The sequence below is a fragment of the Streptomyces sp. NPDC052043 genome (assembly GCF_044548235.1).
Taxonomy (GTDB): Bacteria; Actinomycetota; Actinomycetes; order Streptomycetales; family Streptomycetaceae; genus Streptomyces.
Map to the genome: position 1 here is coordinate 1 of NZ_JBIUBT010000015.1, position 54939 is coordinate 54939.

Sequence of the window (54939 nt, forward strand, 5' to 3'; positions counted from 1 at the left end):
GTTACATTCCGAACCCGGAAGCTAAGCCTCACAGCGCCGATGGTACTGCAGGGGGGACCCTGTGGGAGAGTAGGACGCCGCCGAACAAATTGTGATAAAAGGGCCCACACCGAAAAGGTGTGGGCCCTTTTGTTTTGGTGCATTACCGTGAGCCCATGAGCAGCCTCAGCAGCACTGAGCAGTACGTCGTCCGAGCGGTACGTACCGACGAGTGGCCCGCCGCGAAGGCGCTGCGGCTGGTCGCGCTCCAGGACCCGGTGGCCCATCTGGCCTTTCTGGAGACGTACGACGACGCCGCGGCCCGGCCGGACTCGTTCTGGCAGGAGCGGACGGCCCGCGGCGCCGAAAGGTCGAGCGGTGTCAGGCAGTTCATCGTGGAGGGGCCGGACGGCGAGTGGGTCGGAAGCGTGACCGTGCTCGTGGAGGAGGCCGGCACGACGGACTGGGCCGGGCTCCCGGTCGAGCGGCGGCAGGGACATGTCGTTGGTGTCTACGTGCGGCCCGAGCACCGCGGGTGCGGACTGACCGAGGTGCTGTTCGACGAGGCCCTGCGATGGGCCTGGGACACCGGCGTGGAGCGGGTGCGGCTGCTCGTGCACGAGGACAACGGGCGGGCCCAGCGCTTCTACCGCAGGATCGGCTTCCTGCCGAGCGGGGTCACCGTGCCGCTGACGGCCGGCTCGGCGGAGTCCGAGCTGGAGTACGTCCTCGAACGGCCCTGAGAGTCCTGGTCACGCCGGGAGTTCGTGGTGCGGCCAGCGGGCACGGGCCTGCTCGCGGGAGCGGAGCAGGGCCAGCGTGGGCAGCCCCTGGCCGGCTCCGGTCTCCAGCAGCTCCGGGAGTTGGGGAAGCGGCGCGACGGCGGCCACGTCGTCCAGGACGAGCGTGAGTGGTGGGTCGAGGCGACCGGAGGATGACCGTTCGGCCATGCGCCGGCCGCGCTCGACCACGCTTGAGGCGAGTGCCGTCAGGAGGGGCATCGCACCCGGGTTGGTGCGGGGATCCTCGAGGGATTCGCCGACCACATAAAGCGTGCCCCCTTCGTTCACGAAGGAATCCAAGGCGACGGCATCAGTTCGGTGTGGAGTGCAGGCCTCGCGGATGTTCACCGTGAACAGTGAGGACAGCGCGCGGCCGGTCAACTCCTGAGCGATGTCGCGCCGTTCGGGATACGAGGTGAGCGAGGCCTCGAGCTCGCCGGCGGATCCGGCGGCGGATTTGGGGTGCGTGCGGAGGATCCGCACGGCCTCCTGGACCTGGGTGCCCTGCGCCCAGCGGTGGACGTGCCGGACGGCGCGGCCGTCTATGGCGGCGGCGTGCAGGAAGCTGCGCAGAAGGGTTTCCGCGGTGTCGCCGATCGCCTGGTCGACCTTGGCGGTGGGGCGGACCGGGGCGAGCAGGGCGGCGGCTCTGGCGGCCGCCGTCGCCTTGTCCTCGCAGCCCGCCGTGGGGGACCAGTGGAGGCGGGCCGGGGTGTCGCAGAGGTGGGCGGGGTCGTAGAGAAGGACCGGGCCCAGTTTGGCCCGGGAGTCCTTCGTGTCCTGCCACAGGGCCGGGTTCGAGGTGATGACGAGGGCCGGGCCCGCCGCGTCCCGGATCGCCTGGGCCGCGGCCGCCTGCCGGTCTTCGCGCGGCGCGATCAGGACCCTTTCCCGCTCGCCGAACGGCCCGCCAGGCCCGCCAGGCCCGCCAGGCCCGCCAGGCCCGCCAGGCCCGTGAGGTGCGCCAGGGCTGCCGGCCGCGAGGGGCGCCTCGGGTCCCGCCCTGTGGGCGGGCTGTGGCGTCTCCTGCTGGGCCTCCTGTGGGGCTTGTGCGGGCGGCTGGGCGGCCACGAGCGGCCGGTCGGGCTCCGGTGCCGTCCGCTGGGTGGGGACCTCCTGGGGGGCCGGCACGGGCACCTCCTGGGGTTCCGGCGCCGCCGCCCGCTGTCGGGCCGCCGCTCTCTCCGCCCGCCTGCGCAGTCTCCCGGCCCTCCACCGGGCGACCGTGCCCAGCACGAACACGGTCAGCACGAGCAGCACCATCAGCTGGCCGATGAACAGGCCCCAGAACAGTCCGTACCCCGACAGCCGCTCCGGCGGAACGTCCGGCCAGGCGCCGGGAATGTCGTGCGGGTCGGTGATGAGGTGACGCATCGCCAGCGGCGTACGGGTGAAGGCGACCCCGGAGGGCCAGGAGCCGTGGGAGAACAGGCCGGCGATCCCCGTGGCCGTCCACACCATCAGGGTCATGCCGAGCAGGAAGGCCAGGACGCCGACCAGCAGGCCGTCCGGAACGCCGCCCTGGCCGTCCCGCCGGGCCTGGCCGCCCTGTCCGTGGTCGCGGTCGTCCGGTCTCACGTGCGCGTTCCCCCTAGGCCACCGTCGACTCGGAGGAGTCGTCCAGGTCGGCGAGGTGCTGTCCCATGAAGGCCGCCGCCCGCTCCTCCGCCTCCCGTTCGGCGGCGCGCAGGGCGTTGTCGGCGGCGCGGTTGCTGGAGGACTCCGTCATGGCGCGGTCGGTGAACACCAGTGGCCGTTCGGTCTCGGTGACCAGGTGTTTGACCACCTGGACATTGCCGTTGACGTCCCAGACCGCGATACCGGGCGTCAGGGTCGGGATGATCTCGACCGCCCACCTGGGCAGTCCGAGCACCCGTCCCGTCGCCCTCGCCTCGTCCGCCTTCTGGGCGTAGATCGTCCTCGTGGAGGCCATCTTCAGGATCGCGGCGGCCTCCTTGGCCGCCGCCCCGTCCACCACGTCGGACAGGTGGTGGACGACGGCCACGAACGACAGACCCAGCCGGCGGCCGAACTTCAGCAGCCGTTGGAACAGCTGGGCCACGAACGGGCTGTTGATGATGTGCCAGGCCTCCTCGACCAGGAAGATGCGCTTCTTGCGGTCGGGGCGGATCCAGGTGTGCTCCAGCCACACGCCGACGATCGCCATCAGGATCGGCATGGCGATGGAGTTGCGGTCGATGTGGGACAGGTCGAAGACGATCAGGGGCGCGTCCAGGTCGATGCCGACCGTGGTGGGGCCGTCGAACATGCCGCGCAGGTCACCGTCGACCAGGCGGTCCAGGACCAGCGCCACGTCCAGGCCCCAGGCCCGTACGTCGTCCACGGCGACGTTCATCGCCTCGGCCGACTCCGGCTCGGGATGCCGCAGTTGGTCGACGATGTCCGACAGCACCGGCTGGCGTTGCACGATCGTCTCGTTGACGTAGGCGTGGGCGACCTTCAGCGCGAAGCCGGAGCGCTCGTCCAGGCCGTGCCCCATCGCGACCTCGATGATGGTCCGCAGCAGTGCCAGCTGACCCGTGGTCGTGATCGACGGGTCCAGGGGGTTGAGCCGGATGCCGTGGTCCAGGGCCGCCATCGGGTCCAGCCGGATCGGCGTTATGCCCAGCTCCTCCGCGATGAGGTTCCACTCGCCGACCCCGTCCTCGCCCTGGGCGTCCAGGACGACGACCTGGCGGTCGCGGAAGCGGAGCTGGCGCAGGACGTAGGTCTTCTCCAGTGCCGACTTGCCGTTGCCGGACTCGCCGAGGACCAGCCAGTGCGGGGCGGGGAGCTGCTGGCCGTACAGCTGGAAGGGGTCGTAGATGTAGCCCTTCCCGGAGTACACCTCCCGGCCGATGATGACGCCCGAGTCGCCGAGGCCGGGCGCGGCGGTGGGCAGGTAGACCGCCTGGGCCTGGCCCGTGGACGTTCTCACCGGCAGCCGGGTCGTCTCCACCTTCCCGAACAGGAAGGACGTGAAGGCGTCCGTGAGCGCGGTCAGCGGGTCCCGCATCAGAGCATCAGCCCCTACCGTCGGATTCCGGTGGCGAACGGGAGCGTGTTCACGAAGGCGCGGTGGTGCTCGCGGTCGCACCACTCGAGTTTCAGATAGGACTTGCCGGCCGAGGCCCTGATCGTCCGTTTGTCGCGGGCCAGGGACTCGGGGGAGCGGGAGGACACGGTGATCCAGCCGACCAGGTTGACGCCGGCCGCGCCGCTGGCGAGGTCCTCGCCGCGCTGGTCGAGGCGGCTGTGGGCGGCCACGTCGCGCGGGTCCACGGTGCGGTTCATCTTCGCGGCGCGGCTGGCCTCGGCGACGTCGTTGGTCTTCTCGGTCAGCATGCGCTCGATGGCGACCTCGGTGGGTTCGAGGTCCATCGTCACGGCGACGGTGCGGATGACGTCCGGGGTGTGGACGAGGAGGGGCGCGAGGAAGTTCACGCCGACCGGGGTCATCGGCCACTCCTTGACCCAGGCGGTGGCGTGGCACCAGGGCTCGCGGGTCGCCGACTCGCGGGTCTTGGCCTGGAGGTACGTCGGCTCCATGGCGTCCAGCTCGGCCGGCCAGGCGTTGCGCCTGGTCATCGCCTGGATGTGGTCGATCGGGTGGTCCGGGTCGTACATGGAGTGGATCAGCGAGGCCAGCCGCCCCTGACCGAGCGGCTGCCGTACGCGGATGTCCGCTTCCTGGAGCCGGGAGCAGATGTCGGTCAGCTCGCGGGCCATGACGACGGCGAGTCCTGCGTCCCGGTCCACCTTGCGGCCCGCCTGGGGCCGGGCGGCCCGTGCCATGGCGTGGGCCTCGGCGGCGAGTTCGCGGGTGTAGTGCATGCAGGCGACGAGGTAGGCGCGGTGCTGCTCGCTGCTGGTGGACACCATGGACTGCAGTTGGTCGTAGGACCCCTGGAGCCACTGCGGCGCCCGCTCGTCGCCGCGTACGCTGACGTCCTTGGCGTGGGCGTCGGGGTCGGCGGGCAGGGTGCGGGCGAGCATCTGGAGGCGGGTGACGAAGCCGTCGCCGTTGGCCACGTGCTTGAGCAGGGTGCCGAAGCGGTCGACGAGGGCCTCCTGGTCCTCGGAGTCGCGCAGGCCGACACCGGGGCCCTCGATCTCGATGGCGGCGGTGACCGTCTTGCGGTCGGCGTGCAGCAGTACGGCGATCTCGTCCGGCCCGAACGGCGCGGCGAGCCAGGTGATCCGGCCGATGCCGGGCGGCGGCCCGATCTCGACCTCCCGGCCGTCCAGGCCCGTGCCGGCCTCCATCACGGCCGAGCGGTAGCCGGCGCCGCGCTTGACGGTGCGCTTGTAACTGCGGTTGATCTCGAACCACTTGTAGAACGTGCGCTGCCGGTAGGGCACGTAGACCGCGGCCAGGGCAAGCAGCGGGAGGCCGGTGAGCAGCACGATGCGCAGCATCAGGACGTCGACGACGAGTCCGCACACCATGCCGAGGAACGCGCCCGCAATGATCAGGGCGATCTCGCCGGTCTCGCGGTTGCGGCCGACGATCGCGTTCGGCCGGGCGCGGCCGATCAGATATGTACGGCGGGGCGTGACCGTGTGGGACACGTGGGAATCGGTCGTCAACGCCCTTCACCTCCCGTGCGGTTGGAGCTGCTGTTGCGGGTGCTTCGGGCGTGCGGGGTGTTCACCGGGCTGGGTGCGCGGGGAGCGGGTGCGGCGGAGACGGATCCGCCGCCACCGTCCGGGACGCGCGCGCCGTGCGCGGCGACGCCGCCGGAGGCCGGGTTGGCCGGGCGCGGGGTGGACGACTGGCCGCCGCCACCGCCGTTGCTGTCGGCCCGGGTGCTGTGGGTCTTGATGCCCTGTGCGACCAGGGATGCCGGGGAGCTGATGACCGCGGCGGCCTTGCCCTCGGCGCCCCGCATGATGCGGTTGTTGCGGCCGGCCGCGATCTCGTCGCCGAAGCCCGGGACGAACCGGTAGATCATGGCGCTGGCGAAGATGGCCAGCAGGATGATCGCGAGGCCGGAGACGACCGCGGAGAAGGCGCCGGGTCCGTTGTCGCCCGAGGAGAGCGCCCCGGCGAGTCCGAGCACGATCACGATGACCGGTTTCACCAGGATCACCGCGATCATGATTCCGGCCCAGCGGCGCACGTGCCCCCACAGGTTCTTGTCGACCAGTCCGGCGTAGACGACGGTGCCGAGCAGGGCGCCGACGTAGAGCAGGGCGGCGCGGATGACGAGCTCCAGCCAGAGCACGCCGGCGGCGAGGATGGAGACCAGGGAGACGACGATCAGCATGATCGGTCCGCCGCCGATGTTCTCGCCCTTGCCGAGCGCGGTGGAGAACGTGCCGAAGAAGGTGCCTGCCTGGTCGCCGGTCGCCTTGGCGAGGACGTCGGAGACGCCGTCGGTGGCCGAGACGACCGTGTAGAGGATCAGCGGGGTGAAGGCGGAGGCGAGCACGGTCAGCCACAGGAAGCCGACCGCCTCGGAGATGGCGGTGGCCAGCGGCACGCCGCGCACGGCCCGCTTGGCCACGGCCAGCAGCCAGAGCAGCAGCGTGAGCACGGTCGACGCGGCGAAGACGACCGCGTACTGCTGGAGGAACTTCTGGTTGGTGAAGTCGACGTTGGCGGTCTCCTGCACGGCGTGGCTGAGCTTGGTGACCGTCCAGGAGGCGGCGTCGGCACAGCCCTTGGCGAGCGAGGAGAGGGGGTCGAGGCTGGAAGTGGGGTCGGGTGCCCGGGAGTTGCCGCCGCTGTGGCTGTTGCCGCGCTCGCAGTACTGCTTGGCCCGGCCGACGATGAGGTCGCAGTTGTTGTCGCTCGGCGTCGGTGTCGGGCTGGGTGAGGGCGCGGCGACGGCACGGGCGGCCAGCAGCACGACCGACGTCTGCACGGCTGCCACGGCTCCGCTGAGCCGGAGGAGGCGCTGCTTGCTACCGGGCATACGTGAACCCTCCGTACTCTTCGATGGCCTTGCGGATCTCGTCGGAGGTGGCGGCCTTGTCGTCACCGGGGACTGGGGCGGGGCCGTCCTGCTGCGAGTCGGAGACGATCTTCCAGTCGCCTCTCGACCACTGGAGCTCGAACGTCCACGTCTTCCAGGACGAGGTGACGGGGTCGGTGGAGCTCTCCGCGGACATGCCGATGAGTCCCAGGTACCAGACCGCGATCTCGGCGCCGCTGTCGCCGTACCGCTTCACGGTGGTGCCCACCGGCACCACACGGGAGACGAACGTGCTGCCGGCGGGTGGGTTGCCGTCCGCGTCCAGGCCCATCCTGTCGAGGAACGCCGCCGAGTAGGCCTGGTCCATGGGTCCTTGGAGCCTGGCCGCCGCGTCGGGCGTGTAGAGGAGGTCCAAGAGGGCGTGCCGGGTGTCCTTCTTGAACATGCCGGTCGAGCCGAGGGCCACGGCGTAGTTCGCGGCCGCGCTCTGTGCGCCCTGTTCGTCGTGGGCGAAGCCCGACGGGATTCCGCCCGTCTTCGTGTGCACCGGCTGCTTGCCGGTCGCCGCGGTCGCCGCCGCCTTCGGTTTGTCGGCGTGGTTGCCGGTGTCGGGGGAGCGGCCCCCCGAGCGGTTCGCGAAGGCGATCGCGGCGATGAGGAGGACGACCACCGCGACCACCGTGATCAGGCTGCGCGAGGACGAGCGGCCGCCGCGCCGCGCGCCTCCGTAGGGGTCGCCGGACCGGTCCGGGAGCCGGGTGCGGGTCTGCCCGCCCTCGTAGGACGCGTCGTCGGCGCGCGCGGAATCGCCGTACCCGTGCCCGTCCGATCGACTCATGCCCCGTACGCCCCCTCGACCTCGTACCGAAATGCGTGGAAGTACGACGGTAGCCGTGCTGGTTCCCGCGTGGACGCGGTGTGGTGACTCGACATCAGGGAAACGCAACCTCAGCCGGTGGGCACGGTGGGTGGGTAGGGGCAGCGGGGGCACCGGGCGCGCCCGGAGGGTCCGACCGGCGGTGCGCACGGAGCACCGTGCGCGGCATGCGCGGGTGTGCGCCGGTTACACGGCCATGCCGTACACGATGGTGAAGAGCGTGCCGAGCGAGCCGATGATGAAGACGCCCGTCAGACCGGCGATGATCAGGCCCTTGCCCTGTTCGGCGCTGAATGTGTCGCGCAGGGCCGTGGCGCCGATGCGCTGCTTGGCGGCGCCCCAGACGGCGATGCCGAGGCAGAGCAGGATGGCCACGGCCATCACCACCTCGATCATCACCTTCGCCTCGTTGCCCAGGCTGCCGAAGGGGCCCCAGTTCGGAGCGATCCCGCCGATGATGGTGTTGATGTCTCCCTTGTCGGCCGCAAAGAGCATGTAAGTCACCGCCCCTGTTGGGTAGTTCCGCGTCCCCTGCCCTTGTGCAGAGGTCAGGCCCATTGTCGCCGACAATGATGCCGCCGTATGTCGACTTGGCGGCATTGCCTGGTGGGTTTCGTACGTATGGTCACTCTGTGTATCACGGCAGGTCACGCCGGGCAATGAAGTTCGACCGCAACCCGTGCTGTGGTTCCGTCGTTGACGTTTTCTTCGGTGCCGGCAAGGCTTCTGACGACCAGTCGGGTGAGGGGTCGCCCGTGGCGATGGTCTCACGCTTTGCCGTGGCGGCACCGCGCTCCCGGCAGCGCGCTCCCGGGTGCGGCGGCTTCGGCGCCGGGCGGGGCGCACCCGGAGGGGCGATGTGACGGCGGTCATACGATGAACGGGCGTTTCACAGGAAAATCTCAGGGAAGTCGGGGTCTGTTTTTCACCCCCTTCCGTCACAGTGGAGCCTGATGAAGCGCACCTCAGGTATCGAGAACCCCGCTGACCACGCACGTCCCGGGCGTCGCCGGGTCGGTGCGCGGGCGCTGTTCGCCGTGCTGGTGCTGCTGGTCGCGACCTCGGCCTCCGCCGCGGCCGCGCACGACGGGCCGGCCCGGCTCGGGGCGCCCGGTCGGCTCGGGACGACCGCCCCGCTCGGGGTGACCGCCGTCACGTCGAACACCCCGCAGAGCGTCCGGGTCGGGGCGCTGTTCAGTGCGGACAAGGCCGGCGACCTCACGGGCAACCACTTCTGCACGGCCTCGGTGGTGCACAGCTCCCACCGGAACCTCATCGTCACCGCCGCCCACTGCCTGAGCGGGGACTTCGCCATGGTGTTCGTGCCGGGGTACCGCGACGGCCGGGCGCCCTACGGCGTGTGGACGGTCGGGCGGCGCTTCCTGTCCGAGGACTGGTCCGCGCGTCAGGACGAGGACAGCGACCTGGGCTTCGCCGTGATCGCCCCGCAGAAGGGCAGGGGCGTCGAGGACGTCGTCGGGGCCAACCGCCTCGTCACCGGGACGCCGACCGGGGCGACCGCGGTCACCGTCACCGGCTACCCGGACTCCCGCGAGGTGCCCGTCAGCTGCACCAACAAGCCGCAGGCCCACAGCGGCACCCAGCAGCGCATCGACTGCCCCCGGTTCACCGGCGGCACCAGCGGCAGCCCGTGGGTCGACGGCGACCAGGAGGTCGTCGGCGTGCTCGGCGGCCACGAGCAGGGCGGTTCCACGCCGGACACGTCGTACAGCGTGGTCCTCGGGGCCACCGCGGCGGAGCTCTACAAGGACGCGTCCGCCGCTCGCTGATCCGTACCGTCCCCCCTGACCCGTACCGTGCTTCCGGCGGGGTCGCATGGCGGCCGGCCGTCGTGCTGCGCTGCGCCCGTGTGTGATCACCTCAAAAGCGCGGTGGGCGCCTCTACACTGTCGACGGCGGACTCCCGTGAGGCGAGGGGCGGTTGACGGTGCGTAAGGCATGGATCGTGGCGGGTGCCGCCGTCGCTTCCGGGCTCAGCTTCGTCACCCTGCTCGTCATCGGCGTGTACGTCGTCGCGGGGAACATCGCGGGCGGGGTGGGCGGCGGGACCGTGGGGCTCGCCAAGGGCGCCGTGCCGGCCGCGTACCAGTCCCTCGTGCAGAAGTGGGGGAACCTGTGCCCCGCGATCAACCCGGCGTTGCTGGCGGCCCAGTTGTACCAGGAGAGCGGGTTCGACCCGAACGCCAGGAGCGCCGCCGAGGCGCAGGGGATAGCGCAGTTCATCCCGGGCACCTGGGCCACGCACGGCATCGACGGCGACGGTGACGGCAAGGCGGACGTCTGGAACCCGAATGACGCGATTCCGTCGGCCGCGTCCTACGACTGCGAACTCGCGTCGTACGTCAAGGACGTGCCGGGCGACGTCACGCACAACATGCTCGCGGCCTACAACGCCGGGGCCTACGCGGTGATCAAGTACGGTGGCGTGCCGCCGTACGCGGAGACCCGGAACTACGTGAAGACGATCACGACCTTGGAGAAGAGCTTCGCCGCCCCCGTCACCCGCGTCGATCCCTCCGAACAGGCCGCCGCGGCCATCTCCTTCGCGCAGGGCAAGCTCGGCTCGCGCTATCTGTGGGGCGGGAACGGCACCGCCGAGCAGGGCGGACGGTTCGACTGCTCGGGACTGACCAAGGCCGCCTACGAGAGCGTGGGGGTCATGCTGCCGCGGGTCGCCAACGACCAGTACAACGTGGGGCCCCACCCCGAGCGGGACGAACTGCTGCCGGGCGATCTGGTGTTCTTCTCCGACGACCTGACCAACTCGCGGGCCATCCGGCACGTCGGCATCTACGTCGGTGGCGGGTACATGATCGACGCGCCGAGGCCGGGTGCCGTGATCCGCTTCGACCCCATCGACACACCCGACTACTTCGGGGCCACCAGGGTCACCGAGGATGGCGCGAAAGCGATGCCCTCCACGGTGTGAACGGACGGTGAGCCAAGCCCCTGAGCTGCGGCGACGAGTATCTCTTCGATAACGTCTGAGTGATCATTCGGTGGAGTGCGGAACGCATCCATCGGGGTCGTGCGTTGGTGTTGACGTAGCCAAGTGGGTGTTCGGTGACGCGTGTGCCCTGCGCGCATGCGACGGAAGCGGATCTACGACCACGGGGGTGGGCAGGGGCGGCGCACGCCGGGTGCGCGCGCGACGACACGACGAAGGGGCCTCAGCAGGATGGCTGGACTCGCCGAATCCGGGTCGAACCCCGACGTCGACCTGCTCTACGACATCAACGGCCTGGCCGGGGACGCGCCGCGCTGGTTCGACCGGGTCATGGAGTACGTGGGTGAGTACGGGCTGCTGCTCGCCATGGTGCTGCTCGTGGTGTGGTGCTGGTGGTCCGTGCGGCGCCGGGGCGGCGAGGGGGCGGCGTCCGCGGTCGCCGCGCTGGTGTGGGTGCCGCTGGCGGCCGGTCTCGCGGTGCTGGTGAACGTGCCGATAAGGGGCTTCGTGGGGCGGCCCCGGCCCTTCGTCGACCATCAGGGGCTGGACGTCCTGCTGCCGGGGAAGGCCGACTACTCGTTCGTGAGCGATCACGCGACGATCACCATGGCGATGGCGGTCGCGCTGTTCGTCGTCGACCGGCGTTTCGGTCTGGTGGGGATCGGGCTGGCGCTGCTCGAGGGGTTCTGCCGGGTGTACATGGGCGTGCACTACCCGACGGACGTGGTCGGCGGGTTCGCGCTGGGGACGGCGGTCGCGTTGCTGCTCTCCCCGCCGGCCATGGCTCTGCTCACGCCGCTGCTCAAGGCGGTCGAGCGATCCGCGTGGGGCGGCCGGCTGGTGCGTGCGCGTCGTGCCGCCGCGGACCACGACGCCCTGCCCACCGACCGCCCCACCGAGGACCGGACACCGACAGAGGAACGAGACCTGGCCGCGTAGCCGGCCCCGGCCGCGCGGGGCTTTGCCGGCCGCGCCGGGCTTGGCTGGCCGTGCCGGTCGCCCCGGCCCCGCGGGGCTTCCCTGCCCGGGCCGGGTCCCCCGGCCGTGTGGGGCTTCGCTGGCCACGCCTGCTTCCCCGGCCACGACAGGTCTCCCCGGCCGTTACGCCGGGTTTTCCCGCGTCGGGGGCTTACAGGCCCTGGGGGTAGGTGAAGAAGTGGTCCGGGTCGTACTGCTGCTTCAGTTTGGTCAGGCGGGGCAGCGCGTCGCCGTAGTAGGCGGTGCGCCAGTTCTTGAGCGTGGGGTCGCTGTAGTTCTGGTACGCCGCGCCGGAGGCGTAGGGCCGCATGACGTCGTGCGCCGACGTCAGCCAGGACTGGGCCGCCGAGCCGGTGGTGCCCGGGCGCCAGGAGGCGACGTACTGGGCCAGCATGCGTGAGCGGCGGTGGACGAAGGCCGTCGCCGTCGGGGAGACCCGGTTGACCGCCCCGCCGAGCGCGGTGAACGCGATGCTGCCCGCGCCGCCCCGCACCGAGCGCAGCTGGGCCACCAGCGTCTGGATGCCGGCCGAGGGCAGGGAGCGGTCGAAGAAGTCCGAGCGGGCCGCGTAGGTCTCGCGGCCGAGCCTGCCCTCCGGGGAGCGGCCGGGCGTCGTGCCCGGCAGATGGCACTGGGCCTCCACGGGGAAGGACGAGCAGCCGGCGTAGGCGTCCATGGCCTGCCAGTAGGAGTGGCGCCGGAGCGACACGGTCGACGCCGAGGCGCCGACTCCCGCGGCCAGGCGGTCGACCGCGTTCTGCAGGGCGCCGTAGGTGCCCAGGGAGAAGGCGGCCACGGACACGGTGGGTGTGCCGCCCGCCGCGCTCTCCAGGTGCAGCGAGGACCAGATCTCGTCCGGCTGGTCGGGCCCCCACTCCTGCCAGGCCTTCACCACCGCCGCCGCCCTCGCCCACGGCCAGGTCAGGTACGCCGACACGGCCTGGGGCGCGGGGTGGGTCCTGAACCGCAGTTCGGTGACGACGCCGAAGTTGCCGTTGCCCGCGCCGCGCAGCGCCCAGAACAGGTCCTTGTTCTGGGTGGCGTCGGCCGTCAGCTGCCTGCCGTCCGCGGTGATGAGGGTGGCCCCGGTGAGGCTGTCGCAGGTCAGGCCGTAGGCGCGGGCGACGACTCCGTGGCCGCCGCCCAGGACCAGGCCGGAGATGCCCACGGTCGGGCAGGAGCCGCCGGGTATCGTCACGCCCTTCGCGGTGAGCGTGCGGTAGACGTCGATCAGCTTGGCGCCGGCGCCGATCACCGCCGAGGAGCCGCTCGTCCGGACCTGGCTGAGCTTCGAGACGTCGATGATCAGCCGGCCGTCGCCGGAGGACCAGCCGCCGTAGGAGTGGCCGCCGTTGCGGAGGGCGACGCGGACGTGGTGGGCGTGGGCGTAGGACAGGACGGTCCGGATGTCCTCGGCCTGGGCCACGTAGGCGACCGCGGCGGGCGTGAGGCTGTCGAAGCGGGTGTTGTAGAGCTGCCGGGCGGTCGGCCAGGAGGCGTCGCCGGGGCGGACCAGGGTGCCCTCCAGGGAGCGGGCGAGCGCGGCCCAGCCGGTGGCGGACGGGGTACCGGTGGCTCTCGGGCTCGGGGAGGCGGTGCCGGACGCCGCCGCCATGCCCGTGGCGTTCGTCCGGGCCGTCGTCGCCCGGGCCGTCACGCCTCTGTCGCCGCTGCACGCGGTCGTCGCGACCGCCACCATCGCCGCCGCGCCGCCCCCCAGGAAAGTCCGCCGTTCCATGCCCGCACCTCCTGTCGTTCCTGCCGACCGAGGCGACGAGGCGGCCCGGAGGGTTCCCGGGGAACCACGCCGCAGAACTGCCACAGTACGGCCGTCCGGGCGTCAGCGACACGCGAGCGCGGGCCGCCTCGGTCGCGCGGGCCGCCGGCGCGGTGCAGTCTCTCGGGTGGGGACTCGGCGGACCTGCCGGGGTTCGACGTGCCTCAGCAGCCGGCCATGTCCCGCCCGTGGCCCAGCCGTAAGCATTCCGTGACCTCACCGCACTGTCGGCAGGGGTTCACCCCTCGTTCACTTCCGGCCATCGGCCGCTTCACCTGTTCTGCCTAATTTCGGGCTTACCCGGTGCTGATGCGCAGGTCGGCGCATCCGGTGTCGGCCACACCCTCGCACGCCGCCACAGGACGGCGGCTCCTGGAAGGAACTCCCTCAAGTGAAGCTTCAGCGCAAGACCCGGCGGGCACTCGCTCTCGGCGCACTCGCCGTCTCCGGCGCCCTGGCCCTCACGGCGTGCGGCTCCGACGACACCGGCAGCAAGAACAACGCCGGCGGCGACAGCAGCACCGCGGCCTCCAACAGCTCCATCAAGTGCGACGACGCCAAGGGCCAGCTGCTCGCCGACGGCTCCTCGGCGCAGAAGAACGCGATCGACGCCTGGGTGAAGCAGTTCAGCCAGGCCTGCGGCGTGCAGATCAACTACAAGGGCGGCGGCTCCGGTGCCGGCGTCACGGCGTTCACCCAGGGCCAGGTGGCCTTCGCCGGTTCCGACTCGGCGCTGAAGCCCGAAGAGGTCACCGCCTCCCAGAAGGTCTGCACCGACGGCGGTCAGGGCATCGACCTGCCGATGGTCGGCGGCCCGATCGCGGTCGGCTACAACGTCCCGGGTGTGGACAGCCTGGTCCTCGACGCCCCGACCCTGGCGAAGATCTTCGACAGCAAGATCAAGAACTGGGACGACGCGGCGATCAAGAAGCTGAACCCCGACGCCAAGCTGCCCAACCTCAAGATCCAGGCGTTCCACCGCTCGGACGAGTCCGGCACCACGGACAACTTCACCAAGTACCTGAAGGCCGCCAGCCCCGAGAACTGGAAGTACGAGGGCGGCAAGGCCTGGCAGGCCAAGGGCGGCCAGGCTGCTCCGCAGTCCTCCGGTGTGGCCCAGCAGGTGAAGCAGACCAACGGCGCCATCGGCTACTTCGAGCTGTCGTACGCCAAGGACATGACCACGGTCGACATCGACACGGGCGCCTCCGCCCCGGTGAAGGCCACCATCGAGAACGCCAGCAAGGCCATCGCGGACGCCAAGGTCGTCGGCACCGGCAAGGACCTGGCGCTCGACCTGAACTACAAGACCAAGGCCGAGGGTGCCTACCCGATGGTCCTGGTCACGTACGAGATCGTCTGCGACAAGGGCAACAAGCCCGACACCCTGCCCGCCACCAAGGCGTTCCTCAACTACATCGCCAGCGAGGACGGCCAGAAGATCCTCACCGAGAACGACTACGCGCCGATCCCTGACGCGATCATCAGCAAGGTCCGCACCACCATCGACGGCCTGAGCTGATCCGAGTGCGGCCCGGTCCCCCAGCAGGGGGGCCGGGCCGCACCTTCCGGTGCACCGCCGCCAGGAGCCGTACTCCGCGTACGTCTCCGCAGACCGGAGATCCCGATGGACATATCAACGCATACGACGGGCGCCGACGCACCGTCCCCCCACCCCCGGCCGACCGACGAGGCCGGGCGTCAGCGCGCCGGCCGCGGCGCCACCACCCGCCCCGGAGACCGGATCTTCCTCGGCCTCAGTCGCGGGTCGGGCATCCTGCTGCTCGTGGTCATGGCCGCGATCGCGGTCTTCCTCACCTACCGTGCCTGCCTCGCGATCGGCAAGGACCACGGCAACTTCCTGACCACCTTCGAGTGGAACACCGGCCTTCAGCCGCCGGTCTTCGGTATCGCCGTGCTGGCCTTCGGCACGGTGGTCTCCTCGGTCATCGCCATGGCCATCGCGGTCCCCGTCGCGGTCGCCATCGCGCTCTTCCTCACGCACTACGCGCCGCGCCGGCTGAGCGGCCCCATCGCCTATGTGATCGACCTGCTCGCCGCCGTACCGTCGATCGTGTACGGCCTGTGGGGCGCGCTGATCCTCGTTCCGCACATGGACGGCCTGTTCGGCTGGCTCAACGACTACCTCGGCTGGACCGGCGTCTTCTCCTGGGAGGGCGGCCCCGCCCGCTCGATGCTCACCGTCGGCATCCTGCTGGCGATCATGATCCTGCCGATCATCACCAACGTCAGCCGCGAGGTCTTCCGTCAGGTTCCGCGGATGCACGAGGAGGCGGCCCTGGCCCTCGGCGCCACGCGCTGGGAGGTCATCCGCATGTCGGTGCTGCCCTTCGGGCGGTCCGGTGTGATCTCCGCCTCGATGCTCGGGCTCGGCCGCGCGCTCGGCGAGACGATGGCCGTCGCCACCGTGCTGTCGCCGACCTTCACCATCCGGGCCAGCCTGCTCGACGCGGGCGGCGGCACCTTCGCCCAGAACATCGCCAGCAAGTTCAGCGAGGCGTCGGAGTACGGCCGTGACGCGCTGATCGCCTCCGGTCTGGTGCTGTTCGTCATCACTCTGCTGGTCAACGGCGCGGCCCGCCTGATCATCGCCCGCCGCAAGGACTACTCGGGGGCCAACGCATGAGCCACGCAGCCATCGCCGACAAGCGCTCCAGCAGCCTGCGCGGCGCCAGCCTGCCCACATGGTCCCCGTGGGCCATCGCACTCGGCTCCCTGGTCGCCGCGGTCGTCATCGGCCTGGTCGGCGGTCTCCACAGCCGCGTCCAGTGGGGCCTGATCGCCGCGATCCTCTTCGTCCTCGGCACCTACGGCATCGCCGCCCGCGTCGAGGGCCGCCGCCAGGCCAAGGACCGGGTCGCGACCAGCCTCGTCTGGGTCGCCTTCCTGCTCGCCGTGGTGCCGCTGGTCTCCCTGGTCTGGACGACCGTCCAGCGCGGTGTGAAGGTCCTGGACGTCTACTTCCTCACCCACTCGATGGGCCTGGTCGCCGACACCGAGCCGGGCGGCGGCATCTACCACGCCATCATCGGCAGCCTCGAGCAGGTCGGCCTCGCCACCCTGATCGGCGCGCCGGTCGGTGTGCTCACCGCGATCTACCTGGTGGAGTACGGGAGCGGCAAGCTCTCCAAGGCCATCACCTTCTTCGTCGACGTGATGACCGGCATCCCCTCGATCGTCGCGGGCCTGTTCATCCTCAGCCTGATGCTGATCTTCAAGATGCAGCCGTTCGGCTTCGCCGGTTCGCTGGCGCTGGCCATCCTGATGATGCCGGTCGTGGTCCGCTCCACGGAGGAGATGCTCAAGCTCGTTCCGAACGAGCTGCGTGAGGCGTCCCTCGCCCTGGGCGTGCCGAAGTGGCGCACGATCCTGAAGGTGGTCCTGCCGACGTCGATCGGCGGCATCACGACCGGTGTCGTGCTGGCCATCGCCCGTATCGCCGGTGAGACCGCCCCCGTGCTGCTGCTGGTCTTCGGCAACCCCTTCATCAACACGAACCCCTTCGAGGGGGCGCAGTCCTCGCTGCCGCTGTACATCTACCAGCAGTACACCAACAGCGTGGGCACCGGCGCGGCGTACGACCGTGCGTGGGCGGCGTCGCTCACCCTCATCGCCTTCGTGATGATCCTCAACCTGGTGGCCCGCGGCATCGCCCGCTGGAAGGCCCCCCGTTAACGATCTGCGGCTGCTGCCGCGCGGGGCCTGTCAGCGACCCCCGGACTTTTGGAAGTGAAGTAGTCATGGCCAAGCGAATCGATGTCAGCGGACTCACCGCCTACTACGGCGCCCACAAGGCGATCGAGGACATCTCGATGACGGTCGAGCCGCGTTCGGTGACGGCGTTCATCGGCCCCTCCGGCTGCGGCAAGTCGACGTTCCTGCGCACCCTCAACCGCATGCACGAGGTCACCCCGGGCGGCCGGGTCGAGGGCAAGGTGCTGCTGGACGAGGAGGACCTGTACGGCGCCGGGGTCGACCCGGTGGCCGTGCGCCGCGAGGTGGGCATGGTCTTCCAGCGCCCGAACCCGTTCCCCACCATGTCGATCTTCGACAACGTGGCGGCGGGACTGCGGCTGAACGGCAGCTACCGCAAGAGCGAGCTGAACGACATCGTCGAGAAGTCGCTCAAGGGCGCCAACCTCTGGAACGAGGTCAAGGACCGCCTGAACAAGCCCGGCTCGGGCCTCTCCGGCGGTCAGCAGCAGCGCCTGTGCATCGCCCGCGCCATCGCGGTCGAGCCGAAGGTGCTGCTCATGGACGAGCCCTGCTCCGCCCTCGACCCGATCTCCACGCTCGCCATCGAGGACCTGGTCGGCGAGCTGAAGGAGCGCTTCACGATCGTCATCGTGACGCACAACATGCAGCAGGCGGCGCGCGTCTCGGACCGTACGGCGTTCTTCAACCTGGCGGCCGTGGGCAAGCCGGGCCGGCTGATCGAGATCGACGAGACCGAGCGGATCTTCTCCAACCCGTCCGTGCAGGCGACCGAGGACTACATCTCCGGCCGTTTCGGCTAGAGCGCAGGTCCCCCCCCAGAACCCTCGCGGTGCTGCATGGCGGTGCCACCGTGAGGACGCAGAAGGGCCCGCCCCCGGCTCCCGGGGGCGGGCCCGCGCGATTCACCGGCCGGGGTGTGCGCCCGGCCGCTCACTCGGCGACTTCGGTGCGCTCCCACCACTGGTAGACGGTGACGTGTCCTTCCTTGCTGTCCTCGTGGCGCGAGGTGACCTTGTAGTGCTCGTATCCCCCGAGGTGCGGGATCTTCAGTTCCTTTCCGGGAGGGACCACCGGCACCAGGGTGCCCGCGAGGTCCTCCGGCCCGCCTTCGAGGAGTGCCTTGCTAGTCATGGTTCCAGTGTCGCCACACCGGGCCGGGCTGCTACAGGAACGCCAGCCTGATCAGCCAGAAGGCGCAGGCCGCCACGATCGCCGCGGCCGGCATGGTGATGAACCAGCCCAGGACGATGTTCTTCGCGACGCCCCAGCGGACGGCGTTGACCCGCTTCGTCGCGCCCACACCCATGATCGCCGAGGTGATGACGTGGGTCGTGGAGATCGGCGCCTTGAAGAGGTACGCCGTGGCGAACATGATCGACGCGCCGGTCGTCTCGGCGGCGAAGCCCTGCGGCGGGTCCAGTTCGATGATCTTGCGGCCCAGGGTGCGCATGATGCGCCAGCCGCCCGCGTAGGTGCCCAGTGACAGCATGAGCGCGGAGATCAGCTTCACCCATACCGGGATCGGGTCGCCGTAGGTCTCGACGCCGCCGATGACCAGGGCCATCACCACGACACCCATGGTCTTCTGGGCGTCCTGGAGGCCGTGTCCGAGCGCCATGCCGGCCGCCGACACGGTCTGCGCTATGCGGAAGCCGCGCTTGGCCTTGTGGGGGTTGGTGCGGCGGAAGATCCACATGATCGCCGTCATGACCAGGTAGCCGACGATCAGGCCGACCACCGGCGACAGGAACATCGGGGTGACGATCTTGTCGAGCACGCCGGACCAGTACACCGTCGTGCCGCCCGCGAGCGCCGCGCCCACCATGCCGCCGAACAGGGCGTGCGAGGAGGACGAGGGCAGGCCGAAGTACCAGGTGATCAGGTTCCAGACGATGGCCCCGAGGAGCGCGGAGAAGAGGATGCCCATCCCCTTGCCGCCGGTGGGCGTCTGGATCAGACCCTCGCTGACGGTCTTGGCGACCCCGCTGCCGAGGAAGGCGCCGAGGAGGTTCATCGCCGCGGCCATCGCCAGCGCGGCGCGGGGGGTGAGCGCCCGTGTCGACACGGAGGTCGCGATGGCGTTGGCGGAGTCGTGGAAGCCGTTGGTGTAGGCGAAGCCGAGAGCGACCAGGACGGTCAGGATGAGAGCGAAGGTGTCCATGGACGCCTCAGGACTCCTTGACCGCGATGGTCTCCACCGTGTTCGCCACGTGCTCGAAGGCGTCCGCGGCCTCCTCCAGCACGTCCACGATCTGCTTGAGCTTCAGCACCTCGATCGCGTCGTACTTGCCGTTGAACAGGTGCGCGAGCAGCTTGCGGTGGATCTGGTCCGCCTGGTTCTCCAGGCGGTTCACCTCGATCCAGTACTCGGTGAGGTTGTCCATGGTCCGCAGGTGCGGCATGGCCTCGGCCGTCAGCTCCGCGGCCCTGGCCAGCACCTCGATCTGCTGCTCGACGCCCTTGGGCAGTTCCTCGACGTTGTAGAGGACGACCAGGTCGACGGCCTCCTCCATGAAGTCCATGATGTCGTCGAGGGACGACGCGAGGGTGTAGATGTCCTCGCGGTCGAAGGGCGTGATGAACGAGGAGTTCAGCTGGTGGAAGATCGCATGCGTGGCGTCGTCACCGGCGTGTTCCGCGGCCCGCATACGCTCTGCGATCTCGGCCCGGGCGGAAGCGTCCGCCCCGAGCAGTTCCATCAGGAGTTTCGAGCCCGTGACGATGTTGTCCGCGGACGCGGCGAACATGTCGTAGAAGCTCGTCTCCCTGGGGGTCAGACGAAAGCGCACGTGGGGTCCTCGGGGTGCTGCGGTTCGGGTCAGGGTGATGTTAAGCGCATCATCCGGCCACGGCTAAGGGGCCGTCCCCCAGTGTCGCCCATGGACCGCCGTGCTCCACACGGGGGCATGCCCAGACTGCTGCTACCCGGCAGAATTCGTTACGATATACCCGCCAGGGGTATATCACCTCGGTGTGTACCGAGAATTCCGAGAGCGGGGACGCGATGACGACCACCGAGGCCGGCGCGACGGCACCCTCCGAGAACGTGAGCGGAATCACCGGACACGAGCCCGTCACGCACGGTTACCACAAGCAGAAGGACGAGCACCTCAAGCGGCTCCGCCGGATCGAGGGCCAGATCCGCGGGCTGCAGCGGATGGTCGACGAGGACGTCTACTGCATCGACATACTCACCCAGGTGTCCGCCTCCACCAAGGCCCTGCAGTCCTTCGCCCTGCAACTGCTGGAGGAGCACCTGCGGCACTGCGTCGCCGACGCGGCCCGCAAGGGTGGATCGGAGATCGACGCGAAGGTGGAGGAGGCCACGAAGGCGATCGGGCGGCTGCTGCGCACCTGAGGCCGACCGGCCCGGGCCGCTGCCGGGCATCCGGCGGTCAGCAGTCCGGGCCGCGGCCGGGCATCCGGCGCTCAGCGGCCCACGCGGGCCTCGCGCTCCTCGGCCACCCGCAGCACCTCGTCGATGCTCTCCAGGCTGAGCCGCTCCTCGGCGGCCGAGGCCGCGATGATCAGCTCGCCGCACAGCTCTATCTCGGCGAGGGCCACGTGGTCCTGAACCGCCGTACCGCCGAGCGGAGCCACGTGCTCACCTCTTCTCTGCCGTCTGCCGCCGCCGGCTTCCTAGGGTAGGGAGCGGCCTCCGCGCGGCGCATGGCACCAAAGGGCTAGTCCCGCCGGTCATTTCTCGGCCCGTTCGGGCCTTGTCCCGGCGCGCGGCTCGGCTTACGGCTCGACTCAGGGCTCGGCGATCCGCCCGGTGTAGATGTCCTGCGGTCGCGGCAGCGTCACGGTCACCGGGGTCCCGAAGGCGGACAGCAGCGTGGTGGAGAAGACGGCGACGGTCCGTCCCAGCTGCCCGTTGACGAAGGCGAAGCTCTGCTGGAGCTTGCGGATGCGGCCCTGGTCGTCGAGGTAGACGTCGAACGGCACCGAGGCCGTGGCGAACCCTTTCGCCGCGGCCTCCAGGGCGGCCTCGTCGGCCACCGTGGCGCTCTTCGCCGCCAGGGCGAGATCGGCGGTGCCCCGGTAGTGCCGGACCGAGACCCCCGCGACCTCGGTCCGCTCCACATACGTCGCCGTGCGCGTGCCGCGCAGCACCTCGGCGGCGGCGAACGGGTCGGTGGCGCCGCCGGTGACCAGGTTGCCGTCCACGAGCGTGGCCGTGTCCACCCGCACCCACTTGTCGGCCGGCACGCCCGCTCCCCTGTTCTTCATGAACAGGGCGCCCGGTGCGAGAAGCTCGGTGATCGGGACGTGCTCGTCGGCCCCGGCCGGGTCCTGCGGCAGCACCAGCGTCAGCCGCCCGCGCTGCCCGCGGAAGTCGTAGCCGCCCTCGCCGCGGATCGTCACACGGGTTCCGCCGGTGGCCATCTCCATCGCCGTACGGGCCCGCGCGCTGCCCGCCTCCAGCAGCACGTCCGGCGCCTGGCGCAGGGTCTGCACCGGGTCGGGCGCGGCGCGCGCGTCCTCGGCCGCCGCTCCGCCGCCGGAGCATCCGGTGGCGCACGCGCCGGCCAGGACGGCCGCCGCGAGCACCGCGCCGCCCGTCCCGGCCCGCGTGCCCGGACTCACCCGAGCACGAGCAGGAGGGACATCCAGCCGCCGCCGCTCCGCCATCGCCCTGCCTACCCCCAGCTGCTACGTCCGTCACGGGCCCCTGTCGTCCGGTCAACGACGAGTGGGTGGCCCCCGTCACGCACGCACCCGATCCACAGGGGGTCGTAACGTCCCGTTCACCTGGCGTAGCTACATTTGTCGCCGTGGTGCAGCATGAGGGTTTGAGCCCTGCCCAGGAGGACCGCGGGATCCGGGACGCCGTGGGACACCGTGCGTCGACCGTCGAACAGGGCCGCTTCTGCCTGGCCCGGTGCAGCTGCGGCTGGCGCGGCCCCGCCCGCCGGGCCCGCAGCCTGGCCCGCACGGACGCACTCGGACACGAGGGCGGCGCCTAGGGCCTGTTGCGCAACGGGCCCTGACTGCATTGCTCATGAGCGACAGCCGGCCGGCCAGGGTCTGTCGTCGAACCGGTGTGCGTGCTCAGCCGGGACGGAGGGCCGTCGGCAGTTCGTCGGTCAGTTCGCGGTCGCGGAACTGGGTGAGCCGCTTCCGGGCTTCGGCCGGGGACAGCCACAGGACGCGGTCCACCTCCTTGTTGGGGCTGAAGCGTCCCGCCGTGGCCTCGGCCGCCCAGTAGCGGACCTGTTTGGGCCGGCCGCCCGCCATGTAGGTCACGGTGCTCAGTTCGGCGCCGGGAACGGCGACGTAGCCCGTCTCCTCCGCCACCTCGCGCACGGCGCCCGCCAGCGGGTCCTCGCCGCGCTTGAGCTTGCCCTTGGGGTGGGACCAGTCGTCGTACTTCGGGCGGTGGACCAGGCACAGCTGGAGCGTGCCGTCCAGCGGCGAGCGGCGCCACAGCACACACCCGGCCGCCAGGACGGGTGTGTCGTTCGCGTCGAGATCGGTCACCGTGCTCACCCGTTCTGTCAGCCGGCGCCGACGGCCTGCTTCTGCCACGACTGCTGGAAGGCGAACCTGGCCGCCTCCACCTCGTGCCGCTGGTCCGCGTGCAGCACGCCGAGCGCGTACGCCGTCGCCGGGGCGATGCGCGGGGTGCGGGCCGCCGAGGCCGCGGCGGCCGCCGCCTCTGAGGCGTCGCGGTGCCGGTCGAGGGCCTGGCCGGCCGTCAGCAGACGCACGTTCACCGGCGCCCCCGCGGGCTCTCGGCCCCGCTCGTCGCGCAGGGAGGGACCCCCGGCCCCGTCGAGGACCTCGCGGGCGTACCGGTGCAGGCGCAGCAGCAGGCGGACCTGGTGCCAGGGGGCGTCCTGCGGGTGCGGGGAGGGGTCCGGGGACAGGCCGTGGACCAGGGCCTCCGCGTTGTACGGGCTGCCGGCGGTGACCAGCGGGAGGGCGGCCACGGCGTCCGTCAGGCGCTCCCGGGCGGCGTCGGCCAGGGGAGTCAGGTCCGCGGTGGCGGCGGCGGGGGTGAGCGGGACGTCGCTGGCGAGTACGGCCACCTTGTCCGCGACGGCGTGGAAGCGCGCGGAGCCCAGCGCCTGGAGGGCTGTCGAGTGCGCCCGGGTCCGGGCCAGGCCGAGCTGGCGCTCCAGCAGGGCGCCCGCCTTCGCCGCGCCCACGGTGAGCTTGCCGCGGTCCGTGGTGCGACCGCCCGCGGCCTCCTCGGTGGGCTGGGCGGGGAGGACCGCTGTCCCGGAGAGCCGGTGCAGGGCCAGCAGCAGCCGTTCCAGGCAGGCCTGGCAGGCGTGCTCCCGGGCCAGGGTGCCGGACAGCCAGGCCAGTTCCGGACACAGCTCCGCCGACCAGGCCTCCTCGACCAGGGGGCGGAAGGTGTGCAGGCTGCCGCTGATGCGGCGGGCCGAGCGGCGCAGGGCGCGCGCGGCGTCGACGGACTCCTGCGTGCCGTGCCCCGTGCCGCCGGTCTCGCGGTGCAGGCGCAGCGCGCGGAGGAACTCGGTGGCCTGGGCCCGCAGATAGCACGCGAGGGCTTCGGCGGTGGGGACACCGCCCTGCTCGGGCGCGGGCGGCAGCTCGCGGGAGCCCCCGGCCGTGGAGTCCGTCGGGTCAAGGTGTTGCTGTGCCACGCCGGCGCCTCCGGGCGTCTATGAGCATCTCCTGGATGTTGCGCAGGGGCTGGCCGTCCGAGTCGGTCGCGTACCGGGTCCACTCGCCGTCCGGGCCGAGGTGCCAGGAGGAGGTGGTGTCGGACATACCGGTCTCCACCAGCCGGTTGAGGGCCGCACGGTGAGCGGGGTCGGTGACCCGGACCAGGGCCTCGATACGGCGGTCGAGGTTGCGGTGCATCATGTCGGCGCTGCCGATCCACACCTCGGGCTCGCCGCTGTTGCCGAAGACGAAGACCCGGGAGTGCTCGAGGAAGCGGCCGAGGATCGAGTGGACGCGGATGTTCTCCGACAGGCCGGGCACGCCGGGGCGCAGGGCGCAGATGCCGCGCACCAGCACGTCGACCGGCACCCCGGCCTGGGAGGCGCGGTAGAGCGCGTCGACGACGGCCTCGTCGACCATCGAGTTCACCTTGATGCGGATGAAGGCGGGACGTCCGGCGCGGTGGTGCTGGATCTCCTTGTTGATCCGGGAGATCAGCCCGTCGCGCAGGGACTTGGGGGCGACAAGGAGCCGGCGGTAGGTCTCGCGGCGGGAGTAGCCGGAGAGGCGGTTGAACAGGTCCGAGAGGTCCGCGCCGACCTGCGGGTCGGCGGTGAGCAGGCCGAGGTCCTCGTAGAGGCGGGCGGTCTTCGGGTGGTAGTTGCCGGTGCCGACGTGGCTGTAGCGCCGCAGCGTGTCGTCGCCCTCCTGGCGCACCACCAGGGACAGCTTGCAGTGGGTCTTCAGGCCGACCAGGCCGTAGACGACGTGGCAGCCGGCCTCCTCCAGCTTGCGCGCCCACTTGATGTTGGCCTGCTCGTCGAAGCGGGCCTTGATCTCGACCAGGACGAGGACCTGCTTGCCGGACTCGGCGGCGTCGATGAGCGCGTCGACTATGGGGGAGTCGCCGGAGGTCCGGTACAGGGTCTGCTTGATCGCGAGGACGTCCGGGTCGGCGGCGGCCTGCTCGAGGAAGGCCTGCACGGAGGTCGAGAAGGAGTCGTAGGGGTGGTGCAGGAGCACGTCCCGGCTGCGCAGTGCCGCGAAGATGTCGGGGGCCGAGGCGGACTCCACCTCTGCCAGTTCCCGGTTGATGCCGGCCACGAACTTGGGGTACTTCAGCTCGGGCCGGTCGAGGCCGTGGATGCGGAAGAGGCCGGTGAGGTCCAGGGGGCCGGGCAGCGGGTACACCTCGGCCTCGCTGATCTTCAGCTCGCGCACCAGCAGGTCGAGCACCTCGCGGTCGATGGACTCCTCGACCTCCAGGCGCACCGGCGGCCCGAAGCGGCGCCGCATGAGCTCCTTCTCCAGCGCCTGGAGCAGGTTCTCGGCGTCGTCCTCCTCGACCTCCAGGTCCTCGTTGCGGGTGAGCCGGAAGGCGTGGTGCTCCAGGACCTCCATGCCCGGGAACAGCTCCTCCAGGTGGGCGGCGATGACGTCCTCGAGGGGGACGTAGCGGCCCGGGGAGCTCTCCAGGAAGCGGGACAGCAGCGGGGGCACCTTGACGCGGGCGAAGTGGCGGTGGCCGGTGACCGGGTTGCGTACGACCACGGCCAGGTTCAGGGACAGGCCGGAGATGTACGGGAAGGGGTGCGCGGGGTCGACCGCCAGCGGGGTCAGCACGGGGAAGATGCGGTGCCGGAAGAGCGTGAACAGGCGGGCCTGCTCCTTCTCCGTGAGCTCGCCCCAGCGGACCAGGTGGATGCCCTCCTCCGCGAGTGCGGGGGCGACGTCCTCGTGGTAGCAGGCGGCGTGCCGGGCCATGAGCTCGCGCGAGCGGGCCCAGATCATCTCCAGCACCTCGCGCGGTTGCAGCCCGGAGGCGGACTGGGTGGCCACGCCGGTGGCGATGCGGCGTTTCAGTCCTGCGACCCGGACCATGAAGAACTCGTCCAGGTTGCTGGCGAAGATCGCGAGGAAGTTCGTGCGTTCCAGCAGGGGGGTTGCCGGGTCCTCGGCGAGTTCGAGGACGCGCTCGTTGAAGGCGAGCCAGCTGCGCTCCCGGTCCAGGAAACGGCCCTGCGGCAGCTGCTCCCCCTCGGCCAGTGCCTCCACGTATCCGTCGAGGTCGGCGTCGATGTCCGGTTCCAGATCGGAGACCGTGGCCGCCACGGTGTGCGGGCGGTGCGCGGCGATGGAGCCCACGGAGGGCTGCGGGTGCGGTGCGGTGGCGGGCCCCGCGGGATCTCCCACGCGGGTGGTGGGAGCCGGCGGGGTCTGCGCTGCCTGGGTGTCTGGCTGGCTCATGAACCCATTCTTCCGCGTCTGCGGCAGGACGGGCGCGTCGAAAGGCACGCGCGGGAGCGCGGCGGCGGTGCCCTCGCGGGGCGGCTCGGGCTCGGGCGCGGCGGGCTTCACCGCCTGAGCGTCGCAAGACCGTCTGAACCAATGGTTACGGCCACATGACGTGCGGGACACCGGGGAGCGGCCCACCGGCGACGACGCGAGCCTCCACGGGGCGCACGGCGCCGGAAACCTGCCCCGGCGACGGAGGGTTGGCAACCGCCCGTCGACCGATCGACCCGAGGCGGGTCGCCCGCGGGCCGGAAAGGCGGAGCGGCGGGCCCAGGCCTCCGGGTGGTGGCCGGCCGGTCATGGACGCGCGAAGTGGCCGGCAGGCCGGTCCGTGGGTGGTGGGGCCCCGACTGTGCACCGGGGGGCGGAGGGGCCGGGGCGGTCAGGTTTCCGTGCGGTACATGAGGTCGGTCTCGTAGGTCGTGAAGCCCAGGCGTTCGTAGACGGCGACCGCCGCCTTGTTGTCGGCGTCGACGTAGAGCATGGCCGTCGGCAGGTCCCGTGCGGCCAGGTGGCGCAGGCCGATCAGGGTGAGGGCCTTGCCGAGGCCGCCGCCCTGGGCGCCGGGGCGGACACCGAGGACGTACACCTCGCCGAGGCGTTCCTCCCCGTGGACCTTGGTCCAGTGGAAGCCGACCAGCCGGCCTTCGCGCTCGGCGAGGAAGAACCCCTGCGGGTCGAACCACGGCTGCGCCGTGCGGTCGTCGAGGTCGCGCTGGGTGAGCGAGCCCTGCTCGGGGTGATGGGCGAACGCCTCCGCGTTCACGGCGAGCCAGGCGGCGTCGTCCCGGCCGGGCTCGAAGGCCCGCACGCTCACGCCCTCCGGCAGCACCGGCTCGGGCAGGTCGAGGTCCGTCAACGGCCTCCGCATCTGCCGCAGTTCGCGGAACAGGGTCAGCCCGAGGACCTGAGCCAGATGCCGTGCGGCGGACTGGCCCCCGTGCGCCCACACCCGCAGCCGCTTGCCGGACGCGGCCAGCAGCGCGGACCCGAGCGCCCGCCCGTGACCGTGCCCGCGGTGCAGCGGATGCACGACCAGCTCGGCGGTGGGCGCCTCCACCGGGTCGGTGTCCTCCAGCTGCGCGTAGCCGACGAGTTCGCCGTCGACGGTCAGCAGCAGATGGGACACCCCCTCGCGGGCCCCGCCCCGCAGCTGGAGCCGGCCCTGCTCGGACACCGCCTGCCGTCCGTCGGTGCGGGCGGCCGCCGCCAGCAGTCCGAGCACGGCTTCTGCCTGGTCCGGGGCGAGCGCGGCGAGGGTCTCCAGGGAGCGGGCGGTCGGTGCGGTGTCGTCGCTGGTCATGGATATGAGGGTAAGGGGTTCACCCGCCCGGTGAGCGGGCCTTCGGCGCGCCTCAGGCGACGCCGGGCGCCTCCGGGGGCGGGACGGGCGCGCCCGGCAGCCGTACCGTCGCCACCGTGCCGGCGCCCCCGGCCGGTGCCAGGGTGACCTCGCCGCCCGCCCGTTGGACGGTGCGGGCGACGATGGACAGGCCGAGCCCCGAGCCGGGCAGCGCACGGGCGCTCGGGGAGCGCCAGAAGCGGTCGAAGACGTGGGGGAGTTCGTCGGCGGGGATGCCGGGACCGTGGTCGCGGACGGTGAGGACGCCCTGCTCCAGGGCGACGTCGATCGTGCCGCCCTCGGGGCTGAACTTCACCGCGTTGTCGAGGACGTTGACGATCGCCCGCTCCAGCGCGGACGGCTCGGCCCGTACGAACCAGGGGTTCAGGTGCGCCGTTATGGTCAGATCCGGGCCGCGCAGCCGGGCACGGCGCAGCGCCGCCTCCACGGTGTCCTGGAAGGCGATCACCTGGACGCGTTCGCCCCGCTGCCCGTCCGAGCGCGACAGCTCCTGCAAGTCGCCGATCAGGGAAGCCAGTTCGGTCATCTGCGCCTTGACCGAGGCGAGCAGCGCCTTGCGGTCGGCCTCGGGGAGCGGCCGGCCGGTCTCCTCGCTGCGGGTGAGGAGTTCGATGTTCGTCCGCAGTGAGGTGAGCGGGGTGCGCAGCTCGTGGCCGGCGTCCGCGATCAGCTGCTGCTGAAGGTCCCGGGAACTGGCCAGCGCGGAGGTCATGGAGTTGAAGGAGCGGGACAGCCGGGCGATCTCGTCCTCGCTGTCGTCCTCCACGGGGATGCGGATCGTCAGGTCCTCGGTGCGTGCCACGTGCTCCACCGCCTCGGTGAACTTGTCCACGGGGCGCAGCCCGGCGCGGGCCACGGCGAGGCCGGCGGCCCCGGCGCCGACGACTCCCACGCCGGAGACGAAGAGGAGCAGCAGGGCCAGGTCGTTGAGGGTGTTCTCGGTGTCCTTCAGGGAGAGTCCGAGCATGAAGGCGATGCCCGGGTACGCGTCGGAGTTGGGACCGGGGCCCATCGGGACGGCGACGGTCATCACCCGGACGTTGTTGCCGTCGGTGTCGGTGGTGGTGTGGAAGGTGCGCTCGCGCAGATCGGGGTTGGCGGCCACCCCGCTGTCCACGGCGGTGACCTTGATGACGCCCGGGGACCGGCTGTCCACGCAGAACTTGCCCTGGGCCGTCACCAGCTGCACGTAGAGATAGGAGCGCTGCATGTCGCCCGGCGAGTTGTCCGTCGTCTGGGAGCAGTTGGCCGCCATCGCGGACGCCGTGGTGGCGGTCACCCTGCCGTAGCTCGCGAGCCGGCCGTCGACCTCGTCGTACAGCTTCCCCTGGACGATGAACCAGCAGGTGAGGGAGACCGCCGCCACCGCGAACGCCACCGCCGCCGCCACCAGCAGCGCCAGTCGGGACCGGATCGGCAGCGCACGGAAGCGGCGCAGCGCCTTCCTCACTCCGCGCCGCCCTGCCGCAGGACGTACCCCACCCCGCGCACCGTGTGCACGAGGCGGGGTTCGCCTCCGGCCTCGGTCTTGCGGCGCAGGTACATGACGTAGACGTCGAGGGAGTTCGACGAGGGCTCGAAGTCGAAGCCCCAGACCGCCTTGAGGATCTGCTCGCGGGTGAGCACCTGGCGCGGATGGGCCATGAACATCTCCAGCAGGGTGAACTCCGTGCGGGTCAGCTCCACCTGCCGGCCGCCCCGCGTGACCTCGCGGGTGGCGAGGTCCATGCGCAGGTCGGCGAAGGTGAGGGCCTCGTCCTCCTGGGCGGCGCCCGCCACGGCCGCGGCGTAGGTGCTGCGCCGCAGCAGTGCCCGGATGCGGGCGAACAGCTCGTCCAGTTCGAAGGGCTTGACCAGGTAGTCGTCCGCCCCGGCGTCCAGGCCGGTGACCCGGTCGCCGACCGTGTCGCGGGCGGTCAGCATCAGGATGGGGGTGGTGTCGCCTGCGCCCCGGATGCGGCGGGCGGCGGTCAGGCCGTCCATCCGCGGCATCTGGATGTCGAGGACGACCAGGTCGGGCTGGCAGGAGGCCGCCTTGTCCAGCGCGTCCGCGCCGTCCACGGCGACCTCGGTCTCGTATCCCTCGAAGGCGAGGCTGCGCTGGAGTGCTTCGCGTACCGCCGGCTCGTCGTCGACGATCAGGATGCGCTGGGGATCACGGTCGCCTTCGGCGGGACTCATCGGTCGTCGTTCCTCGGATCGCTGGGGCCTCGGGACCGGTCGGCCCTCGGGCTGGACGCTCTCAGCCTCGCATGTTTCGGTGCGGCGGGGTGCGGCGCGCGGGGCGCGCGCCGCAGCTCAGGCCGCGACCGCGATGATCCGCCGCAGCGGCACCTTGTGCCGGTGGGGGCGTGCGGCGGAGGTGCGCAGGCCCATCAGCTGGGGGACCACGGCCGCCTCGGGCACGCGGTTCGCCGGGCTGTGCGGCTGCTTCACGACGGCGCGGGCCAGGGTGATGCCGGCGAGGGTGGTGGCGTCGATGGTGTCCGTCGTCTCGTGCACAACGTGCTGGATCATGTCGTACTCCTTGTCGAACGGTGCCGGACGCTGTCCGGGGGCTGTCCGGGCTCCTGCCGGTGTCGTGCCTCAGCTCTGGGAGCCGGAGCGCAGTGTGGCGAGGTCGGACTTGACGGTGTTGATCGGGATGGCGAAGCCGAGGCCGACGCTGCCGGCGTTGGACGAGTCCGAGGCCGACGTGGACGAGTACATCGCCGAGTTGATGCCGACGACGTTGCCGCTCGCGTCGATCAGCGCGCCGCCGGAGTTGCCCGGGTTGAGGGACGCGTCGGTCTGTATCGCCTGGTAGGTGGTGGTGGAGGAGCCGGTGTCGCCGTTGAACTGGCGGCCGCCGAACTGGAAGGGCCAGCCGCCGCCACCACCACCCTGCTGTCCCTGGTTCTCGTCGGTGGAGACCGTCACGTCCCGGTGCAGGGCGGAGACGATGCCGCTGGTGACGGTGCCGGTCAGGCCCTCCGGGGAGCCGATCGCGACGACCTGGTCGCCGACCGTCAGCCCGTCGGAGTCGCCGAGGGCCGCCGCCTTGAGGTCGGAGGCGTTCCGCAGCTTGATCAGGGCGAGGTCCTTGGAGCTGTCGGTGCCCACGACCCGCGCGGAGTACGAGGTGCCGTCGCTGGTGCGCACCTTGATCGAGGACGCGCCCGCGATGACGTGGTTGTTGGTGACGACCTCGCCGTCGCTGGTGACGACCACGCCGGAGCCGGTGGAGGTGCCGTTGTCGAGGGTGGCGTTGATCTCGACGACGCTCGGGGTGACCGCCTTGGCGATCGCGGCGATGCTGCCGCGCTGGCTGGCGGCCACCACGTTGGTGGTGCTGCTGGAGGCGACCGTGTCCGTGCCGGTCAGCTTCTGGAAGGCGAAAGCGGTGCCGCCGCCCACGGCGGCCGAGGCGATCGCCACCGCGGCGAGCAGGGCGAGCGGGCCCCGGGCGCGCTTGCGGGACGCCGAGGCGTGCGCGGGTCCCGACGGGCCGGCCGGGAAGGCGGCGGTGTCGCCGCCGTCCGCGCCGCCCTGACCGCCGGGGGCGCCCGACCAGGCCGCGAACGGCTGGGCCGGGGGGTACGACGGCGGGGGAGGCCACTCCGGATTCACCGGGGCGGAGGCCTGCCGCTGGTCCGCCGACTGCACGGAGTCGGCAGCCGGGGCCTGACCGTCACCCTCGGGGTGTTCGTACTCGCCGCTGCGGCGGATGCTCTCGCTCATGACATTGAGAATGTCCCGGGATCATGAGAGCTTCCTGAGTCTGCGCTGAGAAGCCCGACAGAACCTCGTATGCCCGATATAAGTACGTTCCCCGAGAGGTCCCTGCCGACAGGGAACCACGAGGTGAGGGGGGCGGGGAGGCGCCTAGTCGCAGCCGCAGGACCTGCGTGCCACCAGCCGTGACGGGAACAGCTTCAGCCGTTCCCGGCGTGAGCCGGCCACGCGGATCCCGTCGTCCAGCACCAGGTCCACCGCCGCGCGGGCCATCGCCGACCGGTCGGAGGCGACCGTCGTCAGCGGCGGGTCCGTCAGCGCCGCCTCCTTGATGTCGTCGAAACCGGCGACCGCGAGTTCGCCGGGGACGTCGATGCGCAGCTCGCGCGCGGCCCGCAGCAGGCCGATCGCCTGGTCGTCGGTGGAGCAGAAGATCGCCGGAGGGCGGTCCGGGCCGGCGAGGATCTCCAGGCCGATCCGATAGGCGTCGTAGCGGTTGTACGGCGCCTCGAACAGGCGCCCCTCCGTCGGGATGCCGGCCTCCTCCATGGCGCGCCGCCAGCCCTCGACGTGGTCGGACACGGGGTCGCCCACGGCGGGCGTCTCGGCGGTGCCGCCGACGCAGGCGACGTAGTCGTGGCCGTGCTCCAGCAGGTGCCGCACGGCGATCTGGGCGCCGCCCAGGTCGTCGGTGACCACGGCCACGTCGTCGATGGCCTCGGGGCGCTCGTGCAGCAGCACCACCCGGGCGTCCCAGGCGTCGATCTCGGCGGCGGCGAGGTCGTTCAGCGCGTGGCTGACCAGGATCAGACCGGAGACGCGCATGCCGAGGAACGCGCGCAGATAGTGGACCTCGCGCTCGGCGACGTAGTCGGAGTTGCCGACGAGGACCATCTTCCCGCGCTCGGCGGCGGCCCACTCCACCGCGTGCGCCATCTCCCCGAAGAAGGGCTGGCGGGCGTCCGGGACGATCAGGCCTATGAGGTCGGTGCGCCGCGAGGCCATGGCCTGGGCCACCCGGTCGGGCCGGTACCCCAGCTCCTTGATCGCGGCGAGGACGCGCTCGCGGGTGGCCGGGGCGACCGGCCGGGGTCCGTTGTTGATCACATAGCTGACGACGGCGGTCGACGTCCCCGCCAGCCGCGCCACGTCGTCCCGAGTCACCTTGGCCACGCGCGGAGTCTACGCGGATGGACCCGCTTCCGGGCAGGGCGTACCGGAGCGTGGACGCCGTTGCGGCACGCCCGTGGGAGCGCTTCTCACCTCTCCGCGCGGGCCCGCCCCGCCGGGGTGTCCTGATTCTCCGGCTTTGGCTGGACGGACCCGGCCTTCTTCGTGTCCGCGGTGTCCCCGGCGCGGTCCGTCTTCTCGGGCGTAACGAATCGGTAACCGACATTGCGGACCGTCCCGATCAGCGATTCGTGCTCGGGGCCGAACTTGGCCCGCAGCCGCCGCACGTGGACGTCGACGGTCCGGGTGCCGCCGAAGTAGTCGTAGCCCCAGACCTCCTGGAGGAGCTGGGCGCGGGTGAAGACGCGGCCCGGGTGCTGCGCGAGGTACTTCAGCAGCTCGAACTCCTTGAAGGTGAGGTCCAGCACCCGGCCCTTGAGCCGAGCGCTGTAGGTCGCCTCGTCCACGGACAGGTCGCCGCTGCGGATCTCCATGGGGGAGTCGTCGTCGACGATCTGCCGACGGCCCAGGGCCAGCCGGATGCGGGCCTCCACCTCGGCGGGACCGGCGGTGTCCAGGAGCACGTCGTCGATGCCCCAGTCGGCGGTGACGGCCGCCAGGCCGCCCTCGGTCACCACGAGGACCAGCGGGCAGCCGAGGCCGGTGGAGCGCAGCAGCCGGCACAGGCCGCGCACCTGCGGCAGGTCGCGCCGCCCGTCGACCAGGACGACGTCGGCGCCCGGGGCGTCCACGAGCGCGGGCCCCTCCGCCGGAGCCACCCGCACGTTGTGCAGCAGCAGGCCGAGGGCGGGGAGCACTTCGGCCGACGGCTGGAGTGCGTTGGTCAGCAGCAGCAGTGAACTCATCGCGCCTCTTCCCCGGGTTGTCGGCCGCGCCCCGGCAGGGGTGACCCCCCTGCCCGGGCCGTCCTCCGTGCCCGCACCGTTCGCTCGTCCATGGCGTCTGGTTCCTCCTCGGGTCCCTGCCCATGCGATCGACGGGCCGTGCACCTGCGCGGTCTCCCGCGCCCTGTACAACGCTTCCGAAAGCACGAAAGGACCCGGGGGCTGCGCTGCCCGAGTCCTCTTCGCAGCAGAATAGCCGATATGAGGTCGGGATCGGCAGGTCGTGTGGCGCGTTCGACGGACGTCCGGGAGGGCGGGGCCCCGCCGGGCACGGGCGTCGGGGGCGCGGTCAGGACGTTCCTGCGCTCGGCCGACGGGGTGGCGCTCGACGCCCTGTACGAGCCGGGCGCGGCCGCGCACGACGGTTCCGGCGGCGGGCGTGGCGACCGCGACGATTGCGTGTTCGTGGTCGCCCACGGTTTCACCGGCGACCTGGACCGGCCGCACGTGCGCCGGGTGGCGCGGGCCCTGGCGCGCCACGGCGCCGTGGTCACCTTCTCCTTCCGCGGCCACGGGGCCTCCGGCGGGCGCTCGACCGTCGGTGACCGCGAGGTGCTGGACCTGGCGGCGGCGGTGGCCTGGGCGCGCGGGTTCGGGCACGCGCGCGTGGCGACCGTCGGCTTCTCCATGGGCGGCTCGGTGGTGCTGCGGCACGCGGCCCTGCACGGCGGCCCGGCGGACGCCGCACCGGGCGAGGGGCGCGCGGACACGCGTACGGACGCCGTGGTCTCCGTCAGCTCGCCCGCGCGCTGGTACTACCGGGGCACGGCCCCCATGCGCCGGCTGCACTGGCTGGTCACACGCCCCGAGGGCCGCCTGCTGGGCCGCTACGGGCTGCGCACCCGCATCCACCACCGCGACTGGGACCCGGTCCCGCTCCCGCCGTTCCAGGCGGCTGCGCGGATCGCGCCCACCCCGCTGCTGATCGTGCACGGCGACCGGGACGGCTACTTCCCCCTCGACCACCCCCGGATGCTCGCCGCGGCCGCCGGTGACCACGGGGAACTGTGGCTGGAGTCCGGCATGGGCCACGCCGAGAACGCCGCCGCCGACGAACTCCTGCACCGCATCGCGCGCTGGACCCTCGCACAGGCGGGCTAGCCTGACCCTGTTCATAGACGAGTGATCGAGGGACGGGATGGCAGAGGTCACGGTGCGCTACTGGGCGGCGGCGAAAGCCGCGGCGGGGGTCGCCGAGGAACCGTACGAGGCGCAGACGCTCGCCGAGGTGCTCGACGCGGTGCGCGGACGGCACCCCGGTGAGCTGGTCCGCGTACTGCGGCGGTGCTCGTTCCTCATCGACGGCGACCCGGTGGGGACGCGCGCGCATGAGACGGTACGGCTGACCGAGGGCGGCACGGTCGAGGTGCTCCCCCCGTTCGCAGGAGGGTGAGCGCATGACCGACCGGCCGTATGAGGGGTCCCCCGGGTCTCCGTACGACAACCCCTACAGCGGGTACGACCCGTACGCGGGGCAGTACCCCCAGCAGCCCGCCGCGCAACAGCCGTACCCGCAGGCCCAGCCGCAGGCGCCCGCCGCGCAGCAGCCGTACCCCCAGCAGCCGTACCCGCAGGCGCCCGCGGCACAGCAGCCGTACCCGCACGCGCAGCCGCAGGCGCCCGCCGCGCAGCAGGCCCACCCGCACGGCGAGTCGCAGGCGTGGCCCGGGCAGCAGCAGGCGTACGGGGACCCGCACGCGGCCGAGCCGTACACGCAGCAGTGGCAGGGGCAGACCTGGGACAGCCAGACGCACGTCCGGCCTCCAGCCGTCGCCGCCGAGACGGCGTACCTGCCCCCGGTGGGACACCAGGGGCCGGTCGCGGCCCACGGGGTCCAGGGTGCCGGGGTCCAGGGCGGCGGGGGTCATGGTGGGCAGGCGCCTTCCTACGCGTCGCAGTCGCAGCAGCAGCAGCCGCAGGCTCCGGCCCCGTCCGCCGCCGCGGAGACGGCGTACCTGCCCCCGGTGGGGCAGCACGCGCCGCAGCCGCAGGCCGCCGCCCCGGCCGCCGCCGCGACGGCGGCCGACCCCGCCGGGGACGGGCCCGACTACGGCCCAGCGACCGTTGCCGGCAACGCCCGGGTCACCGACGCGCAGCGGGCCCGGGCCGAGGGACGTTCGCCGATCATCGAGCCCGGAATGCAGCCGGCCGCGCTCACGGCGCTGCTGGGCCTGCTGCTGGCCGGTGCGGCGGAACTCGGCGTCTACGGGCTGCTCCTGCCGCTGGTCGTGCTCCAGGGCGTGACGGCCGCGGGCTGGTTCCGGCTGAACGGCATGTGGCCCGCCCGGCAGGGCATCGCCCTCGGCTTCGCGGGCGCGCTCGCCGCGGACGTGGTGGTGCTCGCCGCGGGCCGCGAACACGCGCCCGCCGCGATCCTGGGCACGCTCGGGGTGTGGGTGCTGCTCTCCCTCGTCCTCCAGCTGCGTTCCCACGCGGACCCGGACGAGCGGATGTACGGCCTGATGGCGACCGTCGCCGCGGCGGCGCTGGCGATCGTGGCGACCGGCTATCTGGCCGCCCCGCCGGACGCGGTCGCGGTCGGCGCGGTGGCGGTCGCGGTGGCCGTCCTGGCGCGGGCGCTCCCGCTGCCCACGCCGGCCTCGGTGGCCGTCGCGCTGCTCGCGGCGGCGGTCGCGGGCGTCGCGGTCGGCGGCATGACGGACCTGGGTGCCAAGGGCGCGCTGCTCGGCGCGGGCGCCGCGGTGTGCGCGCTGGTCGGACACCGCGCGGCCAGCTACGACTACCCCTCGCGCTTCGTGCACTTCACGGCCGGCGTCGCCCTGCCGCTGTCGGCCGCGGCGCCGGCGGTGTGGGTGCTGGGACGCGCGCTGGGCTAGGACCGGTTGCCGACGCGCCCGGAGCGAGGCGGCTCGTGAGGGCCCCTCGGGGGGACCGGGCGACGAGCAGGCGACGGCCGGGCGCGTCGGTCAGTTCGAGACCACCGACCGCACGACGTCGGCCACGCGGCGGACGACGGGGGAGGCCTCGGCGCGCCGGGCGAGGGCGAGGGGAGCGAACTCGGGCGCACCGGTGAGCGGGACGTACACGACGCCGTCCAGGCGCAGGGAGCGCACGGACTCGGGTACCAGGGCCACACCCATGCCGGCCGCGACGAAGACGACCAGCGTCCCGGTCTCGCTGACCTCGACGACGTCGGCAGGTTCGAAGCCGGCGCGGCGGCAGGCTTCGAGCACACGCGGTTGCATCGTCGAGCGGTGTCCGGCCGGATGGGTCACGAAGACCTCGTCCGCGAACGCGGCCAGGTCGACCGCGGACGAGCCGGCCAGCCGGTGGCCGGCCGGCAGCACCGCCACGAGCGGCTCGTCGCGCAGGTGGTGGATGACGAGGCCGCCGCCCGGCGCGGCCGAGGTCCGCAGCACGGCGAGGTCGAGCGTGCCCTCCCGGACGGCGTCCAACAGGTCGGGACCCAGGAGTTCGCCGCGCAGGTCGAGGTGGACGGCGGGAAGCTCGGCCCGAAGACGCTGGGCGACCAGGGGGAGCACGTCGTAGGTCGCGGTGCCGACGAATCCGAGGCGGACGCTGCCGGCCCGGCCGGCGGTGAGCAGGTCCAGTTCCGTGCGGGTCCGTTCCAGGGCGGCGATGATCTGCCCCGCGCGGTCCTGGAGCAGGCGCCCGGCCTCGGTGAGGTCGACATGGCGGGTGGAGCGGTCCAGGAGCGTCGTCCCGACCTCGCGCTCGAGCGTCTTGAGCTGCTGGGAGAGCGCCGGTTGCGCGATGTGCAGGCGCTGCGCCGCACGGCCGAAGTGACGCTCCTCGGCCAGGACCAGGAACGACCGCAGGTGCCGGATCTCCATGACCCCCAAATATAGTCGAGCAGCCTTATCAATGCGGTTCAATCAAGTATTGGACCGCATCAATCCGGCCTGCCTACCGTTGCGGATGTGACGACGAGCTTCGTATACACCACCGCCCGCACCCCGTTCGGCCGCTTCGGCGGCGCCCTGGCCGGCTCCCGCCCCGACGACCTGGCCGCGACCGCGCTCGCGGGCGCGCTTGCCAAGGCCCCGGACCTCGACCCCGAGCGCGTCGACGACGTCATCCTGGGCTGCGCCAACCAGGCCGGTGAGGACAACCGCAACGTCGGCCGGATGGCGGTGCTGCTGGCCGGGCTGCCGACCTCGGTGCCCGCCTCCACCGTCAACCGCCTCTGCGGCTCCTCGCTCGAGGCCCTCATCCAGGCCTCGCGCGCGATCGAGTCCGGCGACGCCGTCGTGGTGGCCGCCGGCGGCGTCGAGTCGATGACCCGCGCGCCCTGGGTGCTGCCCAAGCCCGAGAAGGCGTTCCCCGCCGCGAACGCCACCGCGTTCTCGACGACGCTCGGCTGGCGTCTGGTCAACCCCCGGATGCCCGCCGAGTGGACGGCGTCCCTCGGTGACTGCAACGAGCAGCTGCGGGAGCGGTTCGCGATCTCGCGGCTGCGGCAGGACGAGTTCGCCGCGCGCTCGCACCGGCTCGCGGCCGCCGCCTGGGACGCCGGGTTCTACGACGACCTCGTGGTGCCCGTCGACGGTGCCGACCTCGAACGCGACGAGAGCCTCCGCCCGGGCACCACCACCGAGAAGCTGGCCGGTCTCAGGACCGCGTTCCGCTCCGTCGAGCAGGGCGGCACGATCACGGCCGGCAACGCCAGCCCGCTCAGCGACGGCGCCTCGGCCATGCTGGTCGGCTCGGAGGCTGCCGCCGGCCTGCTGGGGGTGGCGCCGCTGGCCCGGGTCGCCGGTCGCGCGGCCTTCGCCCTCGACCCGCAGGACTTCGGCTTCGCGCCGGTCGAGGCGGCGCGGCGCGCGCTGCGCCGCGCCGGTATCACCTGGGACGACGTCGCCGCGGTCGAGCTCAACGAGGCGTTCGCGGTGCAGTCGCTGGCGTGTGTGGACGCCTGGGGGATCGACCCGGAGATCGTCAACACGAAGGGCGGGGCCATCTCGCTCGGCCACCCGCTGGGAGCGTCGGGCGGCCGGCTCGTCGGGACCCTTGCCGCACGGCTCGCCGAGTCCGGTGAGCACTGGGGCGTCGCCGCCGTCTGCATCGGTGTGGGCCAGGCCCTCGCCGTGGTTCTGGAGAACGTGGAGGCCACCAAGTGAGCGCGACCATCCTGGACTCGTACGACGAGGCCGTCGCCGACATCGCGGACGGCTCGACCGTTCTGGTCGGCGGCTTCGGCATGGCCGGCATGCCGGTGCGGCTCATCGACGCGCTCATCCGGCAGGGCGCCACCGACCTGACCGTCGTCTCGAACAACGCGGGCAACGGTGACACCGGCCTGGCGGCGCTGCTCGCCGCCGGACGGGTGCGCAAGGTGGTCTGCTCCTTCCCGCGGCAGTCCGACTCGTGGGTCTTCGACGGCCTCTACCGCGCCGGCCGGATCAAGCTCGAGGTCGTGCCGCAGGGCAACCTCGCCGAGCGGATGCGTGCCGCGGGCGCCGGAATCGGCGCGTTCTTCTGCCCCACCGCCGTCGGCACGCCGCTCGCGGAGGGCAAGGAGACCCGGGAGATCGACGGGCGTACCTACGTCCTCGAGTACCCGATCAAGGGGGATGTCGCGCTGATCGGCGCGCACGTCTCCGACACGATGGGCAACCTCGTCTACCGCAAGACCGCCCGCAACTTCGGTCCCGTGATGGCGACGGCGGCGCGCACGGTGATCGCGCAGGTGAACCGTGTCGTCCCGGTCGGCGGGCTCGACCCGGAGTCCGTCGTCACCCCGAGCATCTACGTAGACCGCGTCGTACCGGAGGAGCGGGCATGACCACGAGCACCACCAGCGAACCCCGTGACCGTCAGGCGATCGCCGCGGCCATCGCCGCCGACATCCCGCGCGGTTCCTACGTGAACCTGGGCATCGGGCAGCCCACGCTGGTCGCCGACCACCTGGCGTCCGACGCCGGGATCGTGCTGCACACCGAGAACGGCATGCTCAACATGGGCCCGGCGGCGACCGGCGACGCGATCGACCCCGACCTCACCAACGCCGGCAAGATCCCGGTCACCGAACTGCCCGGTGCGGCCTACTTCCACCACGCCGACTCCTTCGCGATGATGCGCGGCGGACACCTCGACGTGTGCGTGCTCGGCGCGTTCCAGGTGGCCGCGAACGGCGATCTGGCCAACTGGCACACCGGTGAGCCGGACGCCATCCCGGCCGTGGGCGGCGCCATGGACCTGGCGATCGGCGCCAAGCAGATCTGGGTGATGATGTCGCTGTTCACCAGGAGCGGCGAGTCGAAGCTGGTCGGGTCGTGCACCTATCCGCTCACCGGCGTCGGCTGCGTCGGCCGGGTCTACACCGATGTCGCGACCTTCGACCTGGCGCCGGCCCGCGACGGCGGCGCGGTCGTCGTCCGGGACCTCGCCGGCCTCACCTTCGACGAACTCGCCGCCCGGGTCGACGTCCCCCTCGTACGGGGCTGACGACCGGGTACACACCGACGACCCGGTACACGCCGTGCACGCCGACGAACCGGTGCACGACGGGGGCCGGGGCGTCTGTCACAGGTGATCGACAGTTTCCCGGCCGGGCCGCCCGGCCGGGATACGCTCGCGCCTGACGGCCCTCCGGTCGTCGGATCGCCGAGCCGAGGAGATCACCAGGTGCGCGCGCTGCGAATACTTCTGATCTTCGTCGTGGTCGTGGGCGTGCTGTTCGCGGTGGTCGATCGCGTCGCGGTCCATCTGGCGCAGGGGCAGGCGGCCGACCGGCTGAAGTCGGCCGAGAACCTGGCGAGCACCCCCGACGTGTCCATCAAGGGCTTCCCCTTCCTGACCCAGCTGGCGAGCGGCGAGCTGGACGACGTCGAGGTCGGCGTCAGGGATTACGAGGTGGCCACCGGCAACGGCGCGCGGAAGATCCGTGTCGACGGCTTCACGGCGGACCTGAAGGGCGTGCGGTTCTCCGGCGACTACCGCTCCGCCACCGCCGCCACCGCCACCGGCACCGCCACCATCGCCTACGACGAACTGCTCAAGGCCGCGAAGTCCGACTCCGCCAAGGTCGCCCCCGGCCTCACCGCCCGGGTGGTCGGCCTGTCCGACGGCGGCGACGGCAAGATCAAGGTCGAGGTCGAGGTCTCGGCGCTGGGTGTCAAGCAGCGCGTCTCCCTGCGCAGCTCGGCCGCTGTGCGGGGCCACAAGGTGGAGGTGCGCGCCGACTCCCTGCCCGTGGTCGGTGGCGTGCGGCTCCCCGAGGGCCCGGTCCGGTCGATCACGGACTTCCAGCAGGCGATCGACCGGCTCCCCACCGGGATCGAGCTGGACTCGGTCCGGGCGGCCGCGGACGGCGTCGAGATCACGCTGAAGGGTTCGGACGTCAAACTGGCCGGGTAGCCACGCGGTGGACGAGGAGTTGTCCGACTGGCGAGACGTCCTCGTCCGCACCGCAGATGCGCCGCGCGGCCGGGAGCGGGCGCGAGCGCCCGGAGGTCGTACGGCGACGGTCCGGGCGCTCCATCCATCCCACACATCGGACGATCATGTCTCAGCATTCGGCATGCCGGTGACACGCCCGCCCCTCCCTCCCTACGATCGACCCCATGCAGCGACAGGCGGATCTCACGAAGCGGCGGGCAGTGGACCTGTGCCGCGTTGCCGCCATGCTCTGTCGCCTTTCCTGAGCGGGAGCCCTCTCCCGCGTCCCTGCGCCCCGTAACGACCCGGGGCCCGCCCGCACGCCCTGTACGCCGGCACCCGAACGCGTACCCGTGTGCCCCCTCGCACTCGCACACCCCGCCGTACCTGCCCCGGAGGAGATTGAGCATGAGCCGCAGCGACGTCCTGGTCGACGCCGACTGGGTCCAGGAGCACCTGGACGACCCGAGCATCGCCATCGTCGAGGTGGACGAGGACACGTCCGCGTACGACAAGAACCACATCAAGAACGCCATCCGGATCGACTGGACCCAGGACCTCCAGGACCCGGTCCGCCGCGACTTCGTCGACCAGGCCGGCTTCGAGAAGCTCCTGTCGGAGAAGGGCATCGCCAACGACCACACGGTGATCCTCTACGGCGGCAACAACAACTGGTTCGCCTCGTACGCCTACTGGTACTTCAAGCTGTACGGCCACGAGAACGTCAAGCTCCTCGACGGCGGCCGCAAGAAGTGGGAGCTGGACGCCCGCGAGCTGGTCGACGGCACCGACGTGCCCGAGCGTGCCAGGACCGCGTACCGGGCCAAGCCGCAGGACAGCTCCATCCGCGCGTTCCGCGACGAGGTCGTGGCGGCGATCGGCAAGCTGAACATCGTCGACGTCCGGTCGCCCGACGAGTTCTCCGGCAAGCTGCTCGCCCCGGCCCACCTGCCGCAGGAGCAGTCGCAGCGCCCCGGCCACGTGCCGACCTCCCGGAACATCCCGTGGTCCAAGAACGCCAACGACGACGGCACCTTCAAGTCGGACGAGGACCTCAAGGCCCTCTACGAGGCCGAGCAGGTCGACCTGGCGAAGGACACCATCGCCCTGTGCCGCATCGGTGAGCGCTCCGCGCTGACCTGGTTCGTCCTGCACGAGCTGCTCGAAGTCCCGAACGTCAAGAACTACGACGGCTCCTGGACCGAGTACGGCTCCCTGGTGGGCGTGCCGATCGAGCTCGGCGCCGGCAAGTAAGCACGACGGTTCAGACCGTTTCGACCTCATCGAACCTCTGGAGAAGCACATGTGTGGAGCGAAGGCCGGCGGCCCGGACGCCTCGACGATCAAGCCCGGTGAGACGACGATCCAGGGTCAGGTGACCCGCGACGGCGAGCCGGTGACGGGCTACGTCCGTCTGCTGGACTCGACCGGCGAGTTCACCGCGGAGGTCCCCACCTCCGCCACGGGCCAGTTCCGGTTCTACGCGGCCGAGGGCACCTGGACCGTCCGCGCCCTCGTCCCCGGCGCCACCGCCGACCGCACGGTCGTCGCCCAGCAGGGTGGCCTCGCGGAGGTCGCGATCGCGGTCTGAGCGGTCGGAGCAACGCACGGCCGAAGGGCCGCACCCCACGGGTTGGACACCCGGGGTGCGGCCCTTTCGGCGTGCTTGCCGGCGTTCTCGCCCCGGCACGGCGTGCCCGTGCGGACCTACCCTTGAGGTATGTACGCGCGACGTCGGCACGTCTACTTCGCCATGATGGCCGTCTGCATCGGGCTGTTCGTCCTGGCCTGGGGCGTCGTGCGCATCTGGTCGGTCCCCGCGGCCGTCGGCATGTGCCTGGTCGCCATGGTGATCCCGCCGGTCGCCGCCATGGTCGCCAACCGGCGCGGGCCCGAGGACCGCTGGTGGGACGACCCGTCCGGCGATCCCAAGTCCGACGAGTGGTGGGACGAGCTGGACGGCAAGAAGCGGCGTTGACCTCCGCCGCACACCGACCTCGCCGCGGGGCGCCTCAGTAGACGAGCGCCTGCGTCTCGTCCCCGAGGGCCTCCTGGACGAAGACCTGCGAGCCCGCGATCCGCACGCCCTCGATCACGTCCTGCTCGGTGATCTCGCGCCGCGCCGCGCACTGGGTGCACAGCGTGATCCGGCCGGCCGCCAGGATCGAGTCGATCAGCTCGGGCAGCGGCGCGGCGTGCGGCAGTTCGAACTCGGCGGCCCGACCCGGCAGCGCGAACCACGAGGACTCCCCGGTCAGCCACAGGGAGACGTCGACCCCGCTCGCCACGGCCACCGCCGCGACGTTGAACGCCTGCGAGCACCGCTCAGGGGCGTCCGCCCCCGCCGTCACCTTGATCACGAGCTTCTTCGCCATGCCTCGATCGTAATAAAGATCTTTACAACTCCTTGCATCACCCATGAGTCTTCTGAGAGCGCGCATACGGAAGGCGCGCTTCCCGTTCTCGTGGGGGGGACGTCTTGGAAGTACCGGAAAGACCCGAAGAAGCACCCGAGATCCAGGAGCCGGCGCCCGGCGCACCGCGCGCCCGCCGTCGCGGCCGTACCGCACTGCTCGTCGCCACCGCCGCCGTGCTGGGCGTCGTCGCCGGCACGTGCACCGGTTATGTCGTCCAGGCCGGCCGTACGCCGACGCCGCTGCCGCCGCTGTCCCAGCCGGTCGTGAAGCAGGCCAAGGGCGAGGTGGAGCCGTTGTCGGCGGCGCAGGACCGGCGCGTGCGTACCGACGGCGACCTGCGCAAGCTGCTGGTCCCGCGGCCGAGCGGGGCACGGGACAACGCCGACCTGCCGGGCGGTCGGGGCTGGCTGGACCTTGCCGAGTACGCGCGCATCTTCGAGGAACCGGACGACGCCTTCGGGTCTCAGGTCGGCAGTGAGTTCCGCCGTGCCGCGGTGGCCGCGTGGCTGACCACCGACACGCACCACGTCGAGATCCAGCTCGTGCAGTACCGCCAGGAGGAGCAGGTGGGCGCCGCGGACCAGGCCGAGGGCTCGCGGTACTGGGCGCAGCACGACTCGGGCAACGACGGCTGGCCCCTCCCCGGCACGGGCGACGGCAGGGTGTACGTGACCAGCACACCCAACCGGAATCCGGGCTACTTGCCGACGTACGTGGCCGAGGCGCACGCCTGGCGCGGCGACATCGCGATGGACATCTACATCTACGACACCAAGCCCGTATCCAAGAAGGAGATCATGAGCCTGGCCGAGCGGCAGGTGGGGCGGCTGTGAGCGAGTACCCGAGCATGGATCCGGCCGCTCCGGCCGACGAGCCCGCACCGGCCGGACCCACGGCGCAGACCGCGCCTGCGCTGGAACCGGAGCCTCCCACGACCGCGCCCTCGTTGGAGCCGGAGCCGGAGCCGGAGCCGGAGCCGGAGCCGGAGCCGGAGCCGGAGCCTGCCGCGCCCTCGCCGGGGCCGCAGCCGGAGGCGGCCGTGAAGCCCGCCCGGCGCCGCCGCGTCGGGCTGGTCGCCGGATGCGTCGTGCTGCTCGCCGCGCTCGTCAGCGGCACCGGCTTCACCGTGGTCACCGTACGCAATGCGGACCACGATCCCGGCGCACCCGTCTGGCGTCTGCCCAAGCCGGCGGCGGACGGACACCAGCCCGAGGCCACCGGCCTGAAGGGGATGCTGCTCCCCTACGGCACGAGCGGATACGGGCGCGGCCCGGACATGGGCGAGTACGGCGCCGACGCCGAGCTGAGCGGCGCCCAGGCCACCGCGCTGCGCAAGGAGCCGCTGAGCGTCCTGCCCCGCTCCCAGCGGCTGTTGGTGGAGAAGCAGATCGACAAGCAGCACATCACGGGCATGGTGATGCGCAGCTACCTCAGCCTCGAGAGCCCGGGCAGCAGCAGCGAGTACGAGGCCGACGCCGCCTTCGGTGTCGAGATCGTGCTCTCCCGGATGGAGAACCGTGGTGCGGTGCGCTCCATCGCCACCATTCAGCAGGAGTTCCTCACCGCTATGAAGGTCTTCCGGGTGGGACCCAGGATCGAGGGCCACCCGAACGCCCGCTGCTTCCTGCCGCCCATGGAATCCGGCGCGAAGCTCGAGCGCATGATCTGTTCCGCCTACGAGGGCGATGTCCTGGTCAGCGCTACCGCGTACGGGGTCAAGCCGCTGGACAAGAAGGGTGTGGCCCGGTTGCTCCGCGACCAGCTCGACCGCATCAAGGACCCGGGGAAGGCCGTATGACCGAGCAGCAGCAGGCACCTGAGGCCGCGGCGCCGCAGCCGGCGGCCGCACCGCCGATGCCGGACATCCCCCCGACGCCGGACGTGCCGCCGGCCGTCACCGTCCTCCCGGGGCCACCGCCCGGTGGTGGAAGCCGGCGGCGCCTGCGGGCCGTACTGCGCTGGACCGCGGCCGTCGTCGTGTTCGCGGTGGCCGGGGCGGGAACGGCGAACGGCATCACCGGCATGGAGCGCACGGACATCCCCGGCCTCGCGACCGCCTCGGACGGCCGCTGGGACTACCCGCAGTTCGTCCGGCCTCCGCTGCCGTCCGGCAGCCCCCCTCCGCTGGCCGAGTCCAACATGGCCGGGACACACTACGCCGACCTGCGCGCTCTAGTGCTGCCCGCGCCCACGGGGGCCCGTGAGGACAGAACCCTGCGCGGCACCGACGGCTGGCTTCAGACGAAGGACTTCCTCGCCGAGTACACGCTGAAGGACGAACGGAAGGAGTTCGGGCAGAGGCTGACCGATCACGGCCTGCGGCACATCGCCGCCCGCGGCTGGACCACCCAGGACGGCACGCACACGCGGATCTACCTGCTCCAGTTCAACAGTGCCGCGCTGGTGGACAACATGGTCACCTACGGCGAGGCGCTCGTCTCGTACGACAGCCCGCGCTACCAGATACGCGGAGCCGAGACGCCCGTCGACGACGAGGACTTTCCGCTCAAGGCCCAACTCCAGGACATCCGGTACTACGCCTATACCGAGGCCAAGCCCTACGGCGCCGAACAGGTACGGCAGGCGTACTTGACGGCGGGCGACACCCTCGCGGTGATCGTCCAGTCCCGTAAGGGCACCACTGCTTCCGTTCCCTTCCAGCAGACGGTCATGCTGCAGAGCGAACTGCTCGCCTGAGGCCGGGGGCGCACCTCGCCAAGAGGGCCGGACCCCGGCCGACTAAGCTGGGGTCCGGCCCTGTGCACGTACCGCACCTGCTCAACCGAGGAGCACCCCGTGGAGATCTTCTTCGAAACCCTGCTGGTCCTGGTCTGCGTCGGCGTTCTCGCCTTCGCCTACCTGACCGTGAAGAAGCTGTACCAGGGCCAGCGCTGACGACGACATTCAGGAACGGCTGCTCATGATCGAGATCCCGTCCGACCTCCACAAGGACCTGGTCCCCCTCGCCTTCCTGCTCGGCGACTGGGCCGGTGCCGGCGTGCACGACTTCCCGGGCGCGGAGAAGTGCAACTTCGGCCAGGAGGTCACGTTCACCCACGACGGCCGGGACTTCCTGGAGTACCGGTCCCACACCTGGGTGCTGGACAACGACGGCAACAAGGTGAAGCCGCTGGAGTCCGAGTCCGGCTTCTGGCGGATCGACGCCGACCGCAAGGTCGAGGTCACGATGACCCGCGACGACGGCGTCATCGAGATCTGGTACGGCGAGCTGGCCCACAAGAAGCCGCAGATCGAGCTGGCCACCGACGCGGTCGCCCGGACCGCCGCCTCCCGCCCCTACACCGGCGGCAAGCGGCTGTACGGCTACGTCAAGAGCGACCTGATGTGGGTCGGCGAGAAGCAGACCCCCGAGGTCGAGCTGCGCCCCTACATGTCGGCCCACCTGAAGAAGGTCGTCACCCCCGAACAGGTCGAGCGCTGGGCCAAGGCCCTCCCGGACGACCTCCCGGACGACGGCATCGCCTTCTTCAAGTGAGCCGGGTTCTTCGAGTGAGCCCGGCCGGGTCACCGTCCTAGACTTGGGGCGTGGTGAGCATCGACTGGAAGAGCGATCTGCGGCAGCGCGGCTACCGGCTGACCCCGCAGCGGCAACTCGTGCTCGAAGCCGTCGACAGCCTGGAGCACGCGACACCCGATGACATCCTCGGCGAGGTGCGCAAGACCGCGTCGGGGGTGAACATCTCCACCGTGTACCGAACCCTGGAGCTCCTGGAGGAGCTCGGGCTGGTCAGCCACGCCCATCTGGGGCACGGCGCGCCGACCTACCACCTGGCGGACCGGCACCATCACATCCACCTGGTCTGCCGGGACTGCACGAACGTCATCGAGGCGGACCTGTCGGTGGCGGCCGAGTTCACCGCCAAGCTGCGGGAGCAGTTCGGCTTCGACACGGACATGAAGCACTTCGCGATCTTCGGGCGGTGCGCGGACTGCGCGCGCAAGGCCGCGACGGCTTCGGGCGCCTCGGCCGACCGGGGTCCAAGTACTGAGTCGTAGGCTTGTGTTCATGAAGAGCCCCCTGCTGTCCCTGCCCGGCGCCGTCCCGGCCGAGGGCGTGGACGAAGGCGTCGCCGCCCACTACGGCGACCTGTTCCGCGAGCAGCGCGCCCTCGCGGACGGCACCGGATGCGTCGACCTCTCGCACCGCGGTGTCGTCACCGTCTCCGGCGAGGACCGGCTGAGCTGGCTGCACCTGCTGCTCACCCAGCACGTCAGCGAGCTGCCGCCCGGCCAGGCCACCGAGGCGCTGATCCTGTCCGCGCACGGCCACATCGAGCACGCGCTCTACCTGGTCGACGACGGCGAGACGGTCTGGGCCCATGTGGAACCCGGCACCCAGGAGGCGCTGATCGCCTACCTGGAGTCGATGAAGTTCTTCTACCGGGCCGAGGTCGCCGACCGGACCGCCGACTTCGCCGTCGTGCACCTGCCGGCCGGTTCGATCGCCGAAGCACCCGAGGGGGTCGTCGTGCGGGAGACCGCCTACGGCCGCGATCTCTTCCTGCCTCGCGCGGACCTGGAGTCCTATGCGGGCCAGGCCGGCCCGCCGGCCGGCATCCTCGCCCACGAGGCGCTGCGTGTCGAGCAGCACCGGCCCCGGCTCGGCTTCGAGACCGACCACCGCACCATCCCGCACGAGCTGGGCTGGATCGGCACGGCGGTGCACCTTCAGAAGGGTTGCTACCGCGGTCAGGAGACCGTGGCCCGGGTGCAGAACCTGGGCAAGCCGCCGCGCCGCCTGGTCTTCCTGCACCTGGACGGAAGCGAGGTGCACCTGCCGACGCCCGGCACGGAGATCCGCCTCGCCGACGAGGGCCCGGACGGCCGCAGGATCGGCTTCATCACCACGTCCGTACGGCACTACGAGCTCGGCCCGGTCGCGCTCGCCCTGGTCAAGCGGAACGTCCCGGTGGACGCACGGCTGATGGCGGGCGAGACGGCGGCCGCGCAGGAAGTGGTCGTGGAGCCGTAGCCCCCGGGGCTCCGGCTCCGGCGCACGTTCCGGCAGGCCCGGGCTCACATCTCCAGCAGGACCGTGAACGGGCCGTCGTTCGTCAGCGACACCCGCATCCGCGCCCCGAACCGGCCCGTCGCGACCGTCGCGCCCAGGGAGCGCAGCTGCGCGACCACCTCCTCCACCAGCGGCTCGGCGACCTCGCCGGGCGCGGCCGCGTTCCAGGTGGGGCGGCGGCCCTTGCGGGCGTCGCCGTACAGCGTGAACTGGCTGATGACCAGGAGCGGGGCGCCGGTGTCGCTGCACGACCTCTCGTCGTGCAGCATGCGGATCGACCAGAGCTTGCGGGCCAGCTGCGCCGCCTTCTCCTTGGTGTCCTCGTGGGTGACCCCGACGAGGACGCACAGCCCCTCGCCCTCGATGGCCCCCACCGTCTCGCCGTCCACGACGACGCTCGCGCCGTCCACCCTCTGCACCACTGCACGCATGCCGACCATGATGCCCCTCGGCCGTCCGGGTGCCGCCCCGGGGCCATATCGTGCTTCTTTCTGCCCCGTAACCCCCCATCCGGGGCTGATCGGGGGCACTCGGTCACATACTGGCCACCCAGGGTGGCACGATGCTGTCGTACGCGCCGGTCGAGGGGACGGTTGAGGCGCCATGAGCACATCGAGTACCGAGCGGCACCCGGCGGCGGCCTCGCCGATCCGCGCGGACGTCGCCGAGGTCCACCGGCCGCCCGTGCAGCGCGTCGACAGCCTCGGGCCGCCCGCTGTGGACCCCGAGCCCAGCTCGTCCAGCACGGGGTACGCCCGGCATCCCGACCTGAGCGTGCTGAGCCTGCCCGAGCTGCGCGCCCTGCGCCGGAAGGCGCAGCGGGACGAGGCCGACCTGAGCTACGTACGGCGGCTGCTCCAGGGGCGGATCGACATCCTGCGCGCGGAGCTGGCCCGGCGCGGGCCGGAGTCCGTCCTGGGCGCCGGGCAGGTGCCCGCGCCCGAGCAGGGGTCCGTCGTCGAGCGGCTCGCGGAGATCCTCAAGGACGCGCCCGCCCGGCAGCGCTCCTCCGCCCGGCATGTGACGCTCGGCACACCGCACGGGGAGGAGTACAGCCGGCTGGCCGCCCAGATGCTCGCCGAGGTCGAGTTGTCGGACCTCGAGGCGCGTACCGACCGGGAGTTGGGCGCGGCCATGGGGCGGCTGGTGCGGTACGAGCAGCAGGTGTCGGGTCGGCGGCAGCAGTTGCAGCGCACGGCCGACGGCTGCGGCACGGAGATCGCCCGCAGATACCGCGAAGGGGAAGCACAGGTCGACGACCTGCTCGTCTGACGCGGAGGTCGCGGAGGTCGCGGAGGTCGCGGCGGCCGCGGAGACCCCGGGAGCCGGCGTGGACGGCGGGACCGCGGAGCGGGTTCGGGAGGGGAGCGGGGGCGGCGAGGGCGAGGGCGGGACGGGCGCGGGGACGAGGGAAAACACCGCGACATTCCGTCCCCGGCCCGCCTACTGTCGGCCCATGACTGCCGCCGGCCCCGCCATCGACGTACGTCCCATCACCGACGCCGAGATCCCCGACTGGATCCGCGCCCTGAACACCGGTTTCCTGCGTCACCCCGGTGACTCCGAGGCCGCGATCGCCGACGGGCGCACGTACATCGAGCCGTCCCGCACCCTCGGCGCCTTCGACGGCGGCCGGTGCGTGGCGACGTTCCGGTCCTTCCCGCAGGAACTCACGGCCGTCGGCGGCGCGACCGTTTCCGCCGACGCCATATCCAACGTGACCGTCTCCGCCACCCACCGCCGCCGCGGTCTGCTGACCCGGATGATGACCCAGGACCTGGCGGCCGCGAAGGAGCGCGGTGACGTCGTGGCGACCCTGATCGCCGCCGAGTACCCGATCTACGGCCGTTACGGCTTCGGCCCGGCCACCTGGATGACCGAGTGGGCGATCGACGTGCCCCGGGCCGGCCTCGACCCCCGCTGGGCGGGACCGGACGACGGCGGCCGGGTCGACCTCGTGGACGCCGACGACGTACGCAAGCTCGGCCCGGAGCTGCACGAGCGGCTGCGCCGCGCCCAGCCCGGCGCGATCGACCGCTCCGACCGCTGGTGGCAGGTCAGCACCGGCGCACTGCGCCCGGACCCCAGCCGGTGGACCGACCGTTTCCACGCCGTCTACCGCGCCGCGGACGGCACGGTCGAGGGACTGGCGGCGTACCACTGCGACGAGACCTGGTCGGACGCCAAGCAGCCGCTGAACACGGCCACGGTGAGGAACCTGATCGCGGTGACCCCGGCCGCCGAGCGCGCCCTGTGGCTGTACCTGTGCTCGATCGACTGGATCACGAAGGTCAAAAGCGGCTGGCGGGCCCCCGACGACCTGCTCCCCCTCTTCCTGCCGGACCCGCGCGCCGCCACGATCACCACGCACGCGGACTGGCTGTGGGTGCGGATCCTCGACGTCGTACGGGCCCTGGAGGCGCGGACGTACGAGGGCACGGGCACGCTGGTGCTGGAGGTCCTGGACCGGGCCGGACTGGCCGGCGGGCGCTGGCGGCTCGAGGCGTCGCCCGCCGGAGGGATCTGTACGCCGACCACCGAGAGCGCCGATCTGACGCTGGACGTGGCGGAGTTGGCGACCCTGTGGCTCGGCGACGAGTCGGCGGTGCGGCTCGCCGCGCTGGGCCGGGTCCGGGAAGAACGAGCGGGCGCCGCCCGAGGGGCCGACGCCCTGCTGCGTACGTCCAGGCGGCCTTGGTGCCCGGACATGTTCTGAGCGCTCCTTCCTGCCGGTGACGGGTGAGAGGTGTGACGCATCCGTAGCTTGCTGTTCAGTTGTGGCGGTACAGACGGTCTTCAGTTGTGGCTGTGCGGCATGTTCGGTTGTGACTGTGCCTGCCGTACCCGCCGGCTGTGCGCCGGCTGTTCAGTTGTGACTGTGCCTGTGCCTGTGCGGTGCCGGATCACCGGCTGCCGCTCCCCGTTGGCGCGCCGGCCGACCGAGCTCCCGGCTCCCCTCCGGAAGGGAGCACGGTCGTACGTTCTCCAACCGTCACCTGGTGGCCAACACTTGGAAAGTCTGGCCAGGTCGCTCAAGTTGGCTACCAACTCCACTGTTGTTATCTCCGCTTGGAAGCGGCTCATAACCATCTTCCCGCGAACTGCCGGAAGATGGCGGGAAGTTGTACCGTTTGGGCGTGGACCCGGAACACGCCTCCGCCAATGGGCGGAAGAGGTCACAGCGGCCACAGAGGTCACACCGCGAGGTGGCCGACGAACTGCGGCACCGGATCAGGACAGGGGTGCTGCGGCCGGGCCAGCGCATGCCCACCCAGGCCGAGCTGGCCGAGGAGTTCGGCGTCGAGCGCGGAGCCGTGCGCCAGGCCCTGCGCGTCCTCCAGTCGGAGCGCCTGCTCACCAACGTCTCCAGGGGGAGCCCGGCGACCGTCGCGGCCGACCCGGCGGGGGCCCTGACCGGTGGCCCCTTCGCCCCGCCGCTGCCCACCACGGCCGCCCTCGCGCCCCGTATCGAGGCCGCCTTCGACGCCACCCACGTGGAGATCGACGCCCTCTGCCTGACCGCGATCTCGCTCACCCTGGCCATGGGCGAGCCGTTGCGGCAGATCCACGCCGGGCGACTGAAACCGGCCAAGGTCGACGTCCGCGTGCTGCTGCCGTCCCGCAACATCGACCTGGCCTTCCCGATCTCGGTGGACCGGCCCAGCGAGGACGACCCGGTCCACCAGCGCTGGCTGGCCCAGCGCAACGCCCAGGGCCAGGTGCTCAAACACAACCTGCTGGCCCTGCGCGCCACCCACGGCATCGACGTCCGCGTGAGATTCCGCGCGCTGCCCTTCACCCCGCCGGTCAAGCTGTACCTGCTCAACGACAGGGAGGCGCTGTTCGCGTACTACACGCTGCGGCGGCGTGAGCAGGAGATCGACCACGAGCACCTGGAGCTGTACGACGCGGAGGGCACCCGGTCGATCCTCTTCGCCTTCGAGCAGGGTGCCGACCCGCGCGACACGACCTTCGTCGAGCAGTCCCACGTGTGGTTCGACGCGCTGTGGGAGACGATCAGTTCGGAGCTGCTGCTGACGGGCTGACGCCTCCCGCGGGGAGCGCCACCCCAGCCGGATTGGTGACCAACCTTGTTCCAGTTGGCCCTACTTGGCGGTTATCCCTAAACAAGTTCCAAACAACTCCCGCCAGGTGAGGCAAAGTTGTAGCGTTTGGTTGTGACCCAGGAGAGCGTGGCCGTGAACGGCAGCAGAAGGAGCTCGCCCCAGGAGATCGCCGAGGCGCTGCGGGAACGGATCCGCACCGGCGAGCTCCGGCCGGGCGACCGCCTGCCCACCCAGGCCGAACTCGCGGAGGAGTTCGGGGTGGAGCGCGGAGCCGTGCGCCAGGCCCTGCGGGTGCTCCAGGCGGACGGCCTGCTCAGCAACGTCACCAAGGGCAGCCCGCCGCGGGTCGCCGCGCCCGTCGCCGCCCGCGCGGAGCCGCAGCCGACGATGGTCGGCCTCGCGCCCCGGCTCGTGGAGGCCTTCTCCGCCCGGCAGGTCAGGATCGACGCGGCCTGCCTCACGGCCGAGACCCTGATGGTCGCCGTCGGCGAGCCCCTGCGTCTGATCCACGAGGGACGGCTGCGCCCCGAGTCGATCGACGTGCGCATTCTGCTGCCGTCCCGCAACATCGACCTGGCCTTCCCGATCTCGGTGGACCGGCCCAGCGAGGACGACCCGGTCCACCAGCGCTGGCTGGCCCAGCGCAACGCCCAGGGACACGTCCTGAGCCACAACCTCAAAGCCCTGCGCGCCACCCACGGCATCGACGTCCGCGTGACCTTCCGCGCGCTGCCCTTCACCCCGCCGGTCAAGCTGTACCTGGTCAACGGCGCGGAGGCGCTGATCGCGTACTACATGATCACCCGGCGGGAGGAGCGGGCCGAGGACGGGACGCTGGACATGTACGACGCTCTCGGCACGGAGTCCCTGCTGTTCTCCTTCGAGAAGGCGACCGGGCAGCGCGACGCCGCGTTCGTGGCGGAATCGCAGAAGTGGTTCGACGCCCTCTGGGAAACCATCACGTCGGATCTGACACTCTCCTAGTGACTTCTGATGCGACGCAGACCGAAGCGGTGACAGCTGAGACCGGGAACGAGACCGAGGAACTGCGGAACCTGATCACGGGTGCCCGTGTCGTGCTCTGGGACTTCGACGGGCCGATCTGCCGACTGTTCGCCGGGCACTCGGCGGAGCGGGTGGCGACCAAACTCGTGAGGTGGCTTGAGGACCGGGGCCTGCACGGCCTGCTGACCGGCTCCGAACGGCAGTTGCTGGACCCGCACGTCGTCCTGCGCGCCGTGGACCACCGGCACCCCGGCAGCGACCTTGTGACGGAGCTGGAGGAGCGGCTGACCCAGGAGGAGCGACGGGCCGCCGACTCCGCGCGGCCCACCCCCTACGCCGACCCGCTGATACGGACCTGGAAGGCCCTGGGCGCACGTCTGGCCATCACCACCAACAACTCGCCCCTCGCGGCGCGCGAGTACCTCGCGCGCCGCGACCTCGACGACTGCTTCGCCCCTCATGTCTACGGGCGCACCCAGGACCTGTCACACCTCAAGCCCGACCCGCACTGCCTGAACCGCGCCCTGACCGCCACCGGGGTCTCCCCCGCGCGGGCCCTGATGATCGGCGACACCCCCTCGGACCACGAGGCCTCCCTACGAGCGGGCGTACCCTTCCTCGGCTACGCCCGCAACGCCCGCAAGGAGAAGCTGCTCAGGGAGGCGGGCGCCACCGTGGTCGTGGAGTCCCTCGAGCCGGTACTGCGGATCCTCCGGATGCTCAGGCCTGAGTCATCAGGAGCGTGAAGACCACGGCCGCGCCGACCGCGAGCCGGGTACTGCGGCCCCGTACGCCCACCGTGACGGCGGCCAGCAGAGCCAGTCCCACCAGGCCCAGCCGGGCCTGTACCTCGCGCGCCAGGAGGAACTCCCCCAGGGCCCTGAGCAGTTGCAGCTGGACCACGTTCCCCACCCACCCTTCCATTCGCCAGTGAGCTGGCCAACTAGTAGCCCAATTGGGCTGATTGCCTTGAAGTGGATGTCCCCTGCCGGTCTGATCGATTAACACGGCAGGCCAAAATGACTCCTGGAGGAGGCGAAAAGCCGGTTTGCTGGTGGGATGCCGGCGGTACCGTCAGGTTGTGGGTGAGGAACGGGCGGGTGACGGTGGCGGCAAGGAGTTCCGCCGGGTGTCGGAGGAGCTGCGGGCCCGGATGGTGGACGGCACCTACCCGGTGCGCTCCTTCCTGCCCTCGCAGCGCGACCTCGCGGAGGAGTTCGGGGTCTCCCGGGACACCGTGCAACGGGTGCTGCGGGAGCTGGCCACCGAGGGCTGGACCGAGTCCCGGCAGGGGAGCGGCACCCGTGTCGTCAAGAACCAGCGGATACAGTCCTCGACGGCCAAGGCCACCCGGTCACGCAGGGGGGTGAGCCTGGGTCCGCTCATCAGCGAGGCGTTCGAGCAGCCGGAAGTGACCCTGGACGTCTACACCTTGACGTCCGAGTCGCTGGACACCCACATCAGGCTCCAGGCGGAGCGGATCCGGAGCGGGTTCATCCAGCCCCGCAGCATCTCGCTGCGCATGCTCCTTCCGACCACGTCGTTGCCCCTGCCCTACCCAAGGGCCATGGACGAGGAGAACGCCACCCGTCTGCACCACCGTCTGCTCGCCATCACCGAGCGGCACACGGACTCGCTGCGGAAAGTACTGCGCGAGCTGCGGGCCGAGGAACTGGTGCCTGCCGTGGACGTGCAGATCCGGCACGTACCGCTGACGCCGGCCTTCAAGTTGTACGTCCTCAACAGCGTGGAGGTCCTCTTCGGGCCGTACGAGGTGATCGAGCGGCCCGTGGTCCTCGAGACCGGAGAGGAGATCAGGGCGCTCGACGTGCTGGGGCTCGGGGCGACCCTCACCCATCACATGCGCGATGCCGACAACCCCGATTCGCCGGGCTCGGTCTTCGCGACCTCGATGCAGTCGTGGTTCGAGTCCGTGTGGACCTTGCT

59 protein-coding genes and 1 rRNA gene (1 of these 60 only partly in view) are annotated in these 54939 nt (G+C 71.5%); 34 read left to right on the top strand and 26 right to left on the bottom strand.

Annotated features, from left to right (window positions below):
• Together rrf and ACIHCX_RS30780 are read left to right on the top strand one after the other, a co-directional pair.
• Positions 1–86: ribosomal RNA gene (rrf, locus tag ACIHCX_RS30775) — 5S ribosomal RNA — on the top strand; the annotation flags it as partial.
• A 69-nt stretch (positions 87–155) separates the two neighbouring features.
• A complete protein-coding gene (locus ACIHCX_RS30780; protein ID WP_400035238.1) occupies positions 156–722 on the top strand; it encodes a GNAT family N-acetyltransferase in 567 nt (188 codons plus the stop codon).
• Between the two features lie 9 nt (positions 723–731).
• Here ACIHCX_RS30780 and ACIHCX_RS30785 read toward each other — a convergent pair whose 3' ends face one another.
• From ACIHCX_RS30785 to ACIHCX_RS30810, 6 genes are all read right to left on the bottom strand, one after another.
• Positions 732–2339 (bottom strand): type IV secretory system conjugative DNA transfer family protein, encoded by a 1608-nt coding sequence (locus ACIHCX_RS30785; protein WP_400035240.1) that lies wholly within the window; start codon positions 2337–2339, stop codon positions 732–734.
• A 13-nt stretch (positions 2340–2352) separates the two neighbouring features.
• Complete coding sequence (locus ACIHCX_RS30790; protein WP_400035242.1) at positions 2353–3777, bottom strand: ATP-binding protein; 1425 nt, start codon at positions 3775–3777, stop codon at positions 2353–2355.
• A 14-nt stretch (positions 3778–3791) separates the two neighbouring features.
• On the bottom strand, positions 3792–5351 hold the full coding sequence (locus ACIHCX_RS30795; RefSeq protein WP_400035244.1) for an SCO6880 family protein: 1560 nt from the start codon (positions 5349–5351) through the stop codon (positions 3792–3794).
• On the bottom strand, positions 5348–6682 hold the full coding sequence (locus ACIHCX_RS30800; protein ID WP_400035246.1) for a hypothetical protein: 1335 nt from the start codon (positions 6680–6682) through the stop codon (positions 5348–5350). Before ACIHCX_RS30800 ends, ACIHCX_RS30795 begins: the two co-directional genes overlap by 4 nt.
• Entirely contained in the window at positions 6672–7520 is an 849-nt protein-coding gene (locus ACIHCX_RS30805; RefSeq protein WP_400035248.1) for a hypothetical protein, read from the bottom strand. The genes ACIHCX_RS30800 and ACIHCX_RS30805 overlap by 11 nt, the downstream gene beginning before the upstream one ends.
• Positions 7521–7745: 225 nt before the next feature.
• Positions 7746–8054, bottom strand: a complete 309-nt coding sequence (locus tag ACIHCX_RS30810; RefSeq protein WP_009189392.1) for a hypothetical protein — start codon at positions 8052–8054, stop codon at positions 7746–7748.
• Between the two features lie 458 nt (positions 8055–8512).
• On the opposite strand from ACIHCX_RS30810, the gene ACIHCX_RS30815 reads away from it, so the two are divergent.
• The 3 genes from ACIHCX_RS30815 to ACIHCX_RS30825 all read left to right on the top strand — a co-directional run bounded on the left by ACIHCX_RS30815 (position 8513) and on the right by ACIHCX_RS30825 (position 11466).
• A complete protein-coding gene (locus tag ACIHCX_RS30815) occupies positions 8513–9349 on the top strand; it encodes a trypsin-like serine peptidase (protein WP_400035250.1) in 837 nt (278 codons plus the stop codon).
• A 152-nt stretch (positions 9350–9501) separates the two neighbouring features.
• Positions 9502–10509, top strand: a complete 1008-nt coding sequence (locus ACIHCX_RS30820) for an NlpC/P60 family protein (RefSeq protein WP_400035252.1) — start codon at positions 9502–9504, stop codon at positions 10507–10509.
• 249 nt (positions 10510–10758) lie between these two features.
• Positions 10759–11466, top strand: a complete 708-nt coding sequence (locus ACIHCX_RS30825; protein WP_400035254.1) for a phosphatase PAP2 family protein — start codon at positions 10759–10761, stop codon at positions 11464–11466.
• Between the two features lie 190 nt (positions 11467–11656).
• Here ACIHCX_RS30825 and ACIHCX_RS30830 read toward each other — a convergent pair whose 3' ends face one another.
• On the bottom strand, positions 11657–13243 hold the full coding sequence (locus ACIHCX_RS30830) for an FAD-binding oxidoreductase (RefSeq protein WP_400035256.1): 1587 nt from the start codon (positions 13241–13243) through the stop codon (positions 11657–11659).
• A gap of 430 nt (positions 13244–13673) precedes the next feature.
• Here ACIHCX_RS30830 and pstS point away from each other — a divergent pair, with 430 nt between their 5' ends.
• The 4 genes from pstS (at position 13674) to pstB (ending at position 17820) form a co-directional block, all read left to right on the top strand.
• A complete protein-coding gene (pstS, locus tag ACIHCX_RS30835) occupies positions 13674–14804 on the top strand; it encodes a phosphate ABC transporter substrate-binding protein PstS (RefSeq protein ID WP_400035258.1) in 1131 nt (376 codons plus the stop codon).
• A gap of 105 nt (positions 14805–14909) precedes the next feature.
• On the top strand, positions 14910–15929 hold the full coding sequence (gene pstC / locus ACIHCX_RS30840) for a phosphate ABC transporter permease subunit PstC (protein ID WP_400035260.1): 1020 nt from the start codon (positions 14910–14912) through the stop codon (positions 15927–15929).
• The gene (pstA, locus tag ACIHCX_RS30845) at positions 15926–16978 is read left to right on the top strand and encodes a phosphate ABC transporter permease PstA (protein WP_400035262.1); all 1053 of its coding nucleotides are present in this window, start codon (positions 15926–15928) and stop codon (positions 16976–16978) included. Before pstC ends, pstA begins: the two co-directional genes overlap by 4 nt.
• A gap of 65 nt (positions 16979–17043) precedes the next feature.
• Positions 17044–17820 (top strand): phosphate ABC transporter ATP-binding protein PstB, encoded by a 777-nt coding sequence (pstB, locus tag ACIHCX_RS30850; protein WP_400035264.1) that lies wholly within the window; start codon positions 17044–17046, stop codon positions 17818–17820.
• 130 nt (positions 17821–17950) lie between these two features.
• Here pstB and ACIHCX_RS30855 read toward each other — a convergent pair whose 3' ends face one another.
• The 3 genes from ACIHCX_RS30855 to ACIHCX_RS30865 are packed head-to-tail and all read right to left on the bottom strand — an operon-like array spanning position 17951 to position 19809.
• On the bottom strand, positions 17951–18151 hold the full coding sequence (locus ACIHCX_RS30855; protein WP_400035266.1) for a DUF5988 family protein: 201 nt from the start codon (positions 18149–18151) through the stop codon (positions 17951–17953).
• Positions 18152–18182: 31 nt separating this feature from the next.
• Entirely contained in the window at positions 18183–19181 is a 999-nt protein-coding gene (locus ACIHCX_RS30860; protein WP_400035268.1) for an anion permease, read from the bottom strand.
• Between the two features lie 7 nt (positions 19182–19188).
• Entirely contained in the window at positions 19189–19809 is a 621-nt protein-coding gene (locus tag ACIHCX_RS30865) for a DUF47 domain-containing protein (protein ID WP_400035270.1), read from the bottom strand.
• Positions 19810–20024: 215 nt separating this feature from the next.
• Between ACIHCX_RS30865 and ACIHCX_RS30870 the strand changes: the two genes are divergently transcribed.
• Positions 20025–20378, top strand: coding sequence for a metal-sensitive transcriptional regulator (locus ACIHCX_RS30870; RefSeq protein ID WP_400035272.1), 354 nt, complete (start codon positions 20025–20027; stop codon positions 20376–20378).
• Between the two features lie 71 nt (positions 20379–20449).
• On the opposite strand, the gene ACIHCX_RS30875 is transcribed toward ACIHCX_RS30870, so the two are convergent.
• Positions 20450–20620, bottom strand: a complete 171-nt coding sequence (locus tag ACIHCX_RS30875; protein WP_400035274.1) for a hypothetical protein — start codon at positions 20618–20620, stop codon at positions 20450–20452.
• 153 nt (positions 20621–20773) lie between these two features.
• Complete coding sequence (locus tag ACIHCX_RS30880) at positions 20774–21610, bottom strand: hypothetical protein (RefSeq protein ID WP_400035276.1); 837 nt, start codon at positions 21608–21610, stop codon at positions 20774–20776.
• A gap of 206 nt (positions 21611–21816) precedes the next feature.
• Here ACIHCX_RS30880 and ACIHCX_RS30885 point away from each other — a divergent pair, with 206 nt between their 5' ends.
• Entirely contained in the window at positions 21817–21990 is a 174-nt protein-coding gene (locus ACIHCX_RS30885) for a hypothetical protein (protein WP_400035278.1), read from the top strand.
• A gap of 85 nt (positions 21991–22075) precedes the next feature.
• On the opposite strand, the gene ACIHCX_RS30890 is transcribed toward ACIHCX_RS30885, so the two are convergent.
• From ACIHCX_RS30890 to ACIHCX_RS30935, 10 genes are all read right to left on the bottom strand, one after another.
• Entirely contained in the window at positions 22076–22504 is a 429-nt protein-coding gene (locus tag ACIHCX_RS30890) for an NUDIX hydrolase (protein WP_400035280.1), read from the bottom strand.
• A 17-nt stretch (positions 22505–22521) separates the two neighbouring features.
• Positions 22522–23640 (bottom strand): CHAD domain-containing protein, encoded by a 1119-nt coding sequence (locus ACIHCX_RS30895; RefSeq protein ID WP_400035282.1) that lies wholly within the window; start codon positions 23638–23640, stop codon positions 22522–22524.
• Entirely contained in the window at positions 23621–25909 is a 2289-nt protein-coding gene (locus ACIHCX_RS30900) for an RNA degradosome polyphosphate kinase (RefSeq protein ID WP_400035284.1), read from the bottom strand. Before ACIHCX_RS30900 ends, ACIHCX_RS30895 begins: the two co-directional genes overlap by 20 nt.
• 430 nt (positions 25910–26339) lie before the next feature.
• Positions 26340–27260, bottom strand: coding sequence for a mycothiol synthase (mshD, locus tag ACIHCX_RS30905; protein ID WP_400035286.1), 921 nt, complete (start codon positions 27258–27260; stop codon positions 26340–26342).
• 52 nt (positions 27261–27312) lie between these two features.
• Entirely contained in the window at positions 27313–28770 is a 1458-nt protein-coding gene (locus tag ACIHCX_RS30910; RefSeq protein WP_400035288.1) for an ATP-binding protein, read from the bottom strand.
• A complete protein-coding gene (locus ACIHCX_RS30915; protein ID WP_400035290.1) occupies positions 28767–29501 on the bottom strand; it encodes a response regulator transcription factor in 735 nt (244 codons plus the stop codon). Before ACIHCX_RS30915 ends, ACIHCX_RS30910 begins: the two co-directional genes overlap by 4 nt.
• A 117-nt stretch (positions 29502–29618) precedes the next feature.
• The gene (locus tag ACIHCX_RS30920) at positions 29619–29837 is read right to left on the bottom strand and encodes a hypothetical protein (RefSeq protein WP_400035292.1); all 219 of its coding nucleotides are present in this window, start codon (positions 29835–29837) and stop codon (positions 29619–29621) included.
• A gap of 69 nt (positions 29838–29906) precedes the next feature.
• Positions 29907–31040, bottom strand: a complete 1134-nt coding sequence (locus ACIHCX_RS30925) for a S1C family serine protease (protein WP_400035294.1) — start codon at positions 31038–31040, stop codon at positions 29907–29909.
• A gap of 144 nt (positions 31041–31184) precedes the next feature.
• Complete coding sequence (locus ACIHCX_RS30930; RefSeq protein ID WP_400035296.1) at positions 31185–32207, bottom strand: LacI family DNA-binding transcriptional regulator; 1023 nt, start codon at positions 32205–32207, stop codon at positions 31185–31187.
• A gap of 86 nt (positions 32208–32293) precedes the next feature.
• Positions 32294–33070, bottom strand: coding sequence for a response regulator transcription factor (locus ACIHCX_RS30935; protein ID WP_400035298.1), 777 nt, complete (start codon positions 33068–33070; stop codon positions 32294–32296).
• Positions 33071–33310: 240 nt separating this feature from the next.
• Here ACIHCX_RS30935 and ACIHCX_RS30940 point away from each other — a divergent pair, with 240 nt between their 5' ends.
• The 3 genes from ACIHCX_RS30940 to ACIHCX_RS30950 are packed head-to-tail and all read left to right on the top strand — an operon-like array spanning position 33311 to position 35946.
• Positions 33311–34210, top strand: a complete 900-nt coding sequence (locus ACIHCX_RS30940) for an alpha/beta hydrolase (RefSeq protein ID WP_400035300.1) — start codon at positions 33311–33313, stop codon at positions 34208–34210.
• Positions 34211–34247: 37 nt separating this feature from the next.
• Positions 34248–34502 (top strand): MoaD/ThiS family protein, encoded by a 255-nt coding sequence (locus ACIHCX_RS30945; RefSeq protein ID WP_400035302.1) that lies wholly within the window; start codon positions 34248–34250, stop codon positions 34500–34502.
• A 4-nt stretch (positions 34503–34506) separates the two neighbouring features.
• Positions 34507–35946 carry a hypothetical protein gene (locus ACIHCX_RS30950; RefSeq protein ID WP_400035304.1) on the top strand — a complete coding sequence of 480 codons (1440 nt, stop codon included), beginning with the start codon at positions 34507–34509 and terminating at the stop codon, positions 35944–35946.
• A 90-nt stretch (positions 35947–36036) separates the two neighbouring features.
• On the opposite strand, the gene ACIHCX_RS30955 is transcribed toward ACIHCX_RS30950, so the two are convergent.
• Entirely contained in the window at positions 36037–36924 is an 888-nt protein-coding gene (locus ACIHCX_RS30955; protein ID WP_400035306.1) for a LysR family transcriptional regulator, read from the bottom strand.
• Positions 36925–37011: 87 nt separating this feature from the next.
• Between ACIHCX_RS30955 and ACIHCX_RS30960 the strand changes: the two genes are divergently transcribed.
• From ACIHCX_RS30960 to ACIHCX_RS30995, 8 genes are all read left to right on the top strand, one after another.
• Complete coding sequence (locus ACIHCX_RS30960) at positions 37012–38211, top strand: thiolase family protein (protein ID WP_400035308.1); 1200 nt, start codon at positions 37012–37014, stop codon at positions 38209–38211.
• On the top strand, positions 38208–38876 hold the full coding sequence (locus ACIHCX_RS30965; protein WP_400035310.1) for a 3-oxoacid CoA-transferase subunit A: 669 nt from the start codon (positions 38208–38210) through the stop codon (positions 38874–38876). Before ACIHCX_RS30960 ends, ACIHCX_RS30965 begins: the two co-directional genes overlap by 4 nt.
• Positions 38873–39538: a 3-oxoacid CoA-transferase subunit B gene (locus tag ACIHCX_RS30970; protein ID WP_400035312.1), complete on the top strand. Its 666-nt coding sequence runs from the start codon at positions 38873–38875 to the stop codon at positions 39536–39538. The genes ACIHCX_RS30965 and ACIHCX_RS30970 overlap by 4 nt, the downstream gene beginning before the upstream one ends.
• 180 nt (positions 39539–39718) lie before the next feature.
• Positions 39719–40450: a DUF2993 domain-containing protein gene (locus ACIHCX_RS30975; protein ID WP_400035314.1), complete on the top strand. Its 732-nt coding sequence runs from the start codon at positions 39719–39721 to the stop codon at positions 40448–40450.
• Positions 40451–40656: 206 nt separating this feature from the next.
• Positions 40657–40737, top strand: a complete 81-nt coding sequence (locus tag ACIHCX_RS30980; RefSeq protein ID WP_400035584.1) for an Ms5788A family Cys-rich leader peptide — start codon at positions 40657–40659, stop codon at positions 40735–40737.
• Between the two features lie 142 nt (positions 40738–40879).
• Positions 40880–41725 carry a sulfurtransferase gene (locus ACIHCX_RS30985; protein ID WP_400035316.1) on the top strand — a complete coding sequence of 282 codons (846 nt, stop codon included), beginning with the start codon at positions 40880–40882 and terminating at the stop codon, positions 41723–41725.
• A 49-nt stretch (positions 41726–41774) separates the two neighbouring features.
• Positions 41775–42062 carry a DUF1416 domain-containing protein gene (locus tag ACIHCX_RS30990; RefSeq protein ID WP_010351646.1) on the top strand — a complete coding sequence of 96 codons (288 nt, stop codon included), beginning with the start codon at positions 41775–41777 and terminating at the stop codon, positions 42060–42062.
• A 129-nt stretch (positions 42063–42191) separates the two neighbouring features.
• Positions 42192–42449 carry a DUF3099 domain-containing protein gene (locus ACIHCX_RS30995; protein WP_400035318.1) on the top strand — a complete coding sequence of 86 codons (258 nt, stop codon included), beginning with the start codon at positions 42192–42194 and terminating at the stop codon, positions 42447–42449.
• 34 nt (positions 42450–42483) lie between these two features.
• On the opposite strand, the gene ACIHCX_RS31000 is transcribed toward ACIHCX_RS30995, so the two are convergent.
• Positions 42484–42846, bottom strand: a complete 363-nt coding sequence (locus ACIHCX_RS31000; protein ID WP_400035320.1) for a DsrE family protein — start codon at positions 42844–42846, stop codon at positions 42484–42486.
• 104 nt (positions 42847–42950) lie between these two features.
• Between ACIHCX_RS31000 and ACIHCX_RS31005 the strand changes: the two genes are divergently transcribed.
• The 6 genes from ACIHCX_RS31005 to ACIHCX_RS31030 all read left to right on the top strand — a co-directional run bounded on the left by ACIHCX_RS31005 (position 42951) and on the right by ACIHCX_RS31030 (position 47881).
• Entirely contained in the window at positions 42951–43721 is a 771-nt protein-coding gene (locus ACIHCX_RS31005) for a hypothetical protein (protein WP_400035322.1), read from the top strand.
• Entirely contained in the window at positions 43718–44686 is a 969-nt protein-coding gene (locus ACIHCX_RS31010) for a hypothetical protein (RefSeq protein ID WP_400035324.1), read from the top strand. The genes ACIHCX_RS31005 and ACIHCX_RS31010 overlap by 4 nt, the downstream gene beginning before the upstream one ends.
• On the top strand, positions 44683–45585 hold the full coding sequence (locus ACIHCX_RS31015; protein ID WP_400035326.1) for a hypothetical protein: 903 nt from the start codon (positions 44683–44685) through the stop codon (positions 45583–45585). Before ACIHCX_RS31010 ends, ACIHCX_RS31015 begins: the two co-directional genes overlap by 4 nt.
• A 223-nt stretch (positions 45586–45808) precedes the next feature.
• Entirely contained in the window at positions 45809–46384 is a 576-nt protein-coding gene (locus tag ACIHCX_RS31020; protein WP_400035328.1) for an FABP family protein, read from the top strand.
• Between the two features lie 50 nt (positions 46385–46434).
• Positions 46435–46905 carry a Fur family transcriptional regulator gene (locus tag ACIHCX_RS31025; protein WP_400035330.1) on the top strand — a complete coding sequence of 157 codons (471 nt, stop codon included), beginning with the start codon at positions 46435–46437 and terminating at the stop codon, positions 46903–46905.
• Positions 46906–46915: 10 nt separating this feature from the next.
• Positions 46916–47881 carry a YgfZ/GcvT domain-containing protein gene (locus ACIHCX_RS31030; RefSeq protein WP_400035332.1) on the top strand — a complete coding sequence of 322 codons (966 nt, stop codon included), beginning with the start codon at positions 46916–46918 and terminating at the stop codon, positions 47879–47881.
• A gap of 44 nt (positions 47882–47925) precedes the next feature.
• Here ACIHCX_RS31030 and dtd read toward each other — a convergent pair whose 3' ends face one another.
• Positions 47926–48351, bottom strand: a complete 426-nt coding sequence (gene dtd / locus ACIHCX_RS31035) for a D-aminoacyl-tRNA deacylase (protein ID WP_086728435.1) — start codon at positions 48349–48351, stop codon at positions 47926–47928.
• 172 nt (positions 48352–48523) lie between these two features.
• On the opposite strand from dtd, the gene ACIHCX_RS31040 reads away from it, so the two are divergent.
• From ACIHCX_RS31040 to ACIHCX_RS31060, 5 genes are all read left to right on the top strand, one after another.
• Complete coding sequence (locus ACIHCX_RS31040) at positions 48524–49192, top strand: AmfC protein (RefSeq protein ID WP_400035335.1); 669 nt, start codon at positions 48524–48526, stop codon at positions 49190–49192.
• 184 nt (positions 49193–49376) lie between these two features.
• The gene (locus ACIHCX_RS31045) at positions 49377–50636 is read left to right on the top strand and encodes a GNAT family N-acetyltransferase (protein WP_400035337.1); all 1260 of its coding nucleotides are present in this window, start codon (positions 49377–49379) and stop codon (positions 50634–50636) included.
• 415 nt (positions 50637–51051) lie between these two features.
• Positions 51052–51966, top strand: a complete 915-nt coding sequence (locus ACIHCX_RS31050; RefSeq protein ID WP_400035339.1) for a winged helix-turn-helix domain-containing protein — start codon at positions 51052–51054, stop codon at positions 51964–51966.
• Between the two features lie 126 nt (positions 51967–52092).
• Positions 52093–52971 carry a winged helix-turn-helix domain-containing protein gene (locus tag ACIHCX_RS31055; RefSeq protein WP_400035341.1) on the top strand — a complete coding sequence of 293 codons (879 nt, stop codon included), beginning with the start codon at positions 52093–52095 and terminating at the stop codon, positions 52969–52971.
• A gap of 29 nt (positions 52972–53000) precedes the next feature.
• Complete coding sequence (locus ACIHCX_RS31060; RefSeq protein WP_400035343.1) at positions 53001–53738, top strand: HAD family hydrolase; 738 nt, start codon at positions 53001–53003, stop codon at positions 53736–53738.
• Here ACIHCX_RS31060 and ACIHCX_RS31065 read toward each other — a convergent pair.
• Positions 53713–53904, bottom strand: coding sequence for a hypothetical protein (locus ACIHCX_RS31065; protein ID WP_400035345.1), 192 nt, complete (start codon positions 53902–53904; stop codon positions 53713–53715). The genes ACIHCX_RS31060 and ACIHCX_RS31065 overlap by 26 nt on opposite strands.
• Before the next feature lie 169 nt (positions 53905–54073).
• Between ACIHCX_RS31065 and ACIHCX_RS31070 the strand changes: the two genes are divergently transcribed.
• Positions 54074–54939 carry the 5' portion of a winged helix-turn-helix domain-containing protein gene (locus tag ACIHCX_RS31070; RefSeq protein WP_400035347.1) on the top strand. Its footprint extends 10 nt past the window's final position, so only the first 866 of its 876 coding nucleotides appear in the window; the start codon lies at positions 54074–54076; its stop codon lies off the right edge, out of view.

Coding starts and splice junctions, on each gene's coding strand:
- ACIHCX_RS30970 (WP_400035312.1), top strand. CDS start 38,873: ATGACCACGAGCACCACCAGCGAACCCCGTGACCGTCAGGCGATCGCC.
- ACIHCX_RS30860 (WP_400035268.1), bottom strand. CDS start 19,181: ATGGACACCTTCGCTCTCATCCTGACCGTCCTGGTCGCTCTCGGCTTC.
- ACIHCX_RS30925 (WP_400035294.1), bottom strand. CDS start 31,040: ATGAGCGAGAGCATCCGCCGCAGCGGCGAGTACGAACACCCCGAGGGT.
- ACIHCX_RS30990 (WP_010351646.1), top strand. CDS start 41,775: ATGTGTGGAGCGAAGGCCGGCGGCCCGGACGCCTCGACGATCAAGCCC.
- ACIHCX_RS30980 (WP_400035584.1), top strand. CDS start 40,657: ATGCAGCGACAGGCGGATCTCACGAAGCGGCGGGCAGTGGACCTGTGC.
- ACIHCX_RS31000 (WP_400035320.1), bottom strand. CDS start 42,846: ATGGCGAAGAAGCTCGTGATCAAGGTGACGGCGGGGGCGGACGCCCCT.
- ACIHCX_RS30940 (WP_400035300.1), top strand. CDS start 33,311: ATGAGGTCGGGATCGGCAGGTCGTGTGGCGCGTTCGACGGACGTCCGG.
- ACIHCX_RS30800 (WP_400035246.1), bottom strand. CDS start 6,682: ATGCCCGGTAGCAAGCAGCGCCTCCTCCGGCTCAGCGGAGCCGTGGCA.
- ACIHCX_RS30950 (WP_400035304.1), top strand. CDS start 34,507: ATGACCGACCGGCCGTATGAGGGGTCCCCCGGGTCTCCGTACGACAAC.
- ACIHCX_RS30790 (WP_400035242.1), bottom strand. CDS start 3,777: ATGCGGGACCCGCTGACCGCGCTCACGGACGCCTTCACGTCCTTCCTG.
- ACIHCX_RS30870 (WP_400035272.1), top strand. CDS start 20,025: ATGACGACCACCGAGGCCGGCGCGACGGCACCCTCCGAGAACGTGAGC.
- ACIHCX_RS30995 (WP_400035318.1), top strand. CDS start 42,192: ATGTACGCGCGACGTCGGCACGTCTACTTCGCCATGATGGCCGTCTGC.
- ACIHCX_RS31020 (WP_400035328.1), top strand. CDS start 45,809: ATGATCGAGATCCCGTCCGACCTCCACAAGGACCTGGTCCCCCTCGCC.
- ACIHCX_RS31030 (WP_400035332.1), top strand. CDS start 46,916: ATGAAGAGCCCCCTGCTGTCCCTGCCCGGCGCCGTCCCGGCCGAGGGC.
- ACIHCX_RS31040 (WP_400035335.1), top strand. CDS start 48,524: ATGAGCACATCGAGTACCGAGCGGCACCCGGCGGCGGCCTCGCCGATC.
- ACIHCX_RS30830 (WP_400035256.1), bottom strand. CDS start 13,243: ATGGAACGGCGGACTTTCCTGGGGGGCGGCGCGGCGGCGATGGTGGCG.
- dtd (WP_086728435.1), bottom strand. CDS start 48,351: ATGCGTGCAGTGGTGCAGAGGGTGGACGGCGCGAGCGTCGTCGTGGAC.
- ACIHCX_RS30935 (WP_400035298.1), bottom strand. CDS start 33,070: ATGAGTTCACTGCTGCTGCTGACCAACGCACTCCAGCCGTCGGCCGAA.
- ACIHCX_RS30900 (WP_400035284.1), bottom strand. CDS start 25,909: ATGAGCCAGCCAGACACCCAGGCAGCGCAGACCCCGCCGGCTCCCACC.
- mshD (WP_400035286.1), bottom strand. CDS start 27,260: ATGACCAGCGACGACACCGCACCGACCGCCCGCTCCCTGGAGACCCTC.
- pstB (WP_400035264.1), top strand. CDS start 17,044: ATGGCCAAGCGAATCGATGTCAGCGGACTCACCGCCTACTACGGCGCC.
- ACIHCX_RS31015 (WP_400035326.1), top strand. CDS start 44,683: ATGACCGAGCAGCAGCAGGCACCTGAGGCCGCGGCGCCGCAGCCGGCG.
- ACIHCX_RS30985 (WP_400035316.1), top strand. CDS start 40,880: ATGAGCCGCAGCGACGTCCTGGTCGACGCCGACTGGGTCCAGGAGCAC.
- ACIHCX_RS30945 (WP_400035302.1), top strand. CDS start 34,248: ATGGCAGAGGTCACGGTGCGCTACTGGGCGGCGGCGAAAGCCGCGGCG.
- ACIHCX_RS30855 (WP_400035266.1), bottom strand. CDS start 18,151: ATGACTAGCAAGGCACTCCTCGAAGGCGGGCCGGAGGACCTCGCGGGC.
- ACIHCX_RS30805 (WP_400035248.1), bottom strand. CDS start 7,520: ATGAGTCGATCGGACGGGCACGGGTACGGCGATTCCGCGCGCGCCGAC.
- ACIHCX_RS30920 (WP_400035292.1), bottom strand. CDS start 29,837: ATGATCCAGCACGTTGTGCACGAGACGACGGACACCATCGACGCCACC.
- ACIHCX_RS30810 (WP_009189392.1), bottom strand. CDS start 8,054: ATGCTCTTTGCGGCCGACAAGGGAGACATCAACACCATCATCGGCGGG.
- ACIHCX_RS30955 (WP_400035306.1), bottom strand. CDS start 36,924: ATGGAGATCCGGCACCTGCGGTCGTTCCTGGTCCTGGCCGAGGAGCGT.
- ACIHCX_RS30915 (WP_400035290.1), bottom strand. CDS start 29,501: ATGAGTCCCGCCGAAGGCGACCGTGATCCCCAGCGCATCCTGATCGTC.
- ACIHCX_RS30825 (WP_400035254.1), top strand. CDS start 10,759: ATGGCTGGACTCGCCGAATCCGGGTCGAACCCCGACGTCGACCTGCTC.
- ACIHCX_RS30780 (WP_400035238.1), top strand. CDS start 156: ATGAGCAGCCTCAGCAGCACTGAGCAGTACGTCGTCCGAGCGGTACGT.
- pstA (WP_400035262.1), top strand. CDS start 15,926: ATGAGCCACGCAGCCATCGCCGACAAGCGCTCCAGCAGCCTGCGCGGC.
- pstC (WP_400035260.1), top strand. CDS start 14,910: ATGGACATATCAACGCATACGACGGGCGCCGACGCACCGTCCCCCCAC.
- ACIHCX_RS31045 (WP_400035337.1), top strand. CDS start 49,377: ATGACTGCCGCCGGCCCCGCCATCGACGTACGTCCCATCACCGACGCC.
- ACIHCX_RS30815 (WP_400035250.1), top strand. CDS start 8,513: ATGAAGCGCACCTCAGGTATCGAGAACCCCGCTGACCACGCACGTCCC.